The sequence below is a fragment of the Arcobacter sp. CECT 8983 genome (assembly GCF_004118855.1).
GTDB lineage: Bacteria > Campylobacterota > Campylobacteria > Campylobacterales > Arcobacteraceae > Halarcobacter.
The window spans coordinates 1-57,671 of record NZ_PDKF01000003.1 but is presented as its reverse complement, the minus strand read 5'-3'; the positions used below and the strand labels follow the sequence as shown (position 1 = coordinate 57,671).

Genomic DNA, 57,671 nt, shown 5'->3' with positions numbered 1-57,671 from the left:
AGGTATAACCACAACTGTAAAAAAAACTAAAGTCTTATGGTTTTTCGTTAAAGTTAAAGAATCAAAAAGTCCTATTGGCTTATCAACTGCTATTGTAGGAAAAGTTAAAGACATTCTTGAAAATAAAATTAATACAGAAATACCAATAATAACAATACTTGCTGTAGCAAAAATATTTGCTACAAAAGAACCAAATAATGCATCAAAAATAGCTTTTGCTAGAAATAGTAATCCAACATACAATATCAAAGCAAATAGCACTAAAAAGATTGTCATATAAATTACTTTTAACATAAAAGTAAGTTCTCTTTTTGATAAAGTTAGGATTCCAAAAGTGGGAGTTTTATTTTCAGGTAGTAAAAGTATTCTATGAACTGTTATTGACATTAGAACACTTATTAAAAAAGAAAGTAAAATTAAAATAAGCGGTAGTAAACTATTACTAAAAGTATTTTCTGCACCTAAAGTAATACTTCGCATATCAATAGGAAAATAGTTCTCAATTATTGTTAAAATAATAAAAGGAATAATCAAAGCTTTTATTAAAATATTTTTCTTCGCAACTAATAAATCTAATGTTCTTTTAAATATCTCTTTATACATATATATTATCCTTAAAAAATAATTATATTGATTATACAAAAAGAATATTGAATTGTTGTTTATTTATAAGAAGAGTTTTAACTCTTCTTATAAAGTATTAAGCTCTTGCTTCCTTTAAAGTTTCAGCAATCATAAATGATAATTCTAATGCTTGATCAGCATTTAGTCTTGGATCACATTGAGTATGGTATCTACTAGATAGACCTTCAGCTGTAATAGCAGAACTTGAACTTCCTGTACATTCTGTTACATTTTGTCCAGTCATTTCTAAGTGAATTCCACCTGCATAAGTTCCTTCAGCTTTGTGAATTTGGAAGAATTGTTTTACTTCCCCTAAAATAGATTCAAAATCTCTTGTTTTATATCCATTATCAGTTTTAATAGTATTACCATGCATTGGATCAGATGACCATAATACATTTTTCCCTTCTTCTTTTACTCTTTTAAGTAAATTTGGGAATTTATCAGCAATTTTTTCGTTACCCATTCTAACAATTAGATTTAATCTTCCTGCTTCATTTTCTGGGTTTAATGCATCAATTAGTTTAATTAACTCATCTTCTTGCATTGAAGGACCAACTTTACATCCAATAGGATTTTTGATACCTCTAAAATACTCCAAATGTGCACCATCAAGCTCTCTTGTTCTATCACCTATCCATAACATATGAGCAGAACAATCATACCAATCACCAGTTAATGAATCTTTTCTTGTAAGAGCTTCTTCATAATTTAGAAGTAATGCTTCATGAGAAGTATATAAAACAGTCTCTTTTAATTGAGCTGTATTTTCAGCAGTGATTCCACATGATTGCATAAAATCTAAAGTTTCAGAAATCTTATTTGCTAAGTTTTCATACATTTCACCCAATGTATTATCTTTTACAAAATCAAGGTTCCACGAATGAACTTTATTTAAATCAGCCATACCACCCCTTGCAAATGCTCTTAAAAGGTTAAGTGTTGCAGCACTTTGATTATATGCTTTTAATAGTTTTTTTGCTTTTGGCGCTCTATCTTTTTCATTAAAGCCCATATTATTAACAATATCACCTCTATATGAAGGTAAAGCAATTCCATTTACTTCTTCAAAGTCTGCAGATCTTGGCTTTGCAAATTGACCTGCAATTCTTCCTACTTTTACAACGGGGCATCCCCCTGAAAAAGTTAAAACAATCGCCATTTGCATCATTACTTTAAATAAATCTTTTATATTATTTGCGTTAAAAGCATTAAATGATTCAGCACAGTCTCCACCTTGTAATAAAAATGATTTTCCATTTACTACATTAGCTAGTTGTGCTTTTAGATTTCTTGCTTCCTCTGCAAAAATCAGTGGAGGATAAGAAGCTAATTCACTCTCAACTTTTTTCAATTTTTCTAAATCTTTATATGTTGGTTGTTGCTTAATAGGGAAATCTCTCCAGCTATTTGGACTCCAAGCTTTCATTCTATAACCTTTTTTACTATTGAAATTGGAAAAATTTTATCCAAAAAGAACTTTAAGTTGACTGGAAAATGGGAAGGATTAAAGTAGTAAAACTACTTTAATCTGCTTTTCTTGATAGTTTATTTAGTAGATCTGCAAAAGAGTTTTTAAATGCTTCTAAACCATCATTTAAAAGCTTTATATATACTTCTTTTACATCAATACCTTTTGATTCTAATAGTTTAAAGTATTTGTTACACTCTTCTTCACTTATTATCTTAGAAGGTGTTTTTTGACCATTTTCTAACCAATCTTCAATTGTAGCTAATGGAGCTGTATTTACTGAGTGAGGATAAATTAAAGTATCAATATAATAACTTGCTCTTAACTCATCACCCTTAACTCCTGTACTTGCAAAAAGTGTTCTTATATTTTTATTTTCAAACTTTTCAACTTCATGGTAACACTTAGTTGCATTTATTATTCCAAGTTTTGCTGTTTCTAAACCTTTTGAAATCATTCTATTATCGCACATTCTATCAAGTCTTGAAACAAATACAGAGATAACAGCTTTAATATCTTTATTTGAAGCCTTAATTCCTGCATCAAGTGCTTGTGCACATTTAATAGCTTGTTCTGGAGAAAAAATCAATGTTGCATTTACATGAATACCTGCACTTGTAAGCTCTTTCATTGCTTCATAACCAGCTTCAGTAGCTGGTACTTTAATCATAACATTGTCTTCACCGATTAAAGAATTTAGTCTCATTCCTTCTTCTACAGTACCTTTTGTATCATCACAAAGTGTTGGATCAACTTCAATTGAAATAAACCCATCATTATTATCTTCTAAATGTAAATCATATAAAAGTTCAGCAGCCCTTCTAATATCAGAAACTGCTAACTCTTCATAAATAGTTTTTGCTTCATTTGCTTTTAGCATTTGAAGTTGTTGATCATATGCTGCTGAATTTGTAATAGAAGATTCAAAGATTGCTGGATTCGAAGTTGCTCCATGAATTACTTCATCTTTAATAATATCCTGAAATTTATTTTCTAAAAAATCTCTTTCTATAAAATCACACCATAAAGAGTAATTAATATCTTCTTTTAAACTCATGTTTTCTCCTTTTATAGTCCCTATTAAAAGAGACTTTTTCTTTTATATCTTCTTTTAGTATAGGAAATAAATTCCTATTAGATATATTTTAATATTTTTGTTAAATCTTTTTCATCAACAATGATATTAGCCTCTTTTTTTAGTATATCTTTAGCACAAAATGCAACTTTTTTTGCTGCATAAGGGAACATTGAAACATCATTTGCTCCATCGCCTGCTACTAAAGTACTTTCTGGTGATACTCCAAGCATAGCTTGAACTCTTTGTATCATGTCCCCTTTACTAAAACCAAACATCATATCTCCACCAACAAGACCAGTTAAAATTCCATCTTTTTCATGTAAAATATTAGAAAAGTCTGCATCTATTCCTAGTTTCTCTTTTGCTGGACCTGTTCCAATTCTAAAACCTCCTGAGAAACAAACTACTTTATAGTCTTGTTTTTTAAGTTCAGAAATTAACTCAAAAGCACCTGGCATAAGTGGTAAATCTTTGCAAATTTCTACAGCTTTTGCATATTCTAAACCTTTTAGTAAAGATACTCTTTCAACTAAAGATTCAAAAAAGTCAAGCTCTCCTGCCATAGCTTTTTCAGTAATACTTGCAACTTTTTGTTCTAAACCTAAAGGTTTAGCTAAAAAGTCTATGGTCTCGCCATCCATTAAGGTTGAATCGAAATCAAATACAGCTAATTTCATATACATTTTCCTACTTTTATTCTTTTAAGGTTATAATATTATCCAAATTTTACTAAAGGAAACTGATTGAAGTTAGCTTGCATTGATATTGGACTTAAAAGAATAGGACTTGCAATTTGCCTGCAAGGTGATATTGTTACACCACTTCCTGCAATCTTAAGAAAAAATAGAAACCAAGCTTCTAATGATGTTTTAAAAACTTTAAATGAGTGGGAAATTGACACTTTAATAGTTGGATTTCCTAGTGCAAGTGAAGATATGCAAAAAAGAATAAAACATTTTGTAAATTTGCTTGATTTTAAAAAAGAAGTTATCTTTCAAGAAGAGAATATGAGCTCAATAGAAGCAGAAGATTTGATGAAAGGCGATATCAAATACAAAAGAGATGGTAGAGTTGATTCCCTTGCTGCAAAAATTATTTTAGAAAGATACCTTAATAAAAATTAATCTCTTTATTTAATTAAATTATATACTGCTGCTATTGCAACACCTTTATCATGTGTTATTGAAAGGGATGTTTTTTTAATATTATATTTTTTTCTCAATGCCTTAGAGTACTTTAATTTAGGTGCTCCTTTTTTGCTTTTTTTAATTTTTATATCATGAAAGGAACACTCTTTCCCAATGCCTGTACCTATTGCTTTACTTGCTGCTTCTTTTGCAGCCCAAAAACCAGCTGCTGTTTCAAATCTTTTTATTAATTCAATTTCTTCATCCTTTAGAAATCTTTCATAAGCTTTTCGCCCAAACTTTTCATACATATTTTTGATTCTATCAATTGAAACTATATCTATTCCTATCATTTTTAACCTTTATTATAAAATTATACTTTTTTATATGTTAGTTTTCAAAATGAGTACTCTTTATAGTCCTGAATTAATAAATAAATCATTATTTAAGTTATTGTTAATATCTACTTATATAAAATATTTATATATTTAGGACGTTAGTATGAAAAATAAAGATAAAATTAAGAGTGAGCTTGAAGAACATTTCTTTGAAATAATAGATCAAGCTAGAAATGGTATTACAATAAGTGATCCTAATCAAGAAGACAATCCTTTAATTTATGTAAATAAAGCTTTCACAGAAACCTTTGAATATAGTTTTGATGAAGCAGTAGGTAAAAACTGTAGGTTTTTACAAGGAACTGATAAAGACCAAGCAAATCTTGAAATTATAAGAGATGCTATTAATACACAATCAGAAGCTCAAACTGTTTTAAGAAACTATACAAAAAATGGTGAACTTATATATAATGAAGTAAAAGTAAGTCCAATCTTTGATAAAAAAACTGGATTATTAAAATTTTTTTTAGGAATTCAAAAAGATATAAGTAAAAGTAGCTATAGAATAAAATCAAAGCCATTATATGAAGACCAAGTTACAAATAGAATTTTTAATGAATTTACTCAATCTTCTTCAAAAATTGATTCTGATTCATTAATCCAAGAACTAAATATTTACCAAGCAGAACTATTAGCTCAAAATGATGAATTAATTCAAAAAGATAAAAATCTACAAGCATTAAATGAAGAATTCTCATCTTTATTTTTAGATGCTCCTATTCCATATTTACTAATTGATTCTAATTTAGAGATTAAAAGATTTAATCACCTTGCAGATGAATATTTAGGAATTTCAAATTCAAAATTAATGATTAAGTCTTTGTTTTTTTATATTAAAAGAAATAATATCCAGAAAATAATATCTTGGATAGTTAATAAAGATTATAAAAAATTTCCCATTGAGATTGATGTTCTTTGCAAGTTTGGAAATAGAAGACGATTTAAATTTAATGCTAAAGAATATATGTTAGATAACTCATTAATTATGCTTTCTCTTGTGGATATACAAGAAGAGTATGAAATAAAAAGTAACCTTGAAGTAAAAGTACAAGAAGAGTTAGAGAAAAGAATAAGCCAAGAAAAGTTTATAGAAAAACAAGCAAAGCTTGCATCAATGGGTGAAATGATTGATATAATAGCACATCAATGGCTAAATCCTTTAACGATAATTCGCCTTTATGCTCAAAATAGTGGTATAACAATAAGTGAAATAGAAAATAGAATTGAACAATTAGATAATATAGCTTATGACTTAGGGGAGATAGATAGACAAACAAAGCATTTAGTTGATACCTTAAATGAATTTAGATCTTTTTTTAGACCTGATAAAAACTCTGAATTAATTTCTATGAAAGTCTTGATAGATTCAGTTTTAGTTTTATTAAAAGATGAATTAACAAAAAATAGAATAATAGTAGAAATAGAGTATGAAAAAGATTTCAAAGTTAAAGTTATTGAAAACCAATTTAAACATGTACTTATAAATCTTTTGACTAACACAAGGGATGCTTTCAATGAAAATAATATAGAAGATAGAAAGATAACTATATTTTTTGAAGAAGATAATAAAAATCATATTTTAAAATATGTAGATAATGCAGGGGGAGTACATGAAGATAATTTACCTAAATTATTTGATTTAAACTTCACAACTAAAAGTAGCAGTAAAGGAACAGGAATAGGTCTTTATCTTTGTGAACAGATAGTAAAAAAATTTACATCTAGTATAAAAGTTTGTAATTTTGAAGATGGAGTTTGCTTTACAATAAGGTTTCCTAAATATTATTAAATCTCTTCTAACTTATTTAAATAAAAATCTGTTTTAAAAAGTTTTGAAGGATTTATAATATTTTCGAAAGCAGCCCCTGCAATTCCTATTACTAAGTTTTGAGGAAAGATCTTTTTATCTTTTTTTATTTCATCAATAATTAAAGCTATATCGATCAAACTTGCCTTTAAAGTAGCAGAAAAAATAATGTAATCAGGTTTAAACTCCATAATTGCTTTTTTTATTTCTTTTGTTGGCATACTTGTTCCTAAAGAAGTGACTTTATATCCAAGTTTTCTATATACTAATGCTGCTATTTTTATAGCAAGTCCATGATATTCATGGGGTGCTGCTGTTAAAAAGATATGTTTATCTTTATCTTCAGACTCCTTTAAATTCTCAATAATACTTAAAATTACCTCTTCTAATGTATTTGTTGCTATATGTTCTTTAGCAACTGAGATTTCATTTGCTTCCCATTTAAACCCAACATATTTCATTGCATTTGATATTGTAGTGTTATAAATTTCTAGAAATTCATTAATATTTGAGACTTTTTTATTAAAAAAATCTGTTATATAATGATTATTTCCAATTATTAGATTTTTTGCAAAATCCTCAGCTTGCGTATCTTCTAGAATATATCTTTTATATGAAGCTTCTTTCTTTAGATTTTCATGTTCATTTTCAAGTTCATTTGACAATGATTCAATTTCAAGACAATCTTTTTTAAGTATATATTTTTTACATACTTCTTCAAAAAGTCTATTTAAGAAAATAAAAAAATCTAAATTAACTTCTTTAAAAAAATAGACTCTATAAAGCCAAAGCTGATACTCTAAGAAAAAAGTAGCTTTTTCAAAATAAAAAGCTACTAAAATCATTTTAAAGTGATATTTTATTATGTAATGTATCTCACTTTCATGTATTATATGTAAAGTATCTTTTATCATTGGCAATTTTGAATTTCTTATTTGTTCTTCTAAATCCATTGTTATTTCAAAAGAGTGTCTTTTTAAAGCTTCATAAACTTTTTTCCGTTTATTTATATTCATTTTTAAAACTCCAATCATTTTGGATAATATATTCGATTGGACTAGGCTTACAGTAATAATAACCTTGTGCAACATCAACATTAAGTTTTTTTAATAGTTTTGTATGTTCTAAAGTTTCAACACCTTCAGCTTGTATTTCATATTTAAATATATTTGCAATATTAACTATTGCTTTTACCATATCATTATCATCATTATCATTTATCATATCTAAAATAAATGATTTATCTATCTTAATTTTATTAACGGGAAGCTTTTTTAAATAACTCAAAGAAGAGTAACCTGTACCAAAATCATCTATTGCAATACTTAAACCTTCTTTTTTAAGCTTTTTAAGTACTTCTATTGCTTTTTCACTATCTTTCATTACTGATGTTTCTGTAATTTCTAATTCAATGTTTTTGGAAGAAATATTAAAATCATTTAATATAGTCTTCACTTTTTCAAAATAATTTTTCACAATCAATTCTTGTGCAGAGACATTTACACTTAATACAAAATCTTTACCAAATTTATTTAATAAAGTAGGTAGGCTCTCACAAGCTTTTTTTAATACAAACTCACCAATCTCTTCTATAAAACCATGATGTTCTGCAGATTCAATAAAAACCTCAGGACTAATAAATCCTTTTTCAGGATGTTTCCATCTAATTAGTGCTTCAGCTCCTATTACATTCTCTTTTTTTGTATCTACCACTAACTGATAATATAATTCAAATTTTTTATGTTTAGTTACTTCTTTTAAATCTGTATATAAGGATACTTTTTCCATCAAATCTTCTGTCATAGTTTTATTATAAACCATTACAGAGTTTCTTCCATTTTTTTTCACTTCATACATTGCTGAATCTGCATTCTTTGATAAATCACTTGCATTTAACCCATGAGTTGGGAAAATGGAAATTCCTATAGATAAAGAGAGATAAAATGTTTTATTCTTTATTAAAAATGGCTTATTTATTTCATCATTTAATTTTTTAGAAATTAAAATAACATCACTTAATTCTGTGATATTGTCAATTATTACATTAAATTCATCTCCACCTATTCTTGCAATAATATCTTCTTTTCTTAGGATTTTTTGAAAACGTGAAGAAAGCTCTTTTAATACTAAGTCTCCTATATCATGACCTGCTGTGTCATTTACTTGTTTGAAATTGTCTAAATCAATAAACAATAAAGCAAATTTTCTAGTATTTCGCACTGCTTTTGCTATTGTTTTATTTAACATATTTTCAAACTGCGCTTTATTTAAAAGTCCAGTCAAATGGTCATGGTTTGCATAAAATTGAAGTTTTTTATCTGTCTCTTTTAAAGAAGAAATATCAGTAAAAATTGCCATATAGTTTAACTCATTTGTATTTTTATCTATTACCTTTGTGATAGATAACCATTCTGGATAAACTTCCCCATTTTTTCGTCTGTTCCAGATTTCTCCTTGCCATGAACCAAGATGTATTAGAGAATCCCATAAATTTTCATAGAAATATTTTTCATGTACTCCTGATCTCAATATCTTTGGAGTTTTACCTATAACCTCATCTTTGGTATATCCCGTTATTTTACAAAAGGCATCGTTAATAGTTATTATCTTATTCTCATTATCTGTTATTAAAACACCTTCATTACTATGTTCAAAAAACTTTGCTGATCTTTTTAAGTTTTCTATATACTCTTTTTCTTTAGTATTGTTCATACAAAAATGAACAATATTTTTTCCAGAGGTCTTATAAAAAAAAGATTTAAACCATTGATTATTTTGCTTTTTCTGTATAGTATAAATCTCTTTTGTTTTCAGGTTTTGAATAATTGAAGTAAAATCTATTTCACAGTTTTTTATATCATCAAAATGAAATATTTTCTTATTTTCAATTTTATTTGACTTTTTGTAAAGAGTGTTTGCATAAACTAAAAAACCTTTGTTATTGTATATAGCAATACTTAATGAAGTATTATCAACTGCATCAATTATTGTCTTTTCTATACTCTTTAAATATTTACCTTTATTTGTTTGTTTTGATGAATCTTTTAATATGGTATCAAATTTAAATATATCTATAGGTTTTGTTAAATAAAAAATTTTTTGATTTAGAAACTCTTTTGGTACCTGAATTTGTTTTTGAGAAAAAGGAGAGATAAGTATAAAAACTCCTTCTTCTTTAAAACTAATATTTGATAAATTTAATACTCCTTGTTTATCTTCTATATCAATTATTGAGAGCTTCCCATTTAATGTACAAGGTTCCTCACATAGTATAAACATTTTATTAATTTCATAATCTCTTAATTTCAATAATTTTTTATAGCTATCTTTAGTATTATTATTTTGTACTATCAAATTAACAAGATTCATTTTTTAACCTTAAATTTGAATTGAAATAGTTAATTGCTCTTTATAACTATAATCAAACTTGAAAGAAAAAACCTCAAGAAGTTTATTTAAAAAAGAGATTTCATCTTTTGTATTTATCTTTATATTTGACTTTATCACTAAGTAAGAAATACCTTTAACATCTTTTTCACTTAACTCTAAAGATACAGTATTCAAACCAAGTCCCGTTGAAAGTTTCACATAAAAATCAAAAATACCATACATATTTTCATAGAGTTTTTTAACACCAACTATCTTTTCACTATGATTTTTAACTCTGTTTTTACAATAAATTATTTCATTATCAAAACTATTTAAAAAACTATTTACACTATTAAATAAGGATTCTTCTTTAAAGTGTATATCATTAGTGTAAAAGTTTATTTTTTCCTCCAATATTGATGAAATAAGATTTATTTTTTTATTGCCTAAAGTAAGTTCTTTTTCATTTCCTTCTATACTATTTAACTGTAAAGAAAGTTCCCCTAAAAGATTTCTAATACTTGAATTAATATCTAATAAAGATGTCTCAAAAAGACTTAAACTACTATTTTCAAATAAGTTTTTATTTTTATGACTTAATCTTTGTTCATATTGGCTAATATTATTTTGTAAGGTATGGTTTTCTGTTAAATTTTCTATACAAAATACTGCGCCTTGGAAATTCCCATCAAAATCAAATTGAGGAGAACCACTTACTGATAAGAAAATTCTTTTATTTCCTCTTTGTATTGATTGGTTTACATTATAAATGGGTTCAAATGTTCTTTTTATAACAAAAAAAGGCAGTTCTTCTTCTAAAAAATCCTCCCCTGAAAAAGTTTTAATTTTCCATTCTTTACTATCGTAGGTTCTATTTAAAATTTCACTCTTACTTATATCAAATAATTCCAGTGCAAAATCATTAGCAAAAGTTAGTTTTCCATGATTATCAACCATTGTTATTGCAATGGGAGCTGTATTTAAAATTAATTCTGTAATCTCTTTTTGTTTTCTATACTCTTCTGTTTTATTTCCTAATTTAGAAGTTAATTCTTCAAGTTGTTTTGCTCTTTTGTCCTTATCTTCATATAAAACTCTTAATTCAGAATATGCAGTTTGTAACTCTTCATTTGTACTTTGTAGTTCTTCATTAGTTGTTTCTAATTCTTCATTTGAACTTTGTAGCTCCTCGTTTGAACTTTGTAATTCTTCATTTAAACTTTGCATCTCTTCATATGAAGTTTCTAACTCTTCAATAACATTTTGTAAATGTGATTTTGTACTATCTAATTCTTGTGTTAGCTTTTGAATTAACTCATTTTCATTACCTTCATAAACTATATTTTCCTTTATATCATGAGACTCTTCTGACTGGAAAAATATAGTATATAACCAATCATCACTTTTTTCATCTTTAATTGGAGTTACTATAAGTCTTACGTATCTAACAATATCTTCAAAAAGAATTACTGATCTAAATTGAGTTGTTTGTACAGTTTTTCCCTTTGATGATTTGTTTAAGGCATTTCTTAAATCTAAGGAAATATCATCATTTAACAATTTGAAAATATTATTACTTATCTTTCCTTCTCTTGGTTTTATATAAGGAATATCACCTTTTATATAAACAATATCATTCGAAGAGTTTACTACTACACAACTTTTTAATAAAACTTCTTTTAAAGCATCAGTAACAACACTTTCTAAAAATTCTTCTTCATTTCTTATTTTTAAACTATTACTTTCAATTAGTTCGGCTTTTTTATAGCCAGAAGAATAGTTATACAGTTTTGGAGGTTCTTTTATTCCAGTAAACTGTGCTTTAAAAATTTTTGATGATTTATCAATTAAACTAAATAAATCAATATGTTGTCCAATTGATTCTGATTTTCCTAGAAATAATATTCCATTGTCACGAAGTGCATAATGAATAATTGGAAAGAATTTATTTTGCAAATCATTACTAAAATATATAAGCATATTTCTACAGGTTATTAAATCAAGTCTTAAAAAAGGTGAGTCACTAATAATATTGTGTTTAGAAAATATTACTAATTCTCGAAGTGATTTTTTTATCTCAAAATGATTCTTTTGTACAGTAAAATATTTTTTTATTATCTCTTTATCTACACCTTCAAATGAAGTTTCTGGATAAATACCAGTTCTTGCTATTTTTAAAGATTCATCATCTATATCCGTTGCAAAGATTTTAATTTTGTACTTAGATATTTTCTCTTTTAGAATTTCTGATAAAAGAATAGCTACAGAATATGCTTCTTCTCCTGTTGAACAACCAATTGACCAAAATCTTATCTCTTCACCTTGCTCTTTTTTAGACATAATTGTTTTAATCTGAGCTTCTAATTTTTCAAATGCTTCTTTATCTCTAAAAAATGCAGTTACTCCAATTAAGATATCATGATAAAGATTGTTTAGTTCATCATTTGAATCAGATAATATTTTAATATACTCTTGCAAAGATTTAAGCTTTAAAGCTGCTAATCTTCTTTCTATTCTTCTTATTAAAGTATTTTTTTTATATAAAGAGAAGTCAACACCAAATTCATTAAAAAGTAATCTATAAATTTGCTGTAAAATTCTATCATTTACTGATAACTCTAGTTTTTCATCTAAAGATGCTACTATATCACTTATCTCTGAACCTAATTTTTCAATAGAAACGACAAGGTCAACTTTTCCTGTATTAATTGCCGAAAAAGGCATACCATCATATTTTGCAGTTGTTGGAGCTTGGGCTATTGTTATTCCACCTTCTGCTTTTATAGCTCTAATTCCATGGGCTCCATCACTTCCTGTTCCAGAAAGAATAATTCCTATTGCATTCTCTTTAAAGTCTCTTGCTAAAGATGAAAAGAAATAGTTTACTGAAGGTTTAGGACCAAAGGATTGTTCAAGTGTTTTTAAAAATAATTTACCATTTTTTACACATATATCAGTATTTTCAGGAGTCATATAAATAGTTTTTGCTTTAATTTTAAGAGCATTTTTTACTTCAATTACTGGAATATTTGTAGTTCTTGATAACAAGTCAACCATCATACTTTTATGGGTAGGACTTAAATGTTGTGCAATTACAAAAGCACAATTGTCAACTTCACCTAAATTTGAAAGCATAGTTTGTAAAGCTTCCAAACCTCCTGCACTTGAACCAATTCCAACAACTACTAAATCGTCTTTTGACATATAAATCCTTGAGCTTTAATGGATATATTTTACCTTGTAATTTTTAATATCTATATAAATTTTTTAATTATTGTTTTTATATAACAAACTTTTTGATATTATTTCATAATGAATTTATACAAGGCTTGAAGCAATATGAAACTTTTTCTACAAAAAATATTATATTTAATCATTATGCTTTTTATTATAAGTCTTATTTCTTTTATAGCTATAAATCTAGCTCCTAACTCTTTTTTTGCAAGTGGAGAACTAAATCCAAACATCACAAAAGAGTCTATTGAGCAACTAAAAGCTATTTATGGCTTAGATAAACCTCTTTATGTACAATTTTTTTCTTGGATATGGGCAATTTTACATCTTGATTTCGGAATATCTTTTGCAAGTGGAGAGCTAGTAAAAAATGAAATATTACAAAGACTACCTGTAACTTTAACACTAAATATCATTTCAATGTTTTTAATCTTTATAATTTCTCTTTATTTAGGTATAAAAGCAGCTTTAAATAAAAATTCCTTATTTGACAAGTTTGCTAGTCAACTTTCACTAGTAAGCTTTTCCATGCCTTCTTTTTATTTAGCGTTAATTGCAATAATGGTTTTTTCTATTCACTTAGAAATCCTTCCTATTGCTGGACTTCACTCCGTTGCAGATGATGGAAGTTTAACTTACTATTTAGATTATGCATGGCACTTGATTTTACCAATTTCTATAATCACTTTTGCAGGAATTGGAAGTTTAACTCTTTATGTTAGGTCACTTGTAATTGAGATTTTAAAATCTGATTATATCTTTTTTGCAAAAGCAAGAGGACTTACAAAAAGTCAAATCCTTAAATACTATATTTTACCAAATCTTTATCCTCCTGTTATAACCTTACTTGGATTATCTCTTCCTGGAATAATTGGAGGAAGTGTAATATTAGAATCAATTTTCTCAATAAATGGAATGGGCTTATTATTCTTCCAAAGTGCCTTAAGCCATGATTACCCCGTTATTATGGGAATACTTATAATTGGTGCTTTACTTACACTTCTTGGAAATATGATCGCTGATTTAATATTATTAAAACTAAACCCAAATTACGATGCAAAATAATAAAACATAAGCAATTTTGTAATAAACTTCAAAAAAAGAAACTTTATAAGGAAAGTCTTGAAAATTTTAAAAACTATAGAAGAACTTCAAGAAGTAACTTCTTCTAATAAAAGTAAAACTACAGGTTTTGTTCCTACTATGGGAGCACTTCATGATGGACACATCTCTTTAATAAAACAAGCAAGAAATGAAAATGAAGTAGTTGTAGTTTCTATCTTTGTAAATCCAACACAATTTCTTCCAGGTGAAGATTTAGATGCTTATCCAAGACGAACTGAGGCAGATAAAAAAATATGTGAAATGTGCAAGGTTGATTATCTATTTATGCCTGAAATTTCTTCAATGTACACAAATGAAGAAATTCTAATTAAAGCTTGTAATAATAGTTATGTTTTAGAAGGCAAATCTAGACCTGGACATTTTGATGGTGTTTTACAAGTTGTTTTAAAACTTTTTAATTTAGTTCAACCTACACGTGCATATTTTGGAAAAAAAGATGCTCAACAATTAACACTTATTCAAAAAATGGTTAAAAATCTATTCTTGCCAATAGAAATAATACCTTGTGAGATAGTAAGAGAAAAAGATGGTTTAGCACTTAGTTCTAGAAATATTTATTTAGATGATATTCAAAGAAAAGATGCTTTACTTATTTCTAAAGCTTTATATTTAGCAGCTTCACAAGTTGGGAAAGGTGAAAGAACAGCTTCTATTATAAAAGGAAAAATGCAAGAAATAATGCAGACCTTAGATGTAGAATATATTGCTATTGTAGATAGAAACTTTAATGAAATCCAAGAGATTGAATTAAAAAATTCTATTATACTTGTAGTTGCTAGATTTGGTAACACAAGACTTCTTGATAATATTTGGTTATAAAAGGTGTACTAATTAAAGTACACCTTTAAAGAATACTTCTATTTTTATAATTACAATACAAAATTAATATAAAACTTTCAGCTAATATAATTTACAAAAACCTGATATTATGCTAAAATTCGCAAAAAATTTAAAAAGATAAAAAAGAATGAGATTTAGCGAAACAAAACCTACAAAAACTTTACATTTAGTTAGCCTTGGGTGTACTAAAAACCTTGTTGATTCAGAAATCATGTTAGGAAAACTAAAAGAGTATGAAATAATCAATGATCCTACTATTGCTGATGTAATTATCGTAAATACTTGTGGATTTATTGATAGTGCAAAAGAAGAGAGTATTAATACAATTTTAAATTTACATGATGAAAGAAAAGAAGAGTCTGTTTTAGTAATGGCAGGATGTCTAACACAAAGATATCAAGAAGAGCTACAAAAGGAGCTTCCTGAAATTGATATTTTTACAGGAGTTGGAGACTATGACAAAATAGACAAACTTGTAAATGAAAAAAGATCTGCTTTTACTGATGAAGTATTCTTATTAGATGAATCAAATGATAGAGTTATTACAGGTTCTTCTTACCATGCATATATCAAGCTAAGTGAAGGGTGTAATCAAACCTGTTCATTTTGTGCTATTCCTAGTTTTAAAGGTAAACTTCATTCTAGAACTTTAGAATCACTTGTAAAAGAGGTTAAAAATCTAGTTTCTAATGGATATAAAGATTTCTCATTTGTTTCACAAGACTCATCTTCTTATTTAAGAGATTTGAATATTAATAATGGACTTGAAAAGCTTATTGAAGAAGTTGAAAAAATCAAAGGAGTTCAAAGTGCAAGAATTCTTTATTTATATCCAAGTACAACAACTTTAAAGCTAATAGAAAAAATTAAAAACTCAACTGTATTTGAAAACTATTTTGATATGCCTTTACAACATATCTCTTCTAATATCTTAAAAATTATGAAAAGAGGAAAAGGTGTTGAAAAATTAAAAGAGCTAATGAACTCAATGAAAGCAGTACCAAACTCTTTTGTAAGAACAACATTTATTGTAGGACATCCTGGAGAATCTCAAGAAGACTTTGAAGAGTTATGTGATTTTGTTAGAAACTATAAGTTTGACCGAGCAAATGTATTCTCGTACTCAGATGAAGAAGGAACAAGTGCATATGATATGTTAGATAAAGTTCCACAAGAGATTATAGATGCAAGAGCTGAAATTCTAGGTGAGATTATAAAAGAGACTACACTTGAATCACTAGCACAAGAGATCGGAAATGAGTTTGATGTTTATGTTGATGGAGAAAGTGATGAACATGAGTATTTATTAAGTGCAAGAAAAGTAGCTTGGGCTCCAGAAATTGATGGAGAAATTTATATTAACGACAATGAACTACTAGATGAAAACAGTGAAGCAAAACAGATTGAATTTGGTGGTAAATACAGAGTTAAAATTACAGAATTAGTAGGAGACAAACTACTAGCAACTGTTACAAAAGAATATGCAAACTAAAAACTTTGAAGTAATCAACACAAAAAAAAATCTATTAGGATTTTCAGGAGGTGTTGATTCTTCTGCTCTTTTTTTTCTTTTACTAAAAAAAGATATTTCCTTTGATATTGCCATTGTAGATTATAACTTTAGAAAAGAGTCTAAAGAAGAAGTCGCCTATGCAAAAGAATTAGCAAAAAAATACAATAAAAAGATTTTTTTAAAAGAAGTTGTTTTAGACAATACTTCAAATTTTGAAAAAAAAGCAAGAGATATTAGATATGGTTTTTTTGATGAGATAATTGAAAAAGACAACTATGAGTCTCTAATTACTGCACATCAACTAAATGACAAGTTAGAGTGGTTTTTAATGCAGTTTACTAAAGGAGCTGGCTTAAATGAGATTCTATCTTTCGAATTACAATCAACTAGAAATAACTACAAAGTATTTAAACCTCTTATTAACACATCAAGAAATGAATTAGAATGCTACTTAAAAAAGCATGATATTAAGTATTTTATTGATAGTTCAAATGATAATGAAAAATTTAAGAGAAATTATTTTAGAAAACATTTTTCAAATAGACTTATAAAAGAGTTTGAAGAAGGAATCAGTAATAGTTTTGAATACTTAGAAGAAGATTTAAAATCATTGAAAAATACAAATTCCTTGCTTTATAAAGAAAAAGATTTAGAGATTTTCAAAAATACTAAAGATGATAATTTAAATATTAAAATCATTGATGAAAGTTTAAAAAGAAGAGGAATACTTCTTACAAAAAAACAAAGAAAAGAAATATTAGCTCAAAAAGAGTTAGTTGTTTCACATAAAATAGTAGTAACTATTTTTGAAAATTATATTTATATTTGCCCTTATATTAAAAATATTGTTTTAACAAAAGAGTTTAAAGAAATTTGTAGAATAAATAAGATTCCTAAAAATGTAAGATTTTATATTTTTAATTTTTTGGATATAAAAGAAATATTAGAGAAAATAGCTTAAGTAAACTTTCTTACTTTTCTATTTTCAACAATCTCTTTTCTTGTAATTTCTTTGTGAGTTTTTAAAAAATCTACACTTTTATAAAAAAGTTCTTGAAGTTTTTTTAAGTCTTCAAGTTCTAAATCAAAGTTAGTAATGTCTCCATTACTTAAATACTTCTCATACCATCTTACAAGAGCGTCTGCTCTTTCGTAAGAGTCTAAAGAGTCAATATATATTAACTCATCTAATGCCTTTAAAGACCTGTCTCTTCTTTCCATGCGTCAATTAAACCTTGAACAACTTTCATTACTTGTTCTACTGCGTTGATATTATCATCAACACCTGCTGTGAACAATGTTTCTATTTGATATAAATATAAGCCGTCTAAATAATAAGAAACATCTCCTCCACTATCAAAATCAAGTACATTTCGTAATTCATCAAAAATAGCTACTGTTTTATTAATATTAGTGAACTTAGATTCTACGTCACCTGTCTCCATTGCATGCTTTACAAAAGATAAATATTTTATACTTCCTTCATATAACTTTAGTACAAGCATGTAAGGGTCATTTGATACTGCGCCTTGTTGCTGATATGCTTCAATTCCCATTAAATTCTCCAATTAATATTCGAAAAGTATATTATAATTTTACTTAAGTTGAACTAATTCTAGTTACTTGATGTTGATTGTTCAATCATCATTTTTAGACCTGAGAATTGGTTTTCAAACTGTGCAATTACTGCACCATATGATGCAAATTGCTGTGATAATAATGCATATCTACTATCTAAAGATTCTTGTGCTTCTTCAACATCTTCTTCTAAAGATTCTTTTCTTGAATTCATATTCTCTTCATATTTAGTTAGCAAACCTTCAAAAGAGTCTAATGAATCAACATACTCTTTTAATTGAGTTCCTAATCCAGGCTTCTCAGCTGCTCCAATAAAAAGATTTTTTAAAGAATCAATATCGTTTTCTAGTGCTTCATTAAACTTTTCACTATCTAAACTTAAAACACCACTTTTATCAATTTCAAAACCAAAATTAAAGATACTTAAATCTTCATCTTCTCCATATTCCCCAAAAAGTTCTTTTTTAACCCCTTCAACTATAGTTCTAAGGACTGACTTATCTTGTATTTTACTATCAGCAGAATATAATTCATCATCAATTTTAGATATTAAAGCATTGTATTGTGTAACAAATTCTTGTACCATAGGTTGAACTGTAGAAACATCTTTCTCAATAGAAATTGCTGAAAACTCTCCTGGTTCGTTTTCTTCAACTGCAGTTATTTTTAATCCACCATCAACAACTATAACATTTGAAGAAACATTATAATTAATACCATCCACAGTTGCTTTTAAATTTTGTGCTTCTACTGTATGGTTTGCAGCTTCACCATAACCTAAGTCTGTTATCCCAGTTTGAGTAATAGTAATTGCATGTTCAAGTCCAGACTCAACACTTTTAATAACTAATCTATTTGAATCAACTCCTACTTTTTCAATATTTGCATTATAACTACTATTATTGCTTATTTTTTTTGCTAATTGCTCATATGTGATATTAGCAGTAGAAAATTTTTCACCTAATGACATTCCTAAAGTTTCTGAAGTTAAAGATTCAGTTACAGTTATTTCTGTTTCTCTATCAGCATGAGATATTGATAACCTACCTTCAGAAGTTAATCTTGCATCAAGATCTTCATCTAAATTTATTTCTTTGATTAAATCATCATAAGTAGTCTCTGCACTAACAGTAAACTCTTTATCTACACCATCTACAGTCACTGTTATAGTTCCACCATCAGCATCAACTATTTCTTTACCATATACCATAACATCACTTTGGTAAACAGGTTTACCTGGCTGAGACAATGTTAAAATATCATCAGATATAGGTTTAGTAACAAAAGAAGTAAAACTATCTTCTTCATTAATTTCAGAAGCTAACTGTCTATATGATTTCTCAGCAGTTAAAAAAACAACATCTCCACTTCCTGCATTATCATTAAGAGTTAAAGTATGTGCAGCAGCATCATATGTAGCAGTCATTGTTCCCTCATCATTGATTGCTTGTGCTAAAGCTCCATAGTTTTCATCATCAGTAGTAAAAGTTTTCCCATTAATTACAATACTATTATCTGTAGGTATTTTTGCATCCTTATCAGTAAAAGTATTAGATTGAAAAACATCTTTTTTTGCTAACTGCTCTACAAAAACTTCTGTTGTACCTTCACTAATTTTTCCAACATTAACTGCATCAAAAACAGCAGAAGTACCTACAACATTTGCTGATTTTTGATTAAAAGCATTTATTCCACCTTTAACAAAAAGGTCAAAAGGTTTTACACTATCTAAGAATATATTAACTTGTTCTATAATAGCTTTTAGTGCATCACTTTCACCACCTTCTTCTGTAATAGCATTAAGTCGGTCTTCAATTGGTTGTACTCTTGCAGCTCTATCTGCTTCTTTTAATTTATCAAAAAGCTCTTGGTTTAAACTAGAACTTCCTAATCCTAAGATTCCTTCAGCCATAATTGCCTCCTTTACATTCCAAGAAGAGTTTGGATCATCTCATCTACAGCAGTAATAATCTTTGCATTTGCTGTATATGCTGCTTGAAATTGCATTAAATTAATCATCTCTTCATCTGAATCAACTTTTGTTAGTTGTTCGAACTTAAACTGTATTGCTTGATATACAGTTTCTTGTGTTTCAAGTAAGAAATCATTATTTTCTTTATCAGAAGAGATATTTACTCTAATCTCTTGAAAATATTCTGATAAAGATGTAATGTTTAAACTAGATGCATCTTGCTCAAAACCATCAAATTCTAAATCTTTTTTCCATTGCATGGTTGCCATATAATCTAAATCTACTTGATTAAGATCATTTACAGCTTCTTCATTAAATTTTAAAGACATTACATCCATACCACTAAAAAGATTTAAATTTTTAACTTCTCTATCACCATTATATTTGTCAGTTGCTACATGCCCATAAATATAATCACCAGTAGCACTTGTTTTAACAAATTTATCATATACATCACTTAATGTTCTTGCAAAATTGTCTAACTTTTCTTTATAATCAATAATCTTATTATTAGGTGAATTTGTTGTTAAATTTTCTGTTTGACCTTTTAATATTCCTGATTTTAAAGTTATCTCTTTATCATAAACTGATAAATATACTTTATCTTCTGCCTCTTTACTTTGTTGCTCATTTTTAAATATAGAACCATTATTTTTATTAACTTGTTCTATTCCTAAAGGTGTTGGTAAATCTTCAACTATTTCTAAAGTTTCATTTCTATTTTTTAGATTTGAAATTGTGAATTTTCCATCTTCAGTTACAGAAGCATTTAAATCTGGATCCGCATTTATTTTATCTACAAGTTGAGCATATGTAGTAGTATCAGTAATGTTAAACTTTTTCTCTTCCCCATCTACTGTTATGCTAATAGAACCTCTAATTTCTGTTGAAGCAGTAAACGAAGTATTATTATTAATTACTGTTGCAACATCTCTATAAGTTGCAGGTGCAGCAGTTGAAAAATTATGCCCATTTATTGATAACTGCTCAGTAACTGCATTATAAGAAGCTACAAAATTAGGGTCAGAATTTATTTCAGTTGCTAATGCTGCAAAATCTTCTCCAGCAGTAATAAATTTCTTATTATTTACTACAAATGCATTACCTTCTGCTGCTGTATAAGTACCATCTGCATTTATATCAGCTACTAAATCATCAAATGTTTTTCCTGCCGTTGAAAAAGAAGTACCATTAATAGTTAATGTTTCTGAAGTAGCGTCATAACTTGTAGGTGAAAAAGTAGGACTTCCATTAAGTGCACTTGCTAAAACTGAGAAATCCCCTTCTAATGCACTAAAGCCTTCTCCATCAATAACAATATGTTTATATCCTTCAACTGGTTTAGACAAATCACTATCAACTCTATCTGCTGGAGCAACTGTATTTTTACCTTCATAAGTTGGATTATAAGCCTCTTCTACAACAATTCTTCCTTGAAACTTACCATCTTCTCCATCAACATTTGCTTGTACTCTTAAAAACTCATCTTTTCCAGTATTATCAATGATATTACCTTGTTCATCAACAGAATAATCACCATTATATGCTGTTACATGCTCAGAAATATCTTTATTACTATTAATTGCAAAAGATAAGGCTCTAATATAATTTGTTTCATCTACAGTATCTGCTACACCATCTTCATCAAAATCAATTTTATATTCATTACCTTCATTATCTTTATAAGTATTACTACCTATTTCAACAGATACTTCAAACTCATTATTGAATTTGTATGATATTTTGTCACCAGGACCTATATCATAATTTTCTGCAATAGCATCGCCAGGTTTGCCTGAAGGAGGATTTGTTGAAAATCTATCTATTTGAGGAGAGTTTTCCTCAACTAAATTTATTTCACGAATATTTGTGTTATATCTAACTGCAATTTCGCCACCAACTTTTAACATATATTCATTATTGCTTCTATCAACTTCAATATCTACATATTTAGATAACTCTTTTTCAAGTTGATCTCTTTTATCTAGTAAATCATTTGAAGCTTCTTTATGTTGTCCAAGTTGTTGATTTATTTCACCAATTTCATTAATTAAGTTGTTAACTTTTTTTACATTCTCTTCTAAAGAAACTTTTATTAATTTTTCTTCTTTTTCAATATTTGAATATAGGTTTTGTAAAGACTCTACTAATACTCTACCTTGTGTTTTATATGTTGTTCTATATATTTCTGAATTTGGATTTGTTCTTAAGTTCTCAATTGCTTGAAAATATCTATCTAAATCACTTGAAAAACCACTTTCATCTGTTTCTTCAAACATAATTTCTATATTTCCAGTTATACTTGAAATAGTATCATAGTAATTCATTTTAGTATTTTCATTCATTAAGTTGTCATACATATATTGAGAGGTGATTCTATAGGCTGAATCAGCTTTTACTCCACGTCCCGTAAATTGAGCATCAGTTAATTCTAATTCACTTAATTGTACAACTCTTTTTTTATACCCTGGAGTATTTTCATTAGCTATGTTGTTTGATACATTTTCTATGGCTTTTTTTGAGGCATAAAGACCACTCTGTGCCACATGTAATGAATTTAGCATAATTACTCCTTTTTGTGATACTTTTACTAATTATCACATTACATTTCTTAAAATTAGATTAAAAAGGCCAGAAAGTCTGTAGAATCCTAGTTGCCCAAGGGGTTCTCATAACATCTTGCTCTTCACCATCTTTTATATATAATATCTTCAAATTTGCAACTTGTGATGAAGTTACTGAATTTTCAGGGGTTATATCATAAGGTCTTATTACTCCAGTTAAAACTAATGATTGCTTTTGCCCATCAATTAACATCTCTTTTTGTGCACGAATTAAATAGTTACCATTTTGATATGTCTCTTCAATTATAGCAGAAACACTAGTAGTAAATGTTTCACTAAGATTAGTTTTTACTTCCCCAGTATTTTCACTTTTGCTTTTAGTTCCAAAATTCACACCTGCATAAGAGTTAAACTTATCTGCTGCTTTTTGTACGGTAGAAGATAGAGGAATATTAGCATCCATTTGCGAGACCAGTCCACCACCTAAGTTAGAGTTTCTGTCTGAACTTATTTCTCTTTTTGTATTTGTTTTTGAATTTAATGATTCACTAATTTTAACTTGGATTATATCTCCAATTTGTAAATCTTTTTTATCTGCAAATAATGAAGGTCCTCTCATTGAATATAAAGAACCTTTTTTCTTTTGAACTACTGGCTCTTTTTTAGGAATTTGAAGAGCTGGTTTTTCAAACTTTATTTCAGGTTGTTCAACACATCCTGCCAATAAAAATGGTAAAATTGTTAATAATAGATATTTACTTAATTTCATTCATTTTACTCTCAATTACATATTTTAAATCAATAGCAATTTTTATATTTTTTAAATCTTTTTTTATTAAAGCTGTACTTCCATATCTAACTTTTAGTGCCTCTAAGTTAGTCCCAACATCTGCTAAAATCAAAACTTTATCTGAGATAATTTTAACATCTTGGATATTTCTTTGTCCAATTAAATCAACTGCAGTTTCAACTTCTCTATAAATAATTCTTTCTAACTTTTTTTGCATAGCTTTTTGATTATCTATTTCAATTGCTTTTAATTTCTGTTCTTGCTCTTTCTTCTGTTGCATAGCAAATTCATTACTCATATGAAAATAATAAGCAATAAACATTACTACAACTGCAATTGCAGAAGCTACTTTTATTAAAAGTCTTTTTTTATTATTAGTTTTAACTGCAACTATCATTTTATTTAATTACAAAAGTTGTAAATAAAATATTTTTAACATTATTTCTTTTTACATCATCATTACCTGATGTTACTTCATTAATAATATTATTAATATCTTCCATTAGCTCTTCTTTTAAAAGTGCTTTGCCACCTACAGTTAATAACTCTTCTGAACTTCTTGAACTAATTTGTGCAATAACAGCATCTACTATTTCTGGTTTATACTCTTCAACTATTTTTTCAATTGTAGGTTCTGTACTTTTTATATGAAAAGATAGTTTCATTAGTTTTTCTCTACCTTTTGCATTAGTAATATTAAGTACTAAATCATTAATTGCTGTTTTATACATTTCATTTGAATCGCCAGCTTCTGCTTTTTGTACTTGTTGTTCTGTTTGTTGACCATTTAATACTCCACTACTAACTAGCAAATAACCACCAACACCTACTGCAAGCAATAAAATAACAATCAGTGCTATAAGCACTATCATTAAACCTTTTCCACCACCAGCTTTAGTTTCGCCATTTTCTTCTGCCATAATTATCCTTCGTCCTGATTTTTTGCCCTATAGTCTTTTAGCATTAATGTTAGCATTGCTGCATTTTTTGGGCTTAAAAATTTCATTAATGATGTAACATTGTTCTCTTTTAATCTTAAGATTATATCAAAAACATCTTCAACTTTTCCACTATTAATCATTTCATTAAATATTGAAGCTGCTACTTTTGGTTTCATCTTATTGTAAATTTTTGAAGTTTTCCCTTCAACTTCTCCATTTATATCTTTTAAAAGTTGAAGATTTTCATCTCTTATTTTAGCAATTGCTTTTTTCTCATTTTCAACTTTTTTTATTAAATCAAGTAACTCTTTTTTTCTTTCTTGATACTCTTTTTCTTTCTTATTATAAAAAATATTAAGCTCTTTTTTTAATTCTTTTACTTCAATTTTTTGTTTAATTAAAGCTGCACTAGTTACTCTATCTTCTTGAGCATTTAAAACTATTGTTGATATTAAAAATAAAATTACAATTTTTAACAAATACTCTCCTTATCTATTTATATATTTACTTTGAACGTACTCTTCTGAAGCTTCCATTTCTGCTTTTAGTATTTTCAATTGTTTCTCTTGCTTAATTTCATCAAGCATATACTCATATTGCTCAGTCTCTTTTTGAAGTTCTACTATTTCTTCAATAACTTTTTGCATTTTTGTAGCAACTCCAAATTTTTCAGCTTCTAATTTTTTTACATGTTCTTTCATTGTATTTTTATGCATTTCTAAAACTGCAAAATCTGAAATAGCACCAAACTTTTGAACACAAGCACTATTGATTTGATTATGTGTTAACATAATCTCTGCATCTAATTGATTTATTTTTGACTGTAACTGAGCTCTTTCCATAAATTTTTGATCAGATTGAAGTTTCTTCAAATTATATAATTGATCAATCATAAATCACTCTCCAAAAACCAACATTAAATCCCAAAGGTCTTTTGTATATGTAGTAATATGATCACCTACCCAAGGTAAAGTAATTAAAACAAAAATAGATACAACTATAACTTTAGGTACAAAAGTTAAAGAAGCATCTGAAACTTGCGTTACTGCCTGAAAAATTGAGATTATAAGTCCAATTACCATACTTACAATCAATGACGGTAATCCTAAAATAAGAATTATTTTTACCGTATTTTCTGCAATAGCTATTAGATCCATACTACTCTTTAACTTTAATTGTTATTTCTAAAGTCTTATTGTTTAATAATTGTGTAATTAACTTAGCAATATCATCTGTATTTGCTGAATTTACATCAAGGGCATTTGATGAATTATCAGATTGTACATTTTTTGTATCTTCATTATCTTTTGTAACAGTTACATTATCTACATTATTTAATGCAGCAAGAATATCATTCTCACTCAGAGTATCAAACTCTGAAAACTCATCTGACATATTTTCTCCTTGAGTATTACTATCTTTTTTTACATCAATACTCGATTCATTAATATTAATATTATCTAAATTATCATCAAAACTCAAATTTATTAATGGATCTGTAGCTTCTTTATCTTCTTTTAATGGAATAGAACTTTCTTCTATTTGGTCTAAAACATCTTGCAAGTCTTGTGAATCACTTTTTTCTTCATCAGTTTCAGGTTTTTCATCTATTTGCTCATTATGACTTTCTTCTAATTGTACTAACAAATCATCTAAATTTGAAGCTGGATCAAAATCTGACTCTTCTTTTTTTGGTATCTCAACTTCTTCAACTTGATTTAAAATATCTGCAAGGGCTTCTTCATCACTCATTTCTGATTCGTTTTCTTCCTCATCATAAAAATAAGAATCTTCATCTTTTGAAGAAGACAATAAAGCACTTAATTCATCATCTAAGGTTACTTCTTCAATATCATCTTTTGAAGTCTCTTCATCAGGATTTACTTCTTGTACTTGATCCAATAAATACTCATCTGTATTATCTGAGTTAGATTCATGATAAGCATCTTCTACAATTTCAATAATAGAGTCTTGAATATCATCAATATTATCTTCTTTTCCAACTATTGAATCTAATCTTCTAATTATATGTTTAGATAGTTCATCAATAGAATCAACAGAAACATCACCTATTCCATGGTCTAAAAGATATTCTTGCTCTATTCCATCTTTAGGCTTAAAAAAATTTATTTTATCAGTAAATATATTCTTTTTTATAATTTTTGAGTCATCAATTAAATATATATTATTAGGGTTATCTTCTATTGCTGCTTTTAATTGATCCAAACTCTTTAACTCTTTTACTTCACCCTTGTCATCGAGTCTAAATTTTATGTTTGAATGTCTTAAAATATCATTTATTTCATTTTTAAAACTTTCACTACCGTAGATGTATATAGTCAAAAGATTGCCCTAAAATTATTTTTAAAAAAAATTATACCTTGTTTTTATAAAATTTTAGATAAAATATTTTCAATTATCAAAGAGGTGTAGTGTTGAAGTTTTTTATAGTTTTATTATTTTTTTTACAAAGTATTTATGCTGTAACTATTAAAGATATTTCAAATGTTGTAGGAATAAGAGATAACCAACTTATTGGATATGGTCTTGTTGTGGGGCTTGCAGGCTCTGGAGACAAATCACAATTTACTATGCAAAGTTTACAAAACCTTCTTCGAAACTCATATATAAAAATACCAGCATCATCAATTAAATCAAAAAATATTGCAGCTGTTATGGTAACAGCGGAACTTCCTCCTTTTGCAAGACAAGGGGACAAGATTAAAGTAAAAATTTCAGCTATTGGGGATGCAAAATCTATTGACAATGGTGAACTACTGCTAACTCAATTAAAAGCAGTTGATGGACAGGTTTATGCACTTGCTCAAGGTTCTATTGTTGCAGATAGTCAAAATGAAACTACTGGTTTCATTTATGAAGGAGCAACAGTTGAAAATGAAGTAGAATATTCACTTAAAAATGAAGATAGCATTAAATTAAGTTTATTAAAAAATGATGCTAAACAAGCATATTTAGTTGAGAAAAAAATCAATGATTTTTTTAATAAACCCCTTGCTGTAGCACTTGATACAAGAACAATTTTTGTAAAAAAACCACCAACTAGCTCAATTGTTAAGTTTTTATCAGATGTTCAAAGTATTCCTTTAGATTCAACATTTAAAAAGAAAATCATTATAGATGTTGCAAGAGAAACTATAATTGCCGGACTTGATATTCCAATTGGACCAGTAACAGTTGCTAAAAATGATTTTACTATTAGAATTAAAAAATCTGAACTTACTGATGCGCAGTGGGATGATAAAAAAGTAAATAGAGGTCAAGACATAGGTGATGATGTAAGATTAGATAATAAACCTGTTGCTGTAAATATTGATAATACACTTATGAATACAAAAAAACAACCTACAGTTTCTGATTTAGTAAGAGCGATGAAAGTTATGAAATTACCAATTACAGAAATAATTGATACCTTAAAAATGATCAAAGACCTTGGTGCTTTAGATGTTGAATTAGAGATAAGAGGATAATATGGCTGAATTTTTAAGTCAAGATGAAATTGATGCACTTTTAGATATTGCAGATGCCGGTGAAGAGATTGAAACGGCAGCTGAAGAGCAGATTGTATCAAAAGAAAAAAACTACTCTATTTATGATTTCAAAAAGCCAAACAGAATATCTAATGAACAGTTCAAAGCTTTCTCTACTTTACATGATAAAATGTTAAGGGATTTAATTACAGACCTTTCTGCAATGCTTAGAAAGATTGTTGATATTAAATTATACTCTATTGAACAAATGACATACGGAGAGTTTATTCTTTCTATTCCTCAACTTACTTCTTTAAACACACTATCAATAAAACCTTTAGAAGGAAGAATTGTAATTGAGTGCAACCCTGGTATTTCCCACAAAATTATTGCTGAACTACTAGGAAGTGGAGCGGTTGCTGCAAGTGATAATCTTGATAGAGAATTAACAGAAATTGAAGTAAATATTTTTGAACACTTTTATAAAATGTTTGTTAAACATATGTATAAAGCTTGGGATGAAGTTACAACTTTAAACTTCAAAATTGAGTCAAGGGATACAAATGCAAATGCAATTCAAATTATTTCTGACCACGAAATTGTTTTACTAGTTGTACTTGAGATTACAATTGATGAAGAATCAGGATTCTTATCAATTTGTTATCCAATATCATATATTGAAACACTTTTAAATAAAATTGTTGAAAAAATCTTCTCAGAAGGTAGAAATAAAAAAGCTAGTAGAAAAAGAGATATTACAACACTTATATCTGGTGCTAAAATGAGTATTGAAGCAATTATGGCAGAAACAGAAATGACAGTATCTGAACTGCTAGGTTTAAAAGCAGAAGATGTAATTGTATTTAATAAAAATGCAACATCACCATCAGCAAAAGTTTATATCAATAATACTGAAAAATTTGCAGCAGTATCTGGTATTCAAAACAATAGAAAAGCTATTCAAATAGAGTCTAATATTGACCATGAAAAACAAGAGACGCTTGATACGTTAAGAGAGATGAGAGAAGAAAGAATTAAAAAAGCCAAAGAGTCTTCTGAAAATATAAAACGGCTTCTTCAAGAAAGACAAGGAAGATATTAATTTTCCTTAGTCTTCAATTGATTGAATAGACCAATTTAACACTTCACCAGCATACATTGGAACTACATTTTCACCTTTATAATTATATGAAGCTGGAACAACAAAGTTCTTCTTCACTAATTTTATACTCTTTTTTACAGGGTTTAAATTATAAATTTTTCTTGCATTTAAACTTATAAAAGCATTTAAATTATCTAAAGAATCATTCTCTTCAAAAAGTTGCGTTAATACTTGTAATGCAATTGGTGATGTAAATACACCTGCTGCACAACCACAACACTCTTTTTTATGCTTTGGATGAGGAGCTGAATCACTTCCAAACATTAGTTTTGGATGTGCTTTTAATGCTGCATCTAATAAAGCATCTCTATCTTCAGGTCTTTTTGCAATTGGTTTACAAAAAAGATGTGGATTTAACATTCCACCAGCAACATCATCAAGAGTAATTAATAAATGATGTAATGTTACCGTTGCATAAAGATTGTCATACTTATCAAGAAGCTCAACTGCATCTTTTGTAGTAATATGTTCCATAATAATTTTTAAATTAGGGAAAGCCTGTGCAATAGACTCATATATAGGCATAAACTCTTTTTCTCTATCCATAACAAAGCCATTTGTTTCACCATGGATACAAAGAGGAATACCTAATTTACTCATAGACTCTAGTGTTGGTCTTAATACTTCAACATCCATTGAAGCAACACCTGTTTCAGAATTTGTTGTGATACCTGCAGGATAAAGTTTAATACCTATAATATCATCTTTGATATCTTCTAAAAACTCATATGAGTAGTCATTTTGAAAAAATAGTGTTAAATATGGTTCAAACTTATCTTCACTGCATGCTTCATTAATTCTTTGTTTATATGCTAACATTGCTTCTTTAGTTGTAACAGGAGGAACTAAGTTAGGCATAACTAATGCACCACTAAAAGTTTCAGATGTTAAAGGCCCAACTAGTTTTAGCATTTCACCATCACGCAAGTGAAGGTGCATATCCAAAGCAGAGTCTATTTCAAAAGTATCCATACTAAAGAGCGTCCTCGTCTTCTTCACCAGTTCTTATTCTAATTGTCTTTTCAATAGGTGAAACAAAGATCTTACCATCCCCAATCTTCCCAGTTTTTGCTGCATTAATAATAATATCAATTGTACTATCAACACTATCTTCTGCAACAATTAGTTCAATTTTAATTTTTGGTAAGAAGTCAACAACATACTCAGCACCTCTATATAACTCAGAATGTCCTTGTTGTCTTCCATATCCTTTTACATCAGATACAGTCATACCAGTAATACCTGCTTCAGTTAAAGCATCTTTTACATCCTCTAATTTAAACGGCTTAATCACTGCTTCAATTTTTTTCACTATTAATCCTTTTTATTAATCTTTATATTTTAACAAAATATATTTAAAATCAAATTATAATCTAAAATGCTCTTTTAAACTCAGGATAAGCTTCTAGACCACACTCTTCAACATCTAAACCTTGCATTTCTTCATCATTGTGAGCTCTTAATGGTGCTACTTTATTAATAATAAATAATACAATGTATGAAACTAAAAAAGCAAATATTGCAACTACTATTACACCTTTTAATTGTCCTAAAAATGTGATATCGTCCCCGTTACTTGCAAAAATACCAACGGCTAATGTTCCCCAAATACCATTTAATAAGTGAACTGATAAAGCCCCTACAGGATCATCAAGTTTTAATCTATCAAAAAATGATACACCAAATACAACAAGTGCTCCACCAATAGCACCAATTAAAATTGGAGTATAAATATCATATAAATCTGGACCTGCTGTAATAGCAACTAATCCACCTAATGCACCATTTAGTACCATAGTAATATCAAGTTTTTTATATCTAAAATACATAAAAGCACCAACAATAATAGCTCCTGATAAACCAGCAGTATTTGTATTCATTATAGTTAAAGCAACTGCATCTGCACTCTCTTTTGAAGCAATTGAACCTACGGAACCACCATTAAATCCAAACCAACCAATCCATAAAAGAAAGGCACCTAATGTTACAAGAGGAATATTTGATGCTGGAATGACTCTTACACCACCCTCTTTCGGATATCTTCCACGTCTTGCACCAATAATTAAGATTGCAGCTAATAATGCCCATCCACCAGTTGAGTGAATAACTGTAGAACCTGCTAAATCATACATAGATAAATCTAAAAATGTTCCAGCTAACATGTCACTTCCCCATGACCAGTTAACTACTATTGGATAAATAAATCCTCCCATGATTACAGTAAATAAAGCTAAAGGTAAAACTTTTGCCCTTTCACTAACCCCACCAGACATAATATTAATTACTTTACCAACAAATGCCATTTGAAATAAAAATGCTGCCCACTTTGACATTGAATCACTTCCAAAGTCTCCAAAAGCAATTGAATAACCAACAAGTAAAAATGCCAATGATGCAACTGCATAAATCATTGTATTTACCATTAATACTGCCGAAACGTTTTTAGTTCTTACAAGTCCTGCTTCAAGCATAGCAAAACCTGGAACCATAAAAATAATAAGTGTCATTGCAAAGATTGCAAAGAATGTATCAATTACATAACTAATTGATTGTAAGTCCATATTTAACCCTTCCTAAGTTTTTCTCAAGAAGCATTATATATTTTTTTAAAAAGTTTATATAGATAAGTGTTGTATAAAAAGTATACAGGTAGTATAAGATTTAAATCAAAGAAGAAAAGCTCCTCTTTGATTTAATATTTTAAACAGCTTCACTACCTCTTTGTTCTGTTCTAATTCTAACTACCTCATCAATAGAAGTAACAAAAATCTTTCCATCACCAATTTTTCCAGTTTTAGCTGCTTCAACAATAACTCCTATTGTTGAATCTACATCTTCATCATTTACAATAACTTCAATTTTAATTTTTGCTAAAAAATCAACAACATACTCAGCACCTCTATAAAGTTCTGAGTGTCCTTGTTGTCTTCCATATCCTTTTACATCAGATACAGTCATACCAGAAATACCATTTTCAACTAATGCTTCTTTTACATCTTCTAGTTTAAAAGGTTTTATAATTGCTTCAACTTTTTTCATTGTATGTTCCTTTTATTTATTAAGCTTTTTTGAATTCAGGATAACATTCTAAACCAGTTTCATGAATATCTAATCCTGTAATTTCAGTTTCTTCATCTACTCTTAGTCCAACAACTAAGTCTAAGATTTTCCAAACAATAAATGAAACAATGAATACAAATGCTCCAATTACTACGATACCTTTAATTTGTGCTAAAATTGTAACTTCTGGATTGAAAATACCAACAGCTAATGTTCCCCAGATACCTGCCACTAAGTGAACTGATAAAGCACCAACAGGATCATCAATTTTTAACTTATCAAAGAATGGTACAGCAAATACTACTAAAGCACCACCAACAATACCTTCAATAAAGGCAACCATCATACCTAAGTCTGGTCCAGCAGTACAAGAAACAAGTCCTGCTAATGCACCATTAAGAACCATAGTTAAATCAACTTTTTTGTATAGAAGTTGAGTTAAAATTGCTGCCATGATAGCACCAGCTGCTGCTGCCATATTTGTATCTGCAACAACTAAAGCAATTCCATCGATATCAGCTTTTGAACCTAATGCTAATTGAGAACCACCATTAAATCCAAACCATCCCATCCATAAAATGAATGTACCTAATGTTGCAAGAGTTAAGTTTGAACCTGGAATTGGTCTTACTTTACCATCTTTACCATACTTCCCTTTTCTAGCACCAAGAATTAGTACACCTGCTAATGCAGCCCATCCACCAACAGAGTGAACGATTGTTGAACCAGCAAAGTCAGAGAATCCAGCAATTAAACCACCAAGCTCAGTTCCACCCCATGTCCAGTGACCTTGAATTGGATAAATCACACCACTTAAAACAACAACAAAAATTAAAAATGGCCATAATTTCATTCTTTCAGCCACAGTACCAGAAATAACTGATGCAGCAGTTGCAACGAACATAACTTGGAAGAAAAAGTCTGCAGCAGCTGGATAAGAAGCATCAGCACCATTTTCCATACTAATTATTGAGAAGCTTCCCATAAAAGAAGAACCGTCTCCATACATTAAGTTATATCCTACAAAATAATACATAATACAAGAGATTGCAAATAGTGCAATATTCTTTGTTAATACTGTTGCATTATTTTTTGATCTTGTTAAACCAGACTCAAGCATTGCAAAACCTGCAGCCATCCACATTACTAATACACCTGAAAATACAAATAGAAAACCATCTAATATGTATTTTAAGTCGTTAAAATTTTCCATATTCTTCCTTTTCAAAGTAAATATGCAGAAATTGTAACAGATTTCAAAAAGCAAATAAACATTTTAGTTGTATATATTTTATACATAGTATTGAGGTTTTTTATACTTTTTATTGAATTTATTCCTATTTTTGGGTAGCTTACAAATATTTAAAAAATTTACAAAAAATTAATATTTTTTACAAATAAATATTTTTTAAATAATTGTTTATTTTTTATACATATACTTTTTTCTTTATATGTTATAATTTATTACACATACCCATATTAGGAGTTGTTAATGAAAGAATACTTTGAAGTATATATTCAAAATCAAGATAAAATTGAAGAGTTTATAGAAGAAAGTTTAAATAAATTTGGTGAAGTAAAAAATCATAAATCAAGTAAATTTAAGACTTTATTTAAGATTTTTCCATCTTTAGAACTTGTTTATATTGTAAACAAAGAAACTAGGATACAAACCTCACCTAACTATCATAGATTTAAAGAAGATAAAAAAGAAAAAGATATTTCACGAGAATATTTAATCTCAAAACTACACTTTAAAGAAAACTCTAAAATTGCTTTTAGTTCTCCTTATATAAGTAGCGCAACTAGACACAACTGTATTACTGTTTCAGTAAAAGAAGGTGATGATATTGTCTTTTTTGATTTTAAAATAGAAACGCTTCTTGAAAGACTAAACTTAATTGAATTAAATAAACCCTTTCATACTCTTACTAAGAGTTTTTATTTAATAGCTGGGTATTCAATGTTTTTACTAGCACTATTTATAGTCTCTTATTCAATTTATGACTTTGCTCACTCTTTTTTAGTTAAAGGAATATTTGATTTAGATGCAATATTCAAACCAGTTATTGCTTTAACTTTAGGTATTGCTATCTTTGACCTTGCCAAAACAATATTGGAGCAAGAAGTATATTTTAAAAGTTATTCTAAAAACTCTAAAGTAGAAACAAAAATTATTACAAAGTTTCTTATTGCAATTACAATTGCTTTATCTATTGAAGCACTTATGGTTGTGTTTAAAATAGCACTTACAGATTACGATAAGATGATTAATGCTTTATATCTAATAACTGGTATTTCTATGATATTAATTGCATTGTCAATATTTATATTTTTAACAAAGAAAAAGAACTAGGATTAAAAAATGGAAGAATATATAGCAAAATCAAAAAACTCTAAAGAGATCTTAAACTCTGCTCAGCTACTACAAAGTGTTGAAATTAATGCTTTAATTACAGGAGAACCAGGTGTTGGAAAAAAGTCTTTAGCTAAATATATATTACCCAATGTAAAAATTTATAAAGCAAAAACTCTACAACAAGATATTAGTGATAATATTATATCTTTGCAAAATGAAGCAATAATCTTAGATAAAATAGAAAATATCACAAATATAGATTTAGTAATAAGCTGGATAAATGATAATAATATTAGAGTAATTGCAACAACATTAAAACATGAACTAAACTCTAAATTATCTGATTTATTTTCAATCACAATAGAGCTTCCTTCTTTAAAAGATAGAGAAGAAGATGTAAAACAGCTTATCACTAAGTTTTCAAAGGAAGCTAGTAAAACTTTAGATTTGGAGCCTGTACTTCCATCTAAACTTATGATAAACTTATCAAATAATGCGCATAGTCTTAGAAAATCTATTTATTTTTCTTATCTTTTTGAAACCATAGGAGAAGATGAGATTTTGATGTTTATGGAAAACTATATGTTCTCTAATTTAAAAGGGGACAACTCATATAAAGAGTTTGTTTATCTTTTTGAAGTTCCTTTATTAAAAGCTGCAAAAAAGAAATACAAATCACAAGTACAAATGGCTAAACATCTAGGTTTAAATAGAATAACTCTAAGAAAAAAACTTGATATACATAAAGGTTTTTTAGATGACTGAACTAAACATACAAATTGAAGAGTTAATAACAAAAGGGGCTGAAGACTTTGAAATTTCAAAAATATTTAAAACCTATTTTAAATCTTATGTAAACTCTATTGATGAAGTATTAGAAACAACAGGCGGAAAAGACTTCTTTGTAAAACATACAAAACATACAGATAGATTTATTATCCTTTTATACAAATATATCCTAAGAAAACATTTCGGTGATTATCAACCAATGAGTACTGCCGTTCCAATCTCTTTAATTGCATTAGGAAGTTATGGAAGAGAACAGTTATGTATTTATTCAGATGTTGATTTAATGATTCTTTATGAAGATATAAAAGGTTATAACTTAAAAGCTATCATGGAAGAGCTTGTAACCTTAGCTTGGGATTGTGGGCTTAAATTAGGTTCTAGAGTTCATGAAATAAAAGAGATTGAACTATCAGTTCAAGAAGATATTACAATTAAATCTTCAATTTTAGAATCAAGGATGATTTATGGTTCTAAACATCTTTGGTATTCATACCAAAATATTTTAAACAAAATTAGAAATACAAACCAAAGAGAATTTGTACTAGAAAAACTTGATGAACATAAAAAAAGACTTTTAAAACATCCACTAAAAATGGAACCTAATATAAAAGATGGTTATGGTGGAATGAGAGAATCAAATATGATTTTCTGGACTGCTACTATTGCCTATGGTGTTAGTGATATAAAACAGCTTATGGGAAAAGAGTTTTCAGAAGAAGAGTATAAAAGATACAGAAGTTCACTAGAATACATCTTTAGAGTAAGAAACTATTTACATAGTATTTCAAAAAAGAAACTTGATGTTGTAAACTTTGATGTTTTACCTGAACTAAGTTCTAAAATGGGGTTTAAAAACAGACCTAGACTTACAAAAGAGAGACAGTGTATGTCAAAACTTCTGGAATCTTTACATAATGTACATTTTTTCTCAACGATTATGGTAAAAAAATTTACGAGAAAAGTTTTATTTGATCCTAAAAATATTTCAAGATTAAAAAAGTTTAGAATCAAAAAGAACCTTTATCTTTTTGAAAATAAACTATTTACTTCATTTAATGCAAAACCAAAAACATTAAACAATCTATTAAAAGAGTTAATTTCACTTCCAAGGGATGTAAAACATTTTGATAGGTCATATGTTGAGTATGCTAGTAGAACAAAACTCCCTAATAAACAAACTAAAGAGTTAAAAAAAACTATTAAACAGCTTCTTTACAAACGAAACCTTTATCCTATTATAAAGCTTTTATATAATGCAAGACTCTTTCAATCTGTATTACCAGTAACAAAAAAGATTGTACATCAGCCACAATTTGATGGCTATCATCAACATCCTGTTGATATTCACTCAATTAGAACACTTAAAAAGTTAACAAATATAAAAGATGACTATGTAAAAGATATCTTTAACTCTTTTGATACAAAAGAAAAAACCTTAGTTAGACTTGTTTGTTTATTCCATGATGTAGGTAAAGGTAGAATTACAGACCACCATATTGCAGGAGAAAAACTATTTAAAAATATGATGACATCTTTTGATTTAGATAAAGATCATATTCAATTAGGTGCGCTTTTAGTTAGAAATCATAATATGATGAGTAAAGTTGCTTCAAGTGAAGATATCTATTCAGAAAAAATTATTTTATCTTTTACTGCTTTATTACAAACACAATTAGCACTTAAAATGCTTTATGTAGTAACTTATGCTGATATTTCTGCAGTGGGAGAATCTGTTTATAAAAGTTCAACTGCATCATTATTAAAACAGCTTTATTTACAATCTTTACCTGCATTTAATAATACATCTTTATTAAGTGAAAATGCAAGAAGAAATGCAAAACAAAATAGAATTAAAAAACTTGAAAAATATAAAAATCTTTCTAATATTATGAAGAAAAAAATAACTTATATCTCTTCAAATCAAATTTTCTTAAAATGTAAAGCAAATGAAATAATTGATATTGCTTTAAGAGCGTATGATGTTAAAGATTTCACCTATAAAGTGATCAATGAAGAACAATTATCAATTAAAATTATTAGAGCTATTCCTTTAAATCTTGGATTCTTACTTGGTAAACTAGAGTTTTTAAATATCTCTACAATGAATATTTTTAAACTTTTTGATGAAAAGAAATTCTTTGAAATAAACTTCTCTGAAAGAGTTGATGATGAAGATATTCCATATATTGAACAAATAATACAAAACTCATTTGATATGAGTAAAAAAACAAAATTATTAATTCCAGAAATCGAAGAAAAAGGTATAAGTATCAACTGCAACCATACAACATATTTAGCTTCTATGCAAGTTACAGCAAAAGATCAAAAAGGTTTATTTGCATATATTGCAAATATTTTTGATGAGTTTAATATAGAGATTGAAACTGCAAAACTTAGTTCAATAAAAGGTATGGCAAAAGATTTATTTTTAATTGAGAAAAATGGAAGCTTCTGTAGCCAGCAAGATGAGATTATAAAACAATTATGTAATAATAGTAAAGAGAATTAACTCTTTACTATAAACTTTCTACAATTTTTTTTGCTTCTTTAAAATCTAACTTCCCACTTCCTAACTTTGGTATTTCATCTACTATTTTATATAGTGAGGGAATCATAAGATTATTATCAAATTTTTCTATTATATCTTTTTTTAATTTTTCTAACTCTTCTTCTTTTATATTTGAAATTAAGAGGATAATCTTTTCACCTTTTTTTTCATCTTCTTTAGTTGTTGCTATAAATTCTATCTCTTCATTTGTAATTAGCTTTTCTATGTTTTGTTCAACTGCACCAAGACTAATCATCTCTCCACCAAGTTTTGCAAACCTTGAATATCTATCAACTATAGTTAAAAAACCATCTTCATCAACTCTTCCTTTATCTCCTGTTATATAATATGTCTCTTTGTTTAAAGTGATTAAAGCCTCTTTAGTTTTTTTCTCATCTTTTAAATAACCTTTCATCACTTGAACTCCACATATTAATATCATCCCCTCTTCTCCAACGGGAAGTTCATTATTTGTTTTAGGATTTACTATTTTGATTTTTGTTCCTGGTATTGGCATTCCCACACTACCTATTTTATTTCCTATTTGAACTCCATCAAAAGTCTTTACATTAGGTAAGTTACAACAAGCTACAGGAGTAGTTTCTGTTACTCCATAACCTTCTAAAATCTCTTTATCAAATTTTACTTTAAAATCCTCTCTTACTTTTTGAGATAATTTTTCAGCTCCTGCAACAACTAGCCTTAAACTCTCAAACATCTTTTTTTGTACCTTTGGATTTTTAGTATAAAGTCTAAAAAATGTAGAAGTACCTAACATAATTGTTGCTTTATATTTTTCAACTAATTTACCTATTGCAAAGCCATCTGTTGGATCAGGATGTGCAACACATCCAATTCCTTCAATTATTGGCATAAATAAAGTAACTACAGTTCCAAAAGCATGAAAAAATGGAAGTGAACCTACAAAAATATCATCTTCATTTACATTAATTATTGCTGCTATTTGCTGACAGTTTCCAACTACATTTTTATGACTAAGTTCTATTCCTTTTGGAATACCTTCACTTCCACTACTAAATAATATTACCGCCGTTGAATCTTTATCTTGTTTTTTAATATGTAAGTTTTTTAAAATAAAAGTAGGAAGTAAAATAACACTTAATAAAGTTGTTAAACTTTTTGCTTTAGTAATTTGGGCTTTTAAATCCTCTACATATAAAACTTGAGAAGTTTTTAAAACCTCATCAATGGCTATGCCTTTTTCTTTTAACTTTTTAATAAATTTTTTTGATGTAATTATTGTTTTTATTTCTGCATTTTTTACTGATAATTTTAAAGTATTCATAGAAGCAGTAAAGTTTAAATTTACAGCAGTTTTACCTAACATTAAAACTGAAGTATTAAAAAAAGCTCCCCCTGCACTTGAAGGGAATAAAAGTCCTATATTCTCTCCTTTTATTTTATCTTTTAGTAAATCTTTAAAAAGAATTGAAGCTGTTAAGAACTTATATCCAGATAACTCTACTCCTGTCGTATCTGCATAAATCATATTACTTTTTATTTGTTTTAGTCTATCAAAAACAAGTTCAGGAATAGTATCCATATTTTCAGTATGCATTCTCCAAGATTCAGTTGATAAAGTTTTTACTATTTGTTTTACAAAAACTGCATTTGCATTTTGCTTTTTAATAAGCTTTGAAAAAGAGACTGTAACACTATTTGTTCTTTTACTTCTTTTATACTTTTCATTAGCTCTACTAAATAAAGATTCCCATAAACCTCTAATATAAAAGGCAATTACAGGGATATCTTCTTTAGTTTGTTTCAAAATAAGTTCAAATCCCCTCTTAAACTCTCCTAAATGCCCATTTCTAGTTATACCACCTTCAGGGAAAAGAACAACAACATTACCTAAATCAAGCTCCTTTGCAATTGTTTTTATTGTGTCTTTACTTGATGCATTTGAAATAGGTATAGCTTTAAATAGTCTCAAAATCCAATTTAGATACCATTTTTCATATATTGGTTTATGCATTACAAACTTTATTTGTCTAGGACTACTCATTAAAATAACGGCCCAATCTATCCAAGATACATGATTACCTAAAAGAAGTACGCCACCAGTAGAAGGGATATTTTTTACTCCATGCACTTCTAATTTATATTTTAAACCAACAACAAACTTCATGAAAAGTAAAATAAGAGATTGGGGAAGTTTAAATATTGTATAAAACATTCCAACTATTGTGATTAATAAAATTAAATATATTGTATTTAAAGGATCTAAATTATTCAAAGATACAAAAGTTGTAAGACATAACATTAAAAACATAGCCAAAGAATGAAACCAATTATTTCCAGCTAAAATTGTTCCTAGATTTTTTTTCTTAGCATTAAATTGTATTAAAGAGTTTAATGGCACTACAAATAATCCACCAAAAATACCAAAAACTAAAAAACAAATTCCCAATAAAAAGACACTAGAAACTTCTGTTGATAAGTAAATCATAAAAGTCATTCCAATTGCAGATAAAGGAATAGTGCCAATTTCTATATAATGTTTTGATATTTTTGAATAAAAAATTGATCCAATTGCAATACCAATTCCCGAAGAAGCGATAACTGCATTTATTACAAAAACATCCTCTATTTGTAAATACTCTTTTGCAAAAGAAGGAAAAACTGCCATCAACCCTTGAGAAACACCCCAAAAAACTGATAAACCAACTACAGATAAAAATATAATATTATTATCAAAAATTGTTTTAATATTTCTCTTTAAAAGTTTACCTTGAAAAAACTCTTTTCTATTTAATTCTAATTCCTCATTTTTTACATATATTGTTTTTACTCTTTTTAAAACTATTAAAGATAATAACATTTCTAAAAATGCAACTGGCACAATATAATAAGTCAAGGGTAAAATTGCATCAAGTAAATCTTCTTTTGTACTTAATAAGCTTAAATTATTTGTATTATAAAAAGACTCAAAAATAAAAGAACCACTTGCTAGGGAAAATAAGATTGCTATAATAGAAACTGCTTGTAAACTAGCATTTCCTTTTGCTAAATTTTTCTTTCCCCAGATATTAATAATAAGACCAAATTTAGCAGGAGAATAAATTGCACTTTGAATAGCTAATAATATTAGGTTTAACATAGCCAAATAAAAACTTCCACTTAAATAAGAAAACACCATAAGCACAGATAAACAAAAAGAAGAAACAGCTCCATAAACTAAGATATCTTTTTTATTATATTTATCAGATAGATACCCACTTAAAGTAAAAAGAAGTAAAAAAGGAATAATTATCATTGCATTTATAATAGATATCCAAACAACTTGTTCACTTCCATCAAAAATCTTAAATGCAATATTTTGTAAAAGTACTTTATGTGCCACATCAACAATAACATTACAAAAAACAACACATAAAAATGATAGTTTTATGATTAATAAATTACTCGATAACCTTTCCATTTTTTATTCCTTTATTAATTTCTGCCAATTTGTATAAATTAAAGAATCTTCTTTAAAATATTCATTAAAAAACTCGATATTTCTATCAAGTGGATTTTCAACTTTTTCTAACTTTCTTCTCTTTTTTAATCCTAAGGTATGATATGAAAACATAGGAGAAAAAGGAACAGGATAATCTGTACCAAAAAGAAGTTTATTATGAATTTGACTTTGATTTTTGGCTAAATCTTTTATAATCTTTGATCTAAAATTCATCACCATAGCAGATAAATCTGCATATACATTTTCATGACTTTCTAAATATTCTATTGTTTTAAAATAGTCATCTCCAAACTTTTTATTATCAAAAGAAAAATTGTTTAAAATTTTTGTTGGTCTATGCTCCATTATAGAGTTTACACCAAAATGTGCAAGTACAACTTTACACCCTACTTCTATTGCCATATTTGCAACTTCTACTTTTTCATACATAGGATTTGATTCAATCGCATGTTCACTTCCTGTATGGATGATTATAGGTAAATTATATTTTTTAATCTTTTCAAAATATGGAATATACTTTTCATCTGTAATATCTATATCCCAATAATTTTGTAAAAATTTAGCCCCTTTAAATCCTGATTCAAAATACTCATCAAGTAAATCTAAAGCATCTAATCTATTTGGATTTACAGAGAAAAAAGGTATCACTTCTTTTGGATATCTTTTGTATTCTTTTAAAACATCATCATTTGATGAGCAAACAGTTTTATCCCTTGATATTTCTCTTCCCTTACTATCAACTTTTGCATCCACAGGAAGTACAACAGACTTTTTAACATATTTTGATGTTTTTATATTATTTATAAAAGCATCAACAAAGGCGTCATATTTTCTATTTAATAAATCATCTTTTTCAACTCCAAGTTTTTTTGCAAAAAGTGAAATAGCTACTTTGTCATAAACTCTTGAAAAAGATACATTTGGATTCAATAAATGTGCATGAAAGTCGATAGTTTCCATTAGCTTTCCTTTTTAAACTCAATAATCGTGTGTCTATTAAAAATGTATGGTTTAAATGAATTTAAAATATTAAGAATTAAAACCTCTGGTAAAAAACCTGTTTTTTCTAAAACTTTTGAACTCAGTTCTCTTTCAAGTAAAGCTAGTTTTTTACTAGTAGTTACATACTCTTTTATAAGTTCACTTGCAACTTCATAGCTTCTAAGTTCTTCGTAAACTTTTAAAACTTCTAATTCTGTTTTAAAATAGATATCTTTATCATCAACTAAGTCCAGCTCAATTGCTTCTTCTACAATCTGTTTGTCTAAATCCTTTTTTGAAATAGGATTTTTAATTTCACTAGATAACATCTGAATAGATTGTAAAATAAGTTCAGCTCTATCGTCAAAATCAATTCTATAATAATCAAATAACTCTTTTATATAATCAATAGAAAAATTCAAATTATCTTTGAAATATTTAATCAAATTTAAAACGGTAACTGTGATTTCTGGGTAATACTTCATATTTTTTGAAGTATTAACTGTATTTGGAAGTAGTCCTTTTTTATAATAAAAGGCAATTGTATGATTACTAAGTTCTACTTGTTCTACAAGTTCACTCATTTTATAAAACATTTTTCCATTTATAATTTTCATATTTACTCCTAAAAGTAAAGAGTTTAACTCTTCACTTTTGAAAGTATAAAGAAATTTAAATTAAAAGTAAAGAGTTAAACTCTTTACTTTTAATGTTATGCCTATTTATTAAATAGAATTCTTTTTATAGAATCAGATGAAAAAATAATTAAAGCTATCCAAATTAGCACAAAAGTTACTAATTTATCGAAGTTAAACTCCTCATTGTAAAGAAAAATTGCAATAAAAAATGAAACTGTAGGTGCTAAATATTGAAAAAAACCTAAAGTAATAAGTTTCATTCTTCTTGCTGCACCATTAAATAATAAAAGAGGAATAACAGTAACTAAACCACTAAGAGCAAGCATAAATGAAGTATAAAAAGAAGTTGACTCAAAAAAAGCCACCACATCATAGTGATATAAATAAAACAGATATCCTAAAGCAAAAGGTAAAAGAATAATTACTTCAATAAAAAGTCCTGTAATAGAACCAACATCTATTTTTTTTCTAAGAACACCATAAAAACTAAAAGAAAAAGCAAGTATCAAAGAAACAATTGGTAAATATCCAAGGGAAAAAAGCTGATAAAAAACAGCTATAATAGCAATTGAAATTGCAAGAGACTGCTTTCTTGTTATTCTTTCATTAAAAATCAAAAACCCAAGTCCTACATTTACTAAAGGATTTATATAATATCCCAATGAAGCCTCTAATATTCTATCATTTGTAATTGCCCAAATAAAAGTCAGCCAATTTAATGAGATTACAAAAGTTGAAAAAAATAGATATTTTATTGTTCTTAGATCTTTTATTGATAATAAAAGAGATTGTAACTCTTTTTTAAAAAAGAAAAAAGGTAAAAGTGTAAAAAAAGAAAAAAGTATTCTATAAATAAGAATTTCAAAAGCATCTACACTTGCAACTTGTTTAAAATAAATTGGGGCTAAACCACCCCAAAATAAAAATGCTAATATGGCATAAATTTGCCCTAATCTATTTTCACTCAATATATTATCTTTATAATTTTTGTGAAACTATATCTAAATTCTAGTGAAAGTTACAATTGCTATTTTAAAAACTCTTTTACTTCTTCTTTATTTAATAATTTTCCACTACTTTTAACAGTTCCATTTACTACTAATGCTGGTGTTGATAAAACTTGATATTCCATAATTTTGATTGGGTCATCTACTTTTTCTATTTGTGCAAATATTTTTTCATCTGCAACTGCTTGTTTTACATTTTGAAGCAATGCTTCACATTTTGTACAACCTGTACCTAAAATTTCAATTTTCATTTTTTCTCCTTTTTAAAGATAACCTTTTTTATAAAATAGAGTTGAAAACAACTCCAACTATAAATATTGCCGCACCTACAGTTGAAAAAAATATTGAAATAAGCTTCATTGACAATACTCTTTTTAAAATCAATGCTTCTGGAAGACTAAGTGCAACAACTGCCATCATAAATGAAAGAGCCGTTCCAAGTAACATTCCCTTTGAAGTAAGAACTTCAATAAGAGGTAACATTCCTGCTGCACTAGAATACATAGGTATTCCCATGATTACACCCATAAGTGGTGCCCACCAAGCATCTCCGCTTGCATACTTTACAATAGTTTCTGCTGGAACATATCCATGGATAAATGCTCCAATTCCTATACCTATTATTACATAAATATAAATCTTTTTAAAGATGTCCGTACTAGCTGCCCAAGCTTCTTTTGCTCTACTTTGTAAACTTTGACTCTCTTCATTTGTATTACCACAACAAGACTCAACTGGTTTTACATCTATTAAAACCTCTTTTTCTAAATTTAAACTTCCTATTAATAGACCTGCAATTATTGCTAAAAGAATTACTGTACCAATATAAAGAAGAGTAATCTTAACTCCAAAAAGAGAAAACAAAAGTGCAATAACAACCGCATCACTAAGTGGTGCTGAAATAAGGTAAGAAAAAGTTACGCCTAAAGGAATTCTTGCTTGTAAAAACCCTAAAAAAAGTGGAATTGCACTACAAGAACAAAAAGGAGTCAACATTCCAAAAAATGAAGCAAATACATGACCTATTAGTTTATGTTTTCCACTTAGATAATCTCTTATTTTCTCAACAGGAAAATAGCTTCTTAAAAAGCTAACAATATAAATAATAGTCACTAAAAGAATAAATATCTTTACTGTATCATAAATGAAAAAATGAAGTGCATCGGCTAAATGCTCTCCTTTTGTAAGACCCAATGAATCATAAACCAAAAAATCTACAAATTTTTCCCAATAAAAAAACATCTTATAAACCTAAAGCCTCTTTAACTTTTGGTAATAATTCAGTTTCAATCTCTTCATATGTTTTAAGAAATGCATCAAAATCTTTTCCATCTGGATCTTCAAAGCCAACATGAATAATTTTAGTTGCATTTGGGAACATTGGGCAAGTCTCATTTGCATGGTCACAAACAGTTACTACTAAATCATACTCATTGTCTAAAACCTTATCAATAGTTTTTGAATGATATTCCTCTTTCCAGATACCTTTTTGCTCTAATAGTTTTTGTGCATTTGGATTAACTCTTCCACTTGCTTTTACCCCAGATGAATCTGAACTTACACCATCTAACTTTGCATTTATTAATGCTTCAGCAATAATACTTCTGCAAGAATTTCCTGTACATAAAATTAATACTTTTTTATCCATCTTTATTCCTTTTATTTATATGTTCTAAACTACTTGTTCTCATTATGGCTTCACCAAGGGTACCCCAGAATTAAAATTCTGACCCTTTGGTTGCAGAAACATTCAAACAAATAGTTTAAAACATCTTACTCACAAAAGATTTTATTAAGTTTATTTGAACGATTCTGGAACTTTAGGGCCAACATCTTTGATGTTGGGGTACCCAAAGTGAAGCTCTAGTAAAAATAAACTACAATAAAATCTCTATTCACATAAAACTAAACTACTCTATACTAAAGTTAATAGCACAACAAATAAAATAGGTGGAGTTACTATTAAACCAAATTTACTATATTGCCAAAAACCAATTTTCACACCCTTTTGAGATAAAACATGAAGCCATAGTAAAGTTGCTAAAGAACCAAATGGTGTCATTTTAGGTCCCAAGTTACATCCAATAATATTTGCATAAGCTAAAGTTTGATTAGGAATATCTGTTAAAGCAATATCCATAATCATAACCGTTGGCATATTATTCATAATAGCACTTAAAAAAGCAGAGATAAAACCTGTTCCTAAAATAGCAATGACATCACCTCTTTGAACTAAATCTTGTAAAATAGTTGTTAAGTAGTCAGTAAGACCTGCATTTTTTAAACCATAAACTACTATATAAAGACCTATACTAAACCACACAACTTGCCAAGGTGCAGTTTTAATTGTAAGCCAAGCTCTCGCACTTTTTGTGTAGCTTGCAATTGCTAAAAAAATCAACCCACCACCTAAAGCAAATACAGAAACTGGTAAATCATAATTGTCTCCAACAAAATATCCAACTAAAAGTAAAGCTAGAAAAACCCAAGAAAATTTAAATAGAGTTCTATTTTTTAATACTTCATCTGGATTTTTTAGTAAACTCACATCTATTTCTCTTGGAATATCTTTTCGTAAGAAAGCCCATAAAAAAGAGATAGTAACTACTGTACTTACTACATAAGGAACAAACATACGAGATAAATACTCTAAGAACCCTATATCAAAATAGTTAGCTGTTACTATATTTGTAAGGTTTGAAAAAACAAAAGGTAAAGAAGCAGAATCACTAATAAAACCACCAGCAAGTAAAAAGGCTAAAATTGTTTTTGCATTTAATTTTAGTATTCTCATTTTTGCTAATAAAATTGGCGTTAAGATTAATGCTGCCCCATCATTTGCAAAAAGTGCAGAAACAAAACTTCCAAGAAGCAAAGCATATACAAACATTAAATGTCCATTTCCACATGATAGTTTCGCCATTTTAATAGCACACCACTCAAAAAAGCCAATCTCATCTAAAACCATTGAAAGAATTATAATTCCAATAAAGGCTAAAGTTGCATCCCAAACTATATCACTTACAACTAATACATCTTCAAAACTAACAACACCCGCTATTAGTGCAACTATTGCTCCTATAACAGCTGTTGTTCCTATTTGTAAACCCTTTGGTTGCCAAATAACAAATATTAAAGTAATCAAAAAAATTGAACTAGCTAATATCATAATTTTTCCTATATTAAAATCAATACATCAAGATATCTTGATGTTAAAATATCAAAAAAAAGAACTCCTAAGAGTCCTCTTCCATATCTAAAACTTCTTGCTTAAGAGTATAAATAAAAGTATCAACTTCAAATTCATCATATCTCTCAACTGTTACAGGAGTTCTTTCAAACTCTTGTCCTTCAAACTCATCTAAATAATCCCAATTATCTATTAAATTTGATGAATAAAATAGATACCCGTGAATTGTGTCATTCCCTGCATCTAATCTTATTCCTGGATATCCCATTGAAGCTGACCATCCAGCATCAATAAGACGACCTTTTACTGTTGCAGGTACAAACTTACCTACAATATTTTCCAAAACATGTCCATTTGGACAGTTTGGCATAAGTGTTCCATAAACAAATAGTGTTTCAGTCATTATATATCACAAGCCTTTGTTAAATTTGGTAATTTTATATCTAAAGTCATAATCTCTTTTATTGCACTTTGTCTAAATTCATCAAGGGGAGTTCTAACTGAATAATAAGCCCATCGCCCTTGCCTATCAACTCTTAAAAATCCTGCTTCTTTTAGTATCTTTAAGTGTCTTGATAATCTTGATTGAATCATATCAAAAGAGTTTTCTAAATCACATACACAACATTTTCCATGAATATTTAAAAATTTTAATAACTTCACTCTTGTCTCATCATTTAAAGCTGATGTAGACTTTAAAAAGATCTCCATAAAAAATGTTCCTTTTAATTTCTTTGATGTAAGTGTATCAAAATATAGCTTATATATCAATATATCTTGATATATTAAAAATAATTTAATAGTGATTATTACAAGAAAATTTCATACTATTAATTTACATCTATTTAAACTTATTATATACTTCTTACATATTAGACACAGGAACCATTATATGGCACTAAATGCAATAAAAATATTTTTTACTTTTATAATACTATTAAGTTGCTCCCAAGCTAGCAACACTTTGAGACTATCAAATAACTTAAAATCTAATATTGATATTTTAGCAAATCAAATTGAATTATATTTTCAAACAAATACATCAAAAAGAGAAATTTATATTTCCAACTTATTTAAAATATATTATGAAAACTATAACAAAATTGCAGCATTTGAAATAAAAAATAATTATAAAACTATTTATAGTTCATATAGAGATGAGGAAGTAATGACTTTATTAAAAAACATTGAACTTTCTTTAAATTTTAATAAAACAAATGAGTTCTATGAAAAAGAGATAAAAGATATCAGAGGCAAAAAAATTGCTACTTTGATAGTATATTTTAAAAAAACCATTAACTTTTCAAAAAAAGAACTTGAATACTTACAAAATAAAAAAGTATTAAAAGTACAAAATGATGCAAGTTTGCCTCCTTATAACTTTAATGAAAATGGAATTCCTACAGGATATGCTATAGAGTATTTAGAACTTATTGCAAATGAATTAGCTTTAGAATTAAAATTTATTCCTGGTAAATGGAATGACTTTATGAATATGTTAGAAAATAAAGAACTTGATTTGATGATTAATGTATTAAAATCAAAAAAAAGAGAAGAAAGATTTCTTTTTTCAAATAAACCTTTTGTAAGCTCTCCCCTTGCAATGCTTACACGAATTGAGCATAAAGATGTTCATACTTTTGAGGAAATGGAAGGTGAAACTATGGCTTTAGTTAAGGGCTACCATAGTTATGATAGAGTAAAAAAAGATTATCCAAAAATTAATATTTATCCTACATCAAACACAATTACAATGATGAAAGCAGTTTCTCAAGGAAAAGCAGATGGAGCATATGGTCTAAAATCAGTTTTAGATTACAATATCAATAAACATTTTTTATCAAATTTAAAAACAATGAAAAATACAAATGATGATGAATTTGGATTTTATTTTGCATATAATAAAGATAATCTTATATTAAAAAGTATTATACAAAAGGCAGAAAAGCTAATTTCAAAAAAAGATATTGAAGAGTTAGATAAAAAATGGTTTAGAAAATTTAAAGAAACAAAGAAAAAAAGTAGAAACTATCTTTTTACTAAAGAAGAGATTTCTTACTTAAATAAAAAGGGATCTATTTCTATGTGTATTGACCCAAACTTTGAACCCTTTGAATTTATAACTAAAGAAGGTAATTACTCAGGAATTATTGCAAATTTTATAGAAACTATGTCAAAAAACTCTGGAATAAAATTTGAGATATTAGCAAAAGAGTCATGGAGTTCATCTTTAAATGCAGTAAAAAGCCATCTATGTGATATCTTACCTTTTTCTATTCAAACTACAAAAAGAACTGAATACCTTAACTTTACAAAAAAGTATTTTACTTTTTCTAACGTGATTGCTACAAGAGATTCAGAAATATTTATCAACTCTCTAGAAGATATTAAAAACAAAAAAATTGCTATTGTAAAAGATTATGCAACTATTGAATTAATAAAAAGAAAATATCCTGATACAAAAATCGTAGAAGTAGATAATACTTTAGAGGGATTAAAAGGCGTAAAAAAAGGAGATTTTTTTGCTTTCGTTGGGCTTTTTCCAGCTGTTGCACAAACACTTCAAAAAAACAATATCAATAACGTAAAAATTACAGGTAAAACTTCTATTAATATAGATGCAAAAATTGCAATAAGAGATGATGAACCTATTTTACAAAGTATTTTAAATAAAGCTATAAACTCTGTTAAAGAAGAAGAAAAAGAACAAGTATTAAATAAATGGCTTACTATCATAAAAAAAGAAGGTCTAAACACTAAACTATTTATACAAATAATTACTATTATTGTGATTATATCTGCATTGATTATCTTTTATGTTATTTACAACTCAAATAAAAAATTGAGAAAACTATCTCAAACAGATAAATTAACAAATGTTTATAATCGTTTTAAACTTGATGCACTAATGGAACAAGAGCTTAATAGAAAAAAAAGATACAGTCAAGATTTAAGTATTATTCTTATAGATATAGATTTTTTCAAAAAAATCAATGATATTTATGGTCACTTAACAGGGGATAAAATCCTTCAAGAGTTTGCTAAAATAGTAAAAGATAATCTAAGAAAAACAGACTATTTTGGAAGATGGGGAGGAGAAGAATTTCTTATCATACTTCCAAATACAGATGAACAAAATGCCTATAACCTTGCTGAAAAATTAAGAAAGTTTATTGAAACAAGCAAATTTTATAATAATATAAATATAACTGCAAGTTTTGGTGTTACACAGTGCAAAGATATACATGGAAACAAATGTCTAAACAATGTTGATAAAGCTTTATATGAAGCAAAAGAAGCAAATAGAAATTGTGTGAAGATTTATAAAAAGTAGGAATATTATCCTACTTTTTATTTATTATAATTCGTTTTTAACTCTTTCAACTAAAGACTCAACAGTAAATCCAAACTCTTTAAATAATTCACCTGCTGGTCCTGAAGCACCAAATGAATCCATTCCAAATACTTCATCAGCAAATTTATAATACTCTAATCCTCTTGCTGCTTCTACTGCAAATACTTTTGTAGAAGGCTTAATGATTTTTGAGATATATTCTTTGTCTTGCTCAAGTAAAAGGTCAAAACAAGGAACAGAAACAATATTTGCTTTTATTCCATCTTTATCTAACTGACAAGCTGCTTTTAGTGCTAAAGAAACTTCAGAACCTGAAGCCATAATAGTAACTGTTGCATTTTCTCTTTCTTTTAAAAGATATCCACCATTTGATACATCACCGTAAGCTTTCTCTTTTTTAAGAACTTCTAAATCTTGTCTTGAACAAACAAAAGCAGTAGGAGCATTCATTTTAAATGCTACTTTCCATGAATCAACATTTTCATTTGCATCTGCTGGTCTAAATACATAAAAGTTTGGTAAAGCTCTAAATTGAGATAAATGCTCAATTGGTTGGTGAGTTGGTCCATCTTCTCCAACACCAATAGAATCATGAGTCCATACAAAGTGTTGTGGAATTGAAGCTAAAGCTGCAATTCTTGCACTAGGTTTTAAATAATCAGAGAATACAAAGAACGTAGCAGAGAATACTCTAAATAATCCATATAAATTCATTGCATTTGTCATTGCAGCCATTGCATGTTCTCTAATTCCAAAGTGAACATTTCTTCCATTTGGAAAATCACCCATATTAGCTAATTCTGTTTTATTTGATGGAGCAAGGTCTGCTGAACCACCTAAGAAACCTGGAACTGCCTGTGCAATTGCATTTAGTATTTTATGATTTGAACCTCTTGTTGCAACTTTAGTTCCAACTTCAAATTCTGGATATTTAATTGCATCAAAATCTGGATTTTGAAGTTGTTCTATTTTTGCTTTAGTTTCATCAGATAATGATTCATTCCAAGCATTTTCTGCCTCAACACCTTGTATTAATTTATCAAAGGCACCTTTGATATCATAAGGAACAACAAAAGTCTCTTCTGGATCAAACCCAGCTTTTACTTTAGATGCTTTAATTTCATCTTCACCTAATGGAGCACCATGCGTATGATGACTTCCTTCTAAAGTTGCAGCACCTTTACCAATTGCAGTATTTGCAATAATAAGTGCTGGCTTATCTGAAGCTTTTGCTGCAACAATAGCTTTATCAATTTGATCAAAGTTATGTCCATCTATTTCAAACACTTCAAAGTTAATTGCTTGGAATCTTTTTTTAACATTTTCAGACCATGCAATTGATGTATCACCTTCAATTGTAATCTCATTTGAATCATAAATAACAACTAAGTTATCTAAATTTAAATGACCTGCCATTGAACATGCTTCATAAGAAATACCTTCTTGTAAATCTCCATCTCCACAAAGACAATATACATTATGATTGATAACATCTTTACCTAAAACATTTTGTGCATATTTTGAAGCCATTGCAAAACCAACTGCATTTGCAATACCTTGTCCTAATGGTCCAGTTGTAATTTCAACACCATGAGTATGTCCATATTCTGGGTGTCCTGGAGTTCTAGAATTGTGTTGTCTAAATTCTCTCATATCTGCTAAATTTACATCAAATCCCCATAGATGAAGTAAAGAATAAACTAAACCAGTTGCATGTCCTCCTGAGAAAACTAATCTATCTCTGTTTAGCCATTTGTCATTTGATGGATTTAAATTCAAGTGAGAACTTAAAACTGTAGCAATATCAGCCATACCCATTGGTGCACCTGGGTGTCCTGAATTTGCTTTTTGAACCATATCAGCTGCTAAGAACCTAATCGTATCTGCTTGTTTTTGAAGTAGTTGTTTTGACATAATTATCCTAATTATTGTGTGTTTTGTTGATTAATTTTGAGCGATTATACCTAAAAATAGTTAAATGATATTTGAAGTAAAAAAAGCTTAAAAGAAAAGGACTTGTCCTTTTCTTTTTTAGATGTCTGATTCTATTGAAACATCATCATCTATAAGTACTTTTACATTTGCTGTTGCAGAACTTGTACCTTGATATACATTAAAGGTATTACCTTCAGAATCAGTTTCAGTACCTTTGCTTTCCCAGTTTTCAGCTCCACCTTCTAGTTTTACTTTATCACCACTATCACCAAAGATTTTTAAGATATTTTCATTATCTGTTAAGTCTTCAATACTTTGCTCATCTACAATTAATTCATTTATTAAATCATTTGTTAAATCAATTTCTTCTATATTGCTAATATTTGATTTAATATCTGATAAATCAATATCATCATCTCCTAAGATTTTAAGAGTATCTTCACCTTCTTGTCCATCTATAATATCATTTGGATTATAGATAATTTCATCATCTCCAGCACCTGCATTTATAATTGCTGAATTTCCTTGAGAATCAAATTTTTCATCAGCGTCAGTTCCAGTCATATTAGATGAAGCTTCAACTTCTAATTTTGCATTTGCTGTAACAGTATTTGTGTCATTATTTTCTTCTTCAGTTGAAGTTACACTTGCGCTCATAGAATTAATTTGCGATGATGATAAACTTTCAGACGATACAAAAGTATAAGTATGTTCATACCCTACATTATTTGGTAAAGTAACTGTTCCATTAGTAACTGTATACTCCGTTCCATCACTATCTTTTATTGATGACACAGATGAAGGAATATTATCAAGTGTGATTTGAGATAAGGTCTCACTACCATCAAGGTCACCTAACATTGCAGCTAAAGTAATTGTATAACTGTATGCTGTTGTTGTAGATGTAGGTAATGTATTAAATACATCAGAATTACCTTTTACTACAGTATCTCCTACTTTAATATTCTCAAAATCTTTTACTTTATTTTGAATATTATCTACATTATTATCATACTCTTCTTTTGTATAACCATTTAAAATTATAGAGTCATTACCCCATCCTCCTGATAGGTTATTACTATAAACTTTTCCATCTATTTGTAGCATATCATCACCAGAACCTAAAGAAATATCACTATTCCAAGTTACATCACCTTTGATATGTACTTTATCATCATCTGAACCTGTATCTATGTCGCCATCAATGTTACCACCAACATATACTTGATCATTTCCTGATGATGTTTTGATATCACTATTATATTGAACATCACCATCTATTTGTACTCTGTCATCATCTGAACCAGTGTTTATGTCACCAGATATATTTCCTTTTACAGTTATACTATCTTCTCCATAAGATGTTTTTATATCACTGTTATATTGAACATCACCATCTACAACTACTTCATCATCTCCTGAATATGTATAAATATCACCATCTATACTATTATTGATTAGTACTTTATCATCAGAAAAACTACCAAGATGATTATCAAGATAACCTAAGTTATTTAATACTGATGAATTATCTGATGCATTACTTCCATCCCATTCATCAAAAGTTAAATCCATTGAAGAAGAACCAGCAATTTGAATTTCTCCATTATCTTCTATACTAAAACTTAGTCTAGGTGCACTTGCAGTAGTATCAATACTGTTTTCAATATTGATATTTACATCAATACTTGCAGTATCTCCATCCTCATCACTTACATTTATAGTGAAAGATTCACTATCTTCAACCATATTATTTCTTAATCCACCAAATGAATACTCACCTGTTTTAAAGTTAAATTCTAATATTCCTCCAGAACTAGTTAGTATAGTAAGAATATTGTTCGTAGCTTCAGATAGTGTATGAGTAACCCCATCAACTACAATTGAATCAATAGATATATCACCATCGCCACCTGTAATATTGTCAAGAATATTACCCTCAACTTTTTTAAAGATATTTTCTACAAGTTTATCTTTTAGTTCATTTTCATCTTCAATAATTGTTACATTAGTTTTTACATTACCTACACTTTGTGCAACCATATCTAAATATGTACTATCAGTAATACCTTTTCCAATACCTATAACATTTAATTCTTTCGCATAATCTTCTAAGAAATCTTTCCAGTTATCTAAATATCTACTATCTATTATTCCAGGTTCACCTAAGCCTGATTGGCTATCATCATTTTCTACATTTGGTTTTCCATCTGAAATAAAGTAAATAGTAGCTTTTTCACCATTTGCAGGCGCTACATAATCTGTATATGTCTCTTCAAGTGCATCTTCATAGTTTGTTTTTCCACCCGCACTCATATTATTGATAATATTTAATGCATCTTCTGGACTATACCAACCATTTTCAGAACCACTACCATCTAAGTCATCTGCTGTAGCTGAGAATTTTGTTAAATTCACTTTAATATTAGAGTATTGTTCATAAGTATCAATCATATTTTCTAAGGCTTCTTTTGCAAGTGCTAATCTAGTTGTCCATGAACCATCTTCTAGTTGTACATCATCATTCATACTTCCTGAAATATCTAATACAATGATAATATTTTCATCACTTTTTACAGTATTTGCTTCAAAATCTAAAGTTTGTGATTCATCTTCAGTATAAACTAATGAATCACTATCATTTGCTTCTTTGAAGTTTGTACCATCATCGTTATCTCTTGTTTCTGTTGCTCTTGCTGTGATACCTAAATCAATATCTTCTGTTCCTTTTGGAACTGTCATTTTAATATTGTCGCTTATACTTTTTGTTCCAGCTGGTAATTCTACACTCCAAGTACCATCATTATTATTTATTAATGTATATGAAGAGTTTGTTGATGTAAGTTCGGCTCCTTCTGGAACATTTGTAATTGTTACTGTTAAGCTTTCACTTCCATCTAAATCTTTTAGCTCAGCACTAAAGTCAATATCATACTCTACATTTGTATCAGAAGAAGGAACTTCTGCATCACCTTTTGTTGTACCATCACCAAAAACTATTCCTTCTATATTATTAACAGTTAAGATTTTACCTGTATCTAAGTCTTTTATACGTGCATCTATATTATCATGACCTTGTTCAGGACCACTATAATTTACAAATTCATATTTTGAAGCATCTTTTGCTAAATAAAGTAGGTCAACCCCACTACCACCTGCAACAGCTCCTCCATTTATATCACCAGTGATTGCTATAATATCATTACCACCATTACTATTTATATTTGAACCACCCGCAATATCATTGTAAGTTATTACATCATCGCCTTCAGTACCATGAGTATTTACATTTTGTAAAGCATTTTCAATAGAGAATGTTGTTTCACCAATTTTAACTAAATCAAAAGTTATATTCTCTTGGTTTCCACCTGCATTTTCGGCATTATTGTTATGTTCTGAATTTCCAGGAGCATTTTGATCTCCATTTCCAAATCCATTATTTCCACCATTATTATCTACAGTTGTAGTTTTTTCAGTTGCAATTTTTACATCAATACTTACTTCTGGTGCATCTGCAACTGCTATTACTTCTATATCTGTTGTATATTCAACATCTTTAAAGTTTCCATTCTCATCACCAATTTGGAATTTAAAACTTGTATCAGCATCACTATTTTCTTTTGGTTCATAAACAACATTACCTGCTGCAACATTTGCTAAAGATACAATTTGTCCTTCAGTAATCTCAATTTTTGTATCTTCTGTTACAGTATGAGGGTTTCCTTCTTTATCAATTATTATTTCACCTTTGTGAACAATTAGATATAAAGTACCTTCACTTGGAAGTTCAGTTATCTTGAACTGTTTTACAGCCTCTCCATATTCTCCAAAATCTGTTTCAGTTAAAACATAAGTTTGATCTTCATTTATTGTTATTGAATCATCAGTTGAACTAAAGTCATCTGTAAAAGAACCACTTAAATCAAAAGAATCAGTAGAAGGATTTACATCTTCATAGTTTCCTCCAACTATATCTTTTACTTTAATTTCTACTTTTGATAAATCACTGAAATCTTTTGCATCTAAAGTTAAAGTTCCTCTTCCTGTTGCATTTAAATCTACTTCATATTCAATACCATTTACTTCAACGATTGCTTTTGCACTTCCTTGAGGTGGATAGTTTTCATCAACTTGGATATTAAATGTAACTTTACCTTCAGATGTACTAATATCTGTTATTTCAGGATCAATTACTTCTGTATATGAAACTTTATGAATTAAATAATCATCATCATGCCCTGGTGCTGAGAATTCTGCTTTATCAAATGCCATTGGTTCACCATTTGCATCTGGGAATTCAAAAGTATAAGATAAATCAACTCTGTCTGTTCCACCTTGTGCATTAACTTCTTTTAATAATTTATTATTCATATCATAATATCTAACAACGGCATCTTTGTTTGATCCACCACCTGAAACTGTAGCATAACCTATTGCTTGACCATCATCTGAGAATGTAATTTTTGCAGTTTCATGGTTATTTCTCCATGCAAAAGCAACATCAAGAGAATCTACATCATTAGTAAAATCGAAAACTATTTTTTCACTTGTTCCATTAGAGCCATATCCTAACTCAGATCTTGCTCCTCCACCAGAAGTATTTCCATCAACACCAAATCCATCATGATTTGTTCCTTTTACAACAGATAGAGTTCCAGGATTTCCGTTTGTATCATAAGCAGTAATATTTACGCCTGTTGCATCTCCAAATTCAGTATCTACATCAATTACTTTTGGAGAAGTAGCAACTGCTGTAACTGTTACGTCAATTGGATCATTATCATCATTTATTGTTATAACTGCTTTTTTCCCAGTAATATCTATTTCATCATTTGATGTAGATGTAATTGATATAGTCTCTTTAGTTTCTCCCTGTTTATATGCATCATCTACTCTTGATGTTTCAACTTCAGTACTTCCTGTAAGTTTACCAGCTTCTATTAAAATAGTATCTCCACTACTTAAAGTGATAACTAAATCTTCACTTAGTGCTACATCAATAGTTGCAGTAACTAAACCTTTTATTTTATTTCCTGTTGCAGTTCCATCTGTAACTTCTGATACTTCACTTCCTGATAAAGTAATTGTTGGTGTAGCATCATTATCTAAGATTGTTCCTGTTGCATCTACTCCACCTACAGAAATAGAATACGCTTCTGTATCTTCTTTTAAGTCATCATCTACTGTTGGTGTTGTAATTGTAAACGATGTTACTCCTGCTGGTACTGTGATTTTTCCAGTACT

48 protein-coding genes (1 of these 48 running past the window's edge) are annotated in these 57,671 nt (G+C 28.1%); 12 read left to right on the top strand and 36 right to left on the bottom strand.

Features of this window, described 5'->3' with window-relative positions:
* The 4 genes from CRV01_RS02405 to serB all read right to left on the bottom strand — a co-directional run.
* Positions 1 to 603: the 5' portion of a hypothetical protein gene (locus tag CRV01_RS02405; RefSeq protein WP_129006654.1), read on the bottom strand. The gene continues 465 nt to the left of window position 1, outside the view; only the first 603 of its 1,068 coding nucleotides appear in the window; its start codon is at positions 601 to 603; its stop codon lies off the left edge, out of view.
* A gap of 97 nt (positions 604 to 700) precedes the next feature.
* Positions 701 to 2,053: a class II 3-deoxy-7-phosphoheptulonate synthase gene (locus tag CRV01_RS02400; RefSeq protein ID WP_129006653.1), complete on the bottom strand. Its 1,353-nt coding sequence runs from the start codon at positions 2,051 to 2,053 to the stop codon at positions 701 to 703.
* A 97-nt stretch (positions 2,054 to 2,150) separates the two neighbouring features.
* The gene (locus CRV01_RS02395; RefSeq protein WP_129006652.1) at positions 2,151 to 3,152 is read right to left on the bottom strand and encodes a transaldolase; all 1,002 of its coding nucleotides are present in this window, start codon (positions 3,150 to 3,152) and stop codon (positions 2,151 to 2,153) included.
* Positions 3,153 to 3,229: 77 nt separating this feature from the next.
* Positions 3,230 to 3,850 (bottom strand): phosphoserine phosphatase SerB, encoded by a 621-nt coding sequence (gene serB, locus CRV01_RS02390; protein WP_129006651.1) that lies wholly within the window; start codon positions 3,848 to 3,850, stop codon positions 3,230 to 3,232.
* Positions 3,851 to 3,916: 66 nt separating this feature from the next.
* On the opposite strand from serB, the gene ruvX reads away from it, so the two are divergent.
* A complete protein-coding gene (gene ruvX / locus CRV01_RS02385) occupies positions 3,917 to 4,297 on the top strand; it encodes a Holliday junction resolvase RuvX (protein WP_129006650.1) in 381 nt (126 codons plus the stop codon).
* A 5-nt stretch (positions 4,298 to 4,302) separates the two neighbouring features.
* Here ruvX and acpS read toward each other — a convergent pair whose 3' ends face one another.
* Positions 4,303 to 4,653, bottom strand: coding sequence for a holo-ACP synthase (acpS, locus tag CRV01_RS02380; protein WP_129006649.1), 351 nt, complete (start codon positions 4,651 to 4,653; stop codon positions 4,303 to 4,305).
* A gap of 148 nt (positions 4,654 to 4,801) precedes the next feature.
* Here acpS and CRV01_RS02375 point away from each other — a divergent pair, with 148 nt between their 5' ends.
* The gene (locus CRV01_RS02375) at positions 4,802 to 6,487 is read left to right on the top strand and encodes a sensor histidine kinase (RefSeq protein WP_129006648.1); all 1,686 of its coding nucleotides are present in this window, start codon (positions 4,802 to 4,804) and stop codon (positions 6,485 to 6,487) included.
* Here the strand turns inward: CRV01_RS02375 and CRV01_RS02370 are convergent.
* From CRV01_RS02370 to CRV01_RS02360, 3 genes are read right to left on the bottom strand one after another with little or no spacing between them, the layout of a single operon-like run.
* Complete coding sequence (locus CRV01_RS02370) at positions 6,484 to 7,521, bottom strand: B12-binding domain-containing protein (RefSeq protein ID WP_164970001.1); 1,038 nt, start codon at positions 7,519 to 7,521, stop codon at positions 6,484 to 6,486. The two genes, CRV01_RS02375 and CRV01_RS02370, sit on opposite strands and share 4 nt — an antisense overlap.
* A complete protein-coding gene (locus CRV01_RS02365) occupies positions 7,508 to 9,874 on the bottom strand; it encodes a bifunctional diguanylate cyclase/phosphodiesterase (RefSeq protein ID WP_129006646.1) in 2,367 nt (788 codons plus the stop codon). Before CRV01_RS02365 ends, CRV01_RS02370 begins: the two co-directional genes overlap by 14 nt.
* Positions 9,875 to 9,883: 9 nt before the next feature.
* Positions 9,884 to 13,078: a CheR family methyltransferase gene (locus CRV01_RS02360; protein ID WP_129006645.1), complete on the bottom strand. Its 3,195-nt coding sequence runs from the start codon at positions 13,076 to 13,078 to the stop codon at positions 9,884 to 9,886.
* 135 nt (positions 13,079 to 13,213) lie between these two features.
* On the opposite strand from CRV01_RS02360, the gene CRV01_RS02355 reads away from it, so the two are divergent.
* From CRV01_RS02355 to tilS, 4 genes are all read left to right on the top strand, one after another.
* Positions 13,214 to 14,173: an ABC transporter permease gene (locus tag CRV01_RS02355; protein ID WP_129006644.1), complete on the top strand. Its 960-nt coding sequence runs from the start codon at positions 13,214 to 13,216 to the stop codon at positions 14,171 to 14,173.
* Between the two features lie 57 nt (positions 14,174 to 14,230).
* On the top strand, positions 14,231 to 15,052 hold the full coding sequence (gene panC, locus CRV01_RS02350; protein ID WP_129006643.1) for a pantoate--beta-alanine ligase: 822 nt from the start codon (positions 14,231 to 14,233) through the stop codon (positions 15,050 to 15,052).
* Positions 15,053 to 15,200: 148 nt separating this feature from the next.
* Positions 15,201 to 16,565, top strand: a complete 1,365-nt coding sequence (gene rimO / locus CRV01_RS02345) for a 30S ribosomal protein S12 methylthiotransferase RimO (RefSeq protein ID WP_129006642.1) — start codon at positions 15,201 to 15,203, stop codon at positions 16,563 to 16,565.
* Positions 16,555 to 17,547, top strand: a complete 993-nt coding sequence (tilS, locus tag CRV01_RS02340) for a tRNA lysidine(34) synthetase TilS (RefSeq protein WP_129006641.1) — start codon at positions 16,555 to 16,557, stop codon at positions 17,545 to 17,547. The genes rimO and tilS overlap by 11 nt, the downstream gene beginning before the upstream one ends.
* On the opposite strand, the gene CRV01_RS02335 is transcribed toward tilS, so the two are convergent.
* From CRV01_RS02335 to CRV01_RS02285, 11 genes are read right to left on the bottom strand one after another with little or no spacing between them, the layout of a single operon-like run.
* Positions 17,544 to 17,807: a hypothetical protein gene (locus CRV01_RS02335; RefSeq protein WP_129006640.1), complete on the bottom strand. Its 264-nt coding sequence runs from the start codon at positions 17,805 to 17,807 to the stop codon at positions 17,544 to 17,546. The two genes, tilS and CRV01_RS02335, sit on opposite strands and share 4 nt — an antisense overlap.
* Positions 17,783 to 18,142, bottom strand: coding sequence for a flagellar export chaperone FliS (fliS, locus tag CRV01_RS02330; protein ID WP_129006639.1), 360 nt, complete (start codon positions 18,140 to 18,142; stop codon positions 17,783 to 17,785). The genes CRV01_RS02335 and fliS overlap by 25 nt, the downstream gene beginning before the upstream one ends.
* A 59-nt stretch (positions 18,143 to 18,201) precedes the next feature.
* Positions 18,202 to 20,076 carry a flagellar filament capping protein FliD gene (gene fliD, locus CRV01_RS02325; RefSeq protein ID WP_129006638.1) on the bottom strand — a complete coding sequence of 625 codons (1,875 nt, stop codon included), beginning with the start codon at positions 20,074 to 20,076 and terminating at the stop codon, positions 18,202 to 18,204.
* A gap of 11 nt (positions 20,077 to 20,087) precedes the next feature.
* A complete protein-coding gene (locus CRV01_RS02320) occupies positions 20,088 to 22,700 on the bottom strand; it encodes a flagellar basal body rod C-terminal domain-containing protein (protein ID WP_129006745.1) in 2,613 nt (870 codons plus the stop codon).
* 58 nt (positions 22,701 to 22,758) lie between these two features.
* Positions 22,759 to 23,469, bottom strand: coding sequence for a flagellar basal body L-ring protein FlgH (locus tag CRV01_RS02315; RefSeq protein WP_129006637.1), 711 nt, complete (start codon positions 23,467 to 23,469; stop codon positions 22,759 to 22,761).
* Complete coding sequence (locus tag CRV01_RS02310; protein WP_129006636.1) at positions 23,456 to 23,887, bottom strand: hypothetical protein; 432 nt, start codon at positions 23,885 to 23,887, stop codon at positions 23,456 to 23,458. The genes CRV01_RS02315 and CRV01_RS02310 overlap by 14 nt, the downstream gene beginning before the upstream one ends.
* 1 nt (position 23,888) lies before the next feature.
* Positions 23,889 to 24,410 (bottom strand): flagellar basal body-associated protein FliL, encoded by a 522-nt coding sequence (gene fliL / locus CRV01_RS02305; protein ID WP_129006635.1) that lies wholly within the window; start codon positions 24,408 to 24,410, stop codon positions 23,889 to 23,891.
* A 2-nt stretch (positions 24,411 to 24,412) separates the two neighbouring features.
* Complete coding sequence (locus CRV01_RS02300; protein ID WP_129006634.1) at positions 24,413 to 24,910, bottom strand: MotE family protein; 498 nt, start codon at positions 24,908 to 24,910, stop codon at positions 24,413 to 24,415.
* A 9-nt stretch (positions 24,911 to 24,919) separates the two neighbouring features.
* Positions 24,920 to 25,324 carry a hypothetical protein gene (locus CRV01_RS02295; RefSeq protein WP_129006633.1) on the bottom strand — a complete coding sequence of 135 codons (405 nt, stop codon included), beginning with the start codon at positions 25,322 to 25,324 and terminating at the stop codon, positions 24,920 to 24,922.
* Between the two features lie 3 nt (positions 25,325 to 25,327).
* Positions 25,328 to 25,588: a flagellar biosynthetic protein FliQ gene (locus tag CRV01_RS02290; RefSeq protein WP_129006632.1), complete on the bottom strand. Its 261-nt coding sequence runs from the start codon at positions 25,586 to 25,588 to the stop codon at positions 25,328 to 25,330.
* 1 nt (position 25,589) lies between these two features.
* Positions 25,590 to 26,774 (bottom strand): hypothetical protein, encoded by a 1,185-nt coding sequence (locus tag CRV01_RS02285; RefSeq protein ID WP_129006631.1) that lies wholly within the window; start codon positions 26,772 to 26,774, stop codon positions 25,590 to 25,592.
* Positions 26,775 to 26,863: 89 nt separating this feature from the next.
* Between CRV01_RS02285 and CRV01_RS02280 the strand changes: the two genes are divergently transcribed.
* Complete coding sequence (locus CRV01_RS02280) at positions 26,864 to 27,919, top strand: flagellar basal body P-ring protein FlgI (protein ID WP_258238294.1); 1,056 nt, start codon at positions 26,864 to 26,866, stop codon at positions 27,917 to 27,919.
* 1 nt (position 27,920) lies between these two features.
* Entirely contained in the window at positions 27,921 to 29,021 is a 1,101-nt protein-coding gene (fliM, locus tag CRV01_RS02275; protein WP_129006629.1) for a flagellar motor switch protein FliM, read from the top strand.
* A gap of 6 nt (positions 29,022 to 29,027) precedes the next feature.
* On the opposite strand, the gene pyrC is transcribed toward fliM, so the two are convergent.
* The 5 genes from pyrC to amt form a co-directional block, all read right to left on the bottom strand.
* On the bottom strand, positions 29,028 to 30,053 hold the full coding sequence (gene pyrC / locus CRV01_RS02270) for a dihydroorotase (RefSeq protein ID WP_129006628.1): 1,026 nt from the start codon (positions 30,051 to 30,053) through the stop codon (positions 29,028 to 29,030).
* A 1-nt stretch (position 30,054) separates the two neighbouring features.
* Positions 30,055 to 30,393 carry a P-II family nitrogen regulator gene (locus tag CRV01_RS02265; protein ID WP_129006627.1) on the bottom strand — a complete coding sequence of 113 codons (339 nt, stop codon included), beginning with the start codon at positions 30,391 to 30,393 and terminating at the stop codon, positions 30,055 to 30,057.
* A gap of 61 nt (positions 30,394 to 30,454) precedes the next feature.
* Positions 30,455 to 31,642, bottom strand: a complete 1,188-nt coding sequence (locus tag CRV01_RS02260) for an ammonium transporter (protein WP_129006626.1) — start codon at positions 31,640 to 31,642, stop codon at positions 30,455 to 30,457.
* Between the two features lie 139 nt (positions 31,643 to 31,781).
* Positions 31,782 to 32,120 (bottom strand): P-II family nitrogen regulator, encoded by a 339-nt coding sequence (locus tag CRV01_RS02255; protein WP_129006625.1) that lies wholly within the window; start codon positions 32,118 to 32,120, stop codon positions 31,782 to 31,784.
* A 19-nt stretch (positions 32,121 to 32,139) separates the two neighbouring features.
* Positions 32,140 to 33,354: an ammonium transporter gene (gene amt, locus CRV01_RS02250; RefSeq protein ID WP_129006624.1), complete on the bottom strand. Its 1,215-nt coding sequence runs from the start codon at positions 33,352 to 33,354 to the stop codon at positions 32,140 to 32,142.
* 279 nt (positions 33,355 to 33,633) lie between these two features.
* Here amt and CRV01_RS02245 point away from each other — a divergent pair, with 279 nt between their 5' ends.
* The 3 genes from CRV01_RS02245 to CRV01_RS02235 are packed head-to-tail and all read left to right on the top strand — an operon-like array spanning position 33,634 to position 37,798.
* The gene (locus CRV01_RS02245; RefSeq protein ID WP_129006623.1) at positions 33,634 to 34,497 is read left to right on the top strand and encodes a hypothetical protein; all 864 of its coding nucleotides are present in this window, start codon (positions 33,634 to 33,636) and stop codon (positions 34,495 to 34,497) included.
* Between the two features lie 9 nt (positions 34,498 to 34,506).
* On the top strand, positions 34,507 to 35,265 hold the full coding sequence (locus CRV01_RS02240; RefSeq protein ID WP_129006622.1) for a sigma 54-interacting transcriptional regulator: 759 nt from the start codon (positions 34,507 to 34,509) through the stop codon (positions 35,263 to 35,265).
* Positions 35,258 to 37,798: an HD domain-containing protein gene (locus CRV01_RS02235; protein ID WP_129006621.1), complete on the top strand. Its 2,541-nt coding sequence runs from the start codon at positions 35,258 to 35,260 to the stop codon at positions 37,796 to 37,798. Before CRV01_RS02240 ends, CRV01_RS02235 begins: the two co-directional genes overlap by 8 nt.
* 7 nt (positions 37,799 to 37,805) lie before the next feature.
* Here CRV01_RS02235 and CRV01_RS02230 read toward each other — a convergent pair whose 3' ends face one another.
* From CRV01_RS02230 to CRV01_RS02185, 10 genes are all read right to left on the bottom strand, one after another.
* Positions 37,806 to 41,279 (bottom strand): acyl-[ACP]--phospholipid O-acyltransferase, encoded by a 3,474-nt coding sequence (locus CRV01_RS02230; protein WP_129006620.1) that lies wholly within the window; start codon positions 41,277 to 41,279, stop codon positions 37,806 to 37,808.
* A 3-nt stretch (positions 41,280 to 41,282) separates the two neighbouring features.
* A complete protein-coding gene (locus tag CRV01_RS02225) occupies positions 41,283 to 42,281 on the bottom strand; it encodes an amidohydrolase family protein (RefSeq protein WP_129006619.1) in 999 nt (332 codons plus the stop codon).
* Positions 42,281 to 42,919, bottom strand: a complete 639-nt coding sequence (locus CRV01_RS02220) for a MerR family transcriptional regulator (RefSeq protein ID WP_129006618.1) — start codon at positions 42,917 to 42,919, stop codon at positions 42,281 to 42,283. Before CRV01_RS02220 ends, CRV01_RS02225 begins: the two co-directional genes overlap by 1 nt.
* 101 nt (positions 42,920 to 43,020) lie before the next feature.
* Positions 43,021 to 43,908, bottom strand: a complete 888-nt coding sequence (rarD, locus tag CRV01_RS02215; protein ID WP_129006617.1) for an EamA family transporter RarD — start codon at positions 43,906 to 43,908, stop codon at positions 43,021 to 43,023.
* A 59-nt stretch (positions 43,909 to 43,967) separates the two neighbouring features.
* The gene (locus CRV01_RS02210; protein ID WP_129006616.1) at positions 43,968 to 44,198 is read right to left on the bottom strand and encodes a thioredoxin family protein; all 231 of its coding nucleotides are present in this window, start codon (positions 44,196 to 44,198) and stop codon (positions 43,968 to 43,970) included.
* 28 nt (positions 44,199 to 44,226) lie between these two features.
* Positions 44,227 to 45,189, bottom strand: coding sequence for a permease (locus CRV01_RS02205; protein WP_129006615.1), 963 nt, complete (start codon positions 45,187 to 45,189; stop codon positions 44,227 to 44,229).
* A 1-nt stretch (position 45,190) separates the two neighbouring features.
* Positions 45,191 to 45,595 (bottom strand): arsenate reductase ArsC, encoded by a 405-nt coding sequence (locus CRV01_RS02200; RefSeq protein ID WP_129006614.1) that lies wholly within the window; start codon positions 45,593 to 45,595, stop codon positions 45,191 to 45,193.
* Between the two features lie 267 nt (positions 45,596 to 45,862).
* Entirely contained in the window at positions 45,863 to 47,116 is a 1,254-nt protein-coding gene (locus tag CRV01_RS02195; RefSeq protein ID WP_129006613.1) for an arsenic transporter, read from the bottom strand.
* Between the two features lie 67 nt (positions 47,117 to 47,183).
* Positions 47,184 to 47,540, bottom strand: coding sequence for a gamma-glutamylcyclotransferase (locus CRV01_RS02190; RefSeq protein WP_129006612.1), 357 nt, complete (start codon positions 47,538 to 47,540; stop codon positions 47,184 to 47,186).
* Positions 47,540 to 47,848 (bottom strand): metalloregulator ArsR/SmtB family transcription factor, encoded by a 309-nt coding sequence (locus tag CRV01_RS02185; RefSeq protein WP_129006611.1) that lies wholly within the window; start codon positions 47,846 to 47,848, stop codon positions 47,540 to 47,542. The genes CRV01_RS02190 and CRV01_RS02185 overlap by 1 nt, the downstream gene beginning before the upstream one ends.
* Positions 47,849 to 48,101: 253 nt before the next feature.
* Between CRV01_RS02185 and CRV01_RS02180 the strand changes: the two genes are divergently transcribed.
* Positions 48,102 to 50,471 (top strand): diguanylate cyclase, encoded by a 2,370-nt coding sequence (locus tag CRV01_RS02180; RefSeq protein ID WP_164970000.1) that lies wholly within the window; start codon positions 48,102 to 48,104, stop codon positions 50,469 to 50,471.
* A 24-nt stretch (positions 50,472 to 50,495) separates the two neighbouring features.
* Here CRV01_RS02180 and tkt read toward each other — a convergent pair whose 3' ends face one another.
* Entirely contained in the window at positions 50,496 to 52,406 is a 1,911-nt protein-coding gene (gene tkt / locus CRV01_RS02175; protein ID WP_129006609.1) for a transketolase, read from the bottom strand.
* A 117-nt stretch (positions 52,407 to 52,523) separates the two neighbouring features.
* Positions 52,524 to 57,671: VWA domain-containing protein (locus CRV01_RS02170; protein ID WP_164969999.1), on the bottom strand; the 5,148-nt coding region annotated here is incomplete at its 5' end.

What these genes read in the sequence shown, in the direction of transcription:
- CRV01_RS02255 (WP_129006625.1), bottom strand. Translation starts at nt 32,120, where the DNA reads ATGAAAAAAGTTGAAGCAATTATAAAACCTTTTAAACTAGAAGATGTA.
- CRV01_RS02315 (WP_129006637.1), bottom strand. Translation starts at nt 23,469, where the DNA reads ATGAAATTAAGTAAATATCTATTATTAACAATTTTACCATTTTTATTG.
- CRV01_RS02245 (WP_129006623.1), top strand. Translation starts at nt 33,634, where the DNA reads ATGAAAGAATACTTTGAAGTATATATTCAAAATCAAGATAAAATTGAA.
- CRV01_RS02335 (WP_129006640.1), bottom strand. Translation starts at nt 17,807, where the DNA reads ATGGAAAGAAGAGACAGGTCTTTAAAGGCATTAGATGAGTTAATATAT.
- amt (WP_129006624.1), bottom strand. Translation starts at nt 33,354, where the DNA reads ATGGAAAATTTTAACGACTTAAAATACATATTAGATGGTTTTCTATTT.
- CRV01_RS02365 (WP_129006646.1), bottom strand. Translation starts at nt 9,874, where the DNA reads ATGAATCTTGTTAATTTGATAGTACAAAATAATAATACTAAAGATAGC.
- CRV01_RS02375 (WP_129006648.1), top strand. Translation starts at nt 4,802, where the DNA reads ATGAAAAATAAAGATAAAATTAAGAGTGAGCTTGAAGAACATTTCTTT.
- CRV01_RS02185 (WP_129006611.1), bottom strand. Translation starts at nt 47,848, where the DNA reads ATGGAGATCTTTTTAAAGTCTACATCAGCTTTAAATGATGAGACAAGA.
- CRV01_RS02210 (WP_129006616.1), bottom strand. Translation starts at nt 44,198, where the DNA reads ATGAAAATTGAAATTTTAGGTACAGGTTGTACAAAATGTGAAGCATTG.
- CRV01_RS02355 (WP_129006644.1), top strand. Translation starts at nt 13,214, where the DNA reads ATGAAACTTTTTCTACAAAAAATATTATATTTAATCATTATGCTTTTT.
- CRV01_RS02240 (WP_129006622.1), top strand. Translation starts at nt 34,507, where the DNA reads ATGGAAGAATATATAGCAAAATCAAAAAACTCTAAAGAGATCTTAAAC.
- CRV01_RS02225 (WP_129006619.1), bottom strand. Translation starts at nt 42,281, where the DNA reads ATGGAAACTATCGACTTTCATGCACATTTATTGAATCCAAATGTATCT.
- fliL (WP_129006635.1), bottom strand. Translation starts at nt 24,410, where the DNA reads ATGGCAGAAGAAAATGGCGAAACTAAAGCTGGTGGTGGAAAAGGTTTA.
- fliS (WP_129006639.1), bottom strand. Translation starts at nt 18,142, where the DNA reads ATGGGAATTGAAGCATATCAGCAACAAGGCGCAGTATCAAATGACCCT.
- fliM (WP_129006629.1), top strand. Translation starts at nt 27,921, where the DNA reads ATGGCTGAATTTTTAAGTCAAGATGAAATTGATGCACTTTTAGATATT.
- CRV01_RS02310 (WP_129006636.1), bottom strand. Translation starts at nt 23,887, where the DNA reads ATGATAGTTGCAGTTAAAACTAATAATAAAAAAAGACTTTTAATAAAA.
- CRV01_RS02260 (WP_129006626.1), bottom strand. Translation starts at nt 31,642, where the DNA reads ATGGACTTACAATCAATTAGTTATGTAATTGATACATTCTTTGCAATC.
- CRV01_RS02235 (WP_129006621.1), top strand. Translation starts at nt 35,258, where the DNA reads ATGACTGAACTAAACATACAAATTGAAGAGTTAATAACAAAAGGGGCT.
- CRV01_RS02195 (WP_129006613.1), bottom strand. Translation starts at nt 47,116, where the DNA reads ATGATATTAGCTAGTTCAATTTTTTTGATTACTTTAATATTTGTTATT.
- CRV01_RS02360 (WP_129006645.1), bottom strand. Translation starts at nt 13,078, where the DNA reads ATGTCAAAAGACGATTTAGTAGTTGTTGGAATTGGTTCAAGTGCAGGA.
- CRV01_RS02400 (WP_129006653.1), bottom strand. Translation starts at nt 2,053, where the DNA reads ATGAAAGCTTGGAGTCCAAATAGCTGGAGAGATTTCCCTATTAAGCAA.
- tilS (WP_129006641.1), top strand. Translation starts at nt 16,555, where the DNA reads ATGCAAACTAAAAACTTTGAAGTAATCAACACAAAAAAAAATCTATTA.
- CRV01_RS02230 (WP_129006620.1), bottom strand. Translation starts at nt 41,279, where the DNA reads ATGGAAAGGTTATCGAGTAATTTATTAATCATAAAACTATCATTTTTA.
- CRV01_RS02190 (WP_129006612.1), bottom strand. Translation starts at nt 47,540, where the DNA reads ATGACTGAAACACTATTTGTTTATGGAACACTTATGCCAAACTGTCCA.
- CRV01_RS02220 (WP_129006618.1), bottom strand. Translation starts at nt 42,919, where the DNA reads ATGAAAATTATAAATGGAAAAATGTTTTATAAAATGAGTGAACTTGTA.
- rimO (WP_129006642.1), top strand. Translation starts at nt 15,201, where the DNA reads ATGAGATTTAGCGAAACAAAACCTACAAAAACTTTACATTTAGTTAGC.
- serB (WP_129006651.1), bottom strand. Translation starts at nt 3,850, where the DNA reads ATGAAATTAGCTGTATTTGATTTCGATTCAACCTTAATGGATGGCGAG.
- CRV01_RS02295 (WP_129006633.1), bottom strand. Translation starts at nt 25,324, where the DNA reads ATGATTGATCAATTATATAATTTGAAGAAACTTCAATCTGATCAAAAA.
- pyrC (WP_129006628.1), bottom strand. Translation starts at nt 30,053, where the DNA reads ATGGATACTTTTGAAATAGACTCTGCTTTGGATATGCACCTTCACTTG.
- CRV01_RS02205 (WP_129006615.1), bottom strand. Translation starts at nt 45,189, where the DNA reads ATGTTTTTTTATTGGGAAAAATTTGTAGATTTTTTGGTTTATGATTCA.
- CRV01_RS02290 (WP_129006632.1), bottom strand. Translation starts at nt 25,588, where the DNA reads ATGGATCTAATAGCTATTGCAGAAAATACGGTAAAAATAATTCTTATT.
- CRV01_RS02320 (WP_129006745.1), bottom strand. Translation starts at nt 22,700, where the DNA reads ATGCTAAATTCATTACATGTGGCACAGAGTGGTCTTTATGCCTCAAAA.
- acpS (WP_129006649.1), bottom strand. Translation starts at nt 4,653, where the DNA reads ATGATAGGAATAGATATAGTTTCAATTGATAGAATCAAAAATATGTAT.
- CRV01_RS02395 (WP_129006652.1), bottom strand. Translation starts at nt 3,152, where the DNA reads ATGAGTTTAAAAGAAGATATTAATTACTCTTTATGGTGTGATTTTATA.
- CRV01_RS02370 (WP_164970001.1), bottom strand. Translation starts at nt 7,521, where the DNA reads ATGAATATAAATAAACGGAAAAAAGTTTATGAAGCTTTAAAAAGACAC.
- CRV01_RS02200 (WP_129006614.1), bottom strand. Translation starts at nt 45,595, where the DNA reads ATGGATAAAAAAGTATTAATTTTATGTACAGGAAATTCTTGCAGAAGT.
- tkt (WP_129006609.1), bottom strand. Translation starts at nt 52,406, where the DNA reads ATGTCAAAACAACTACTTCAAAAACAAGCAGATACGATTAGGTTCTTA.
- fliD (WP_129006638.1), bottom strand. Translation starts at nt 20,076, where the DNA reads ATGGCTGAAGGAATCTTAGGATTAGGAAGTTCTAGTTTAAACCAAGAG.